We start from the raw sequence: 42,673 nt of genomic DNA, 5'->3' as shown, positions 1-42,673 counted from the left end.
ATCGAAGGGCACTCCGACGGCTCCGAGCCCCGGTCAGGATGGCGTCGTGGTCGCATGCGTCGCTCACCCAGGCAGCATGCCCGATCATGGGTGCCATCCGTTGCGGACGTCGGCAGATCCGCACACTGACATGGGCATCATCGGACGTCTCCGCAGGGAAGGAACCGCTCGGGCATGCGCGGCGTCCCACGTTCGTGTACGTGCGCTCCGCCCTCGCCCTTGTCCTGGCCCCGTGGGTCGTCGCCTGCGGGGAGGCTCAGGGCGCTGACCCTCGTCCGCACCCGGATGTGCTGGCCGCCGAGGCGGACGTCAGGCTCGTGGACGAGGGACAGGCTGACCTCGTGCTGTTCGCCAGCAACCAGTCCTTCGACGAGGAGCTGGTCCGCATGACGATCGCTGTGGACGGCGTCACGGTGGTCGATGGCGAGTTCCATGTCGAGGGGCAGCACAACTGGGTCAGCTTCCCCCTCAGCCTGTCTCCGGGCGACCACGAGATCACGGCGGAGTCCGACACCGGGGCTGTGCTCGATGAGTCCTTCCACGTGCCCGAGAGCAAGACGCGCTACGCGGTCATCGATCATTGGGGTGACGCCTCGCAGGCCGAGCTGACGTGGTTGTTCCGGCGGCAACCCGTGGCGTTCGGTTGATCCCGCTCCGCACCCCACCTCATTCGCTCGTCGGTCTCAGGCCCTACCGGGATTCGCGTAGCGCTCCCGCGGCGTAGACCACGAGCGCCTCTATCGGCAGGGCTGTGGTGCTGACGATCGACAGCTCGCCCGTGCTGGGCTTCCAGGCGACCACCCGCGAACCCTCACCACCGCGTCGACCGATCTTGGCGACTCGTAGCAGGACGGTGCCGTCGTCAGCGAGGGCGAGGGTGCCCAGGCCCCAGTTGCTGTAGTTCGCCTCCGGGTCGAGCACGGGGAGCCGGTGCTGAGGGGTCAGCGTCTCGCGGTCGGCGACCACGACGCTGAACTGCTGGTCGTCGTACGTCGTCCCGACGACCGTGTCCTCGTTCGCCTGGAGGCGCGACAGGCGGCCCGTGCGGTCCATGCTCACGTCTCGAGGCGTGCCTCCGGCGTGGTCGGTGAGGATGTTGGGCTGGTCGAAGTCGGCGCTGGTCAGCCAGTTGCCTTCGGGGTCCAAGGTCGCTTCCATCCCGCTGGGGGCGGTGGTCTCCGCGGTCTCGCCGGTGCGCGCGTCGACGGTGTAGGCCTGGGTGCCGGTGACCAGCAGGAGGGTGTCCTCGTCGTAGAACGACCAGCCGGTGTCGTCCCGGGGCACGAAGCCGTCAGGCACCGGGAAGTGCGCTGCTGCTCCACTGGCGAGGTCGTGGACCGTGACGCCGTAGTCGTGCTCCGACGGCTCCCCGTCGAGGTAGTAGGAGATCGCGAGCCGGGTGCCGCGCGGGCTGAGTGACAGGGTGGGGTAGCGGCCGGTGATCGGCACCGTCCTCCACTCACCACCTGGCCCGAGCACCTGGGCGACACCGTCCTGCTCGACTGCGACGACCGCGACGTCGATCGGGGAGTCGCTCAGCTGCGGAGACGATGGCGGCGGGGCGATCGTGCGGGGGAGCGTGGGTGCCACGTCGTCGGGCGCCGCCGGGAGCTGGTCGACCTCACGCGGATCCCAGACGGGCCAGACCTTCCCGACGCCGTCTGGGTGAGATGGGCTCGGCGGAGGGGTGGGATCGAGTGGGGACGTCGGTGTCGTGTGCGTGGGGGCGGCCGGCTGAGGTGAGCTGACGCGGTCGACGCCCTGGACGCCCACGACGACCGTCACGACCAGGGCGGATGCGACCGCCGCGGCGGCGGCGCCCCGACGGCGCGTGCGTCGACGTCGCGCGACCTGGAGCGCCTCGTGCTCGAGGCGAGGGTTGTCGACGCGATCGGTCGCGCGCGCCAGGAGGTCGTGGAGCTCGTTCATGGGTTTCCTCCCGTGAGGTCGAGCAGCTCCGGGGCGCCGGTTCGGAGCCGGGCGAGCGCGGCGGCGTTCTGGCTCTTGACCGTCCCGATGCTGACGCCGAGGATCTCGGCGGTCTCGCGCTCCGACAGGTCGTCGAGATGTCTCAGGACCACGACTGCCCGCTGGGCATGTGTGAGCCGCATCAACGACTGCCGCACGACGAGTGCAGCGGCGGGATCGCTGCTGGCGTCGTCGGTCACCGTGAGGTCAGGCTCTGTGCCGGTGGTCTCCCGGCGACGTCTCCACCAGCTCACGTTGTCGCGGACGACGATCTGGCGGGCGTAGGCGGTGGGGTTCTGGTCGCTGAGGCGGTGCCAGCGCAGCGCGACCTTGACGAGCGCCTCCTGCACCAAGTCCTGCGCACGGTGCAGGTCTCCGGTGAGGAGGTAGGCCGATCGCAGCAGGGACTGTTGGCAGCCCGCCGCCCAGTCGGTGAACTCCTGGTCGTCCACTCGCCGATTCCCCCGTTGGTGTGATCCCGTGCTCGAACCTCTCACAAGGAGAACGCTTCGGCACCCCGTCAGGGTTGGTGCGACTTCGAGGCCGATGGTCCGCTTCGGTACGCCGACGGGCGGCTGGTTGGATGACCGGTGTGATCGACCTGCGCTCCGACACCCTGACCCGGCCGACCGAGGCGATGCGTGCGGCGATGGCACGCGCCGAGGTGGGCGACGACGTCTACGGCGAGGACCCGACGGTCACGGCGCTCGAGGAGCGGGTGGCCGCGATGTTCGGCCACGAGGCCGCGCTGTTCACGCCGACCGGGTCGATGGCCAACGTGCTGGCCGTCGCGTCGCTGGTGGCGCCGGGACAGGAGGTGCTGTGCGAGTCCTCGGCGCACATCGCCCGCGCCGAGCTCGGTGCCCACGGCGCGATCTCCGGCATCACCATGCGGACCTGGACCGCGCCCCGAGGCCAGGTCGACCTCGCCGCGATCGAGGCGATGTTCGCCCCGGACATGGGGCCGTTCTTCGTGCCCACCGCGGCCGTGTCGGTCGAGAACACCCACAACTTCGCCGGCGGGACCGTGCTCCCGCTCGAGGACCTACGCGCGCTCCGGGTGTGGGCCGACACGAGCGGCACCCGGATCCACCTCGACGGCGCCCGCCTCTGGAACGCCCACGTGGCGACCGGCACCCCGCTCGCCGACTACGGGCGCATCGCCGACGTGCTGGCCGTCTGCCTGTCCAAGGGGCTGGGCGCGCCGATCGGCTCGCTGATGGTCGGTTCGGCCGACGCCGTCGCCGAGGCGCGGGTGCGACGCAAGCGGATGGGTGGCGGCATGCGCCAGGTGGGCGTGCTGGCGGCGGCAGGGGCGTACGCCCTCGACCACCACGTCGAGCGGCTGGCCGACGACCACGCGCACGCGCGGCTGCTCGGGGAGGCGCTCGGTCTCGACCCGGAGGACGTGCAGACCAACATCGTGGTCGTCGAACGACCCGACGCGGCCGGCTTCGTGGCGGCCGCGGCCGAGGAGGGCGTCCGGATCGCTGCGGTCGGCCCGCGCGCCGTACGCATGGTGACGCACCTCGACGTCACGCGTGCCGACGCCGAGCGCGCTGCCGCGGTGCTGGCCCGGCTCGGCTGATCCTCACCCGCCCGCGCGCCACTCCCAGCGGCTGATGACCTCGCCCTCGTGGAGGGTCGCCCGCTCACCGGTGTCGGTGAAGCCGCGGGCGCGGTAGAGCCGCTGCGCCCGCAGGTTCGTCGCCCGCGTCCAGACCGAGAGCCGGGTCCAGCCCGGGCCGTGGTCGCCGCGCTGGAGCGAGCGCATGAGGGCGCTCGCGACGCCGCAGCCCCACAGGGCGGGGTCGACGAAGACCATGGACAGGTGACCGCAGGCGTCGTCGGGGCCGTCCTCGTCCTGGAAGGGCTCGGCGACCAGCATGCCGGCCGCGCGCTCGCCGTAGTGGGCGAGCAGGGCGACCTCGCCCGCCTCGGCACCGCGGGCGACCTTCGCCGCGACCCGCTCGCTGCGGGCCTCGGACGGAAGGTTGCCGGCGGCCCGGCGTGCCGCCTGCCACACGCCGACCGCCAGGCGTCCGGACTCCTCGTCGTCGATGGGCGTGATGAGCGTGCGCGGCATGCGATCAGGCGGCGTTGCGACCCATGAGGGCGATCTCGCTGATGGCGGTGTAGTCGCGCCCCAGCGGGCCGGCGCCGGGCGGCGTCACCGACGTGATGGTGAGGGTGACCGTGCCCGTCTCGACCGGCGGCACCTTCAGCATCTGCATGGCAGGGCGCTCCGCGAAGGTCTGGTCGACCGAGCTGCCGTCGTCGAAGGCCCACGTGACGCCCAGGATCCGGCGGTTGTTGGGGTACCAGTCGACGCCGGCGACCTTCTTCGCGTACCCGTTGACCAGCCCGACGCGGTTGATCACGCCTGCCTGGGCCAGGGTGATCGTGACGGACTGACCTGATGCGTCACCCGGGGTGCGCCAGGTCGTGGCCGGGTTGCCGTCTCCCATCTGGCTGGCCTCGTAGGCGACCAGGTTGCCGTCGAAGTCCTGGGTCGGAGGGGCGGTCCCGGGCGCGGTGAACGTGGCGGACTCGGCCAGGTCGACCCGGGGGCCGACGCCCTGCGGGGCCTCGTCTTCTCCCGACCCCTCGCTCCCAGCCTCCGGATCGTCCGGTGCCGCCGACCCGTCACCGGGCGACGCCCCGGCCTGACCGGCCGGCTGCTCCGTCGCGGTGTCGTCGACGGGCTCGCTGTCGAAGACCCGGAGCAGGACGAGCACCAGCGCGACCAGCGCGACGGCGCCGACGACCCAGAAGAGCCACGCTCGGCCGGCCAGCGGGTCCTCGGTCTCGAGCTCGTCGACCTCTTCGTAGGGCAGAAGGTCGAGCTCGGGGTCCCAGTCGGGGGCCGCCGGGGGCGCCGCGGGCGGGAGCGGGGTGGGGTCCGCCGCCTGGACGGGCAGGGCGGCGCGAGGCGCGGCAGGGGCGACGGGCGGCTCGACAGGCGGCTTGGCGGACCGGTCGGCAGGCGGGGCTGCGGGAGAGTCTGCGGGCGGGCGCACCATGGTCGGCGTGGTGGCCGTGCGGGGCACGGCCGGGGCGGGCGCCCCGATGGGGTGCCCGCAGTTGAGGCAGAACCGTCCCACACCGAGCTCGGCCCCGCACCGCACACAGGTGTCCACGGGGCCACGATAAGGGGCCCCACCCACCCGCGGGCGCCGTTTGCCGCTCAGACCGCGATGTGCGGGACCTCGCCCTCGACCACGCGGCGGGGCGCGAGCTCGACGGTCAGCATGGCGACGAGCACCATCGAGCCGCCGACGAGCAGGCGCGTGGTGAGGTCCTCCCCGCCGAGCCAGACGGCGAAGAAGGAGGCGAAGACCGGCTCCATGCTCATGATGATCGCGCTGCGCGTCGGCGGCAGGTGCGCCTGCGCCCACGTCTGCCCGAGCAGGCCGAGCGCGCCGACGATGACGGCCATGTAGGCGACCGACACCCAGTCGGAGGTGCGCTCGGGCAGCACGATCCCGTCGTGCACCGTCGCCAGCGTGCACACCACCGCGATCACCATGATCTGGATGATCGTCATGCCGATCGCGTCCTGTGCCGAGGACCAGGCGCCGAGGGCCACGATGTGGAGGGCGTAGAGCACGGCCGAGGACAGCGTGATGAGCTCGCCGTAGCCGATGCTGAAGCCGTTGAGCGCCAGGACGCCCAGGCCGACGGTGGCGAGCACGACGGCCACCCACGTGACGGGCGGGATGCGGGTCCGCAGGATCGCGGCGGCCAGCAGCGGCGTGCACACGACGTACAGGCCGGTCACGAAGCCGCTGATGCTCGCCGGCGTGTGGGCCAGACCGGCCGTCTGCAGGATCTGCGCGACGCCGTAGAGCAGGCCGAGGACGACCGCGTGGCGGCGCACGAGCGGGGACAGCCGGCCCACGGCCCGCGGCGCCACGACCAGCAGGGCCAGCGAGGCGATGGCGAAGCGGACCGCCAGGAAGTCCAGCGTGGGCACCCGGTCGAGCAGGTCCTTGATCAGGAAGAACGTCGAGCCCCAGCAGGCGGCGAGGGCCAGCAGCGCCGCCGCCGCGAGCAGGGTCGTACGACGGTCGTGCGCGGATTCCACCGCAGAAGGCTAGGGGGTCAGATCAGGAACAACGTGATCGTGGAGCCCTTCGGCACCTGGTCACCCTGCTCGGGGTCGGAGCTGAAGACGAAGCCCAGGCCGAGGTAGCCGTCGGCCTCCTCGGTGCGCACGTCGAAGCCGAGGCCCTGGAGCAGCTCGGTGGCTGCCTCCACACCCATCGCCCGCACGCGCGGCACCTCGACGAGCTCGGGGCCCTTCGACACCACGAAGGAGACGGTGTCGCCGCGGAAGAGGGTGCCGGTCGTGGGGTCCTGGGAGATCACGTCGCCCTCGGCGACGGTGTCGCTGAACTCCTCGCCGGTCACGCTGACCTCGAGCCCGCGCTTCTCCAGCGCTGCGCGGGCCGCGTCGAGGGACCTGCCGGTCCAGTCCTTGACCGTGATCGGCTTGCGGCCCTTGCTGAGCACCAGGTCGACGGTCGCGCCCGGCTTCACCGTGGTGCCGGCCTTCGGCGAGGTGCGGATCACCTGTCCCTCCGGGACGGTCTCGCTCCACCGCCCGACGCTCGTGCCGAACACGAGGTTGGTCGCCGCCAGCGCGTCCTGGGCCTGGTCCTCGGTCTGGCCCTCCAGCTGGGGGACGTCGTAGCGCTCCGGCCCGAGCGACAGGGTCAGCGTCACGGTGCCGCCGTCGAGCACCTTGCCACCGGGCCCGGGGTCGGTCGCGATGACCAGTCCGGCCGCGACGTTCTCGGAGTACGCCGGCTCGCCGGCCTCCGGGTCGAGCCCGGCCCGCTCCAGCCGGGCGCCCGCGGCCGCCTCGTCGAGGCCGAGCACGGCGGGCGTCGTGGTGTAGCGCGCCCAGCCGAACCAGTAGGCACCGACGCCGATGCCGGCGACCAGCAGGAGGGAGAGGAGCAGCACGAGCGGGCCCTTGACCGAGCGTCGGCGGGCCGTCGTGGTGACCGGGGCGATCGGGCTGGGAGCGCGCGACGGCCGGCGGGCCGGCGGCGGCTTCCGGTCGGCCTCGTCGCGTGAGGGCTCCGGTGCCCGGACGGGCATCGCGGTGGTGGCCGGCGCCTCGGCCGCCGCTGTGGCCCCCGCTGTGGCCGCCGGCGCCGGGTGGCGCTCCAGCGCCGTGGTCCGGTCCGGGCTGCCGTCGTCGACGAGCCCGGAGTCGCGCGGGTCGACCTCGGTCAGCAGCGCGAGGGCCGCCGCGTCGAAGGGCTGGGGCATGGTGGCGTCGCCGTGCACGTCGGCGAGGTCGGCCGCGGGGGTGCGGCGCGGCATCAGGTCACCGGCCAGCTCGGGGTCGGAGTCGAGGCCCTCGCGCAACGCCTGCGCGACGCGGTGCACGTGGTGGAGCAGCACGGAGGCGTCCGCGGGCCGCTGGCTCCGGTCGCGTGAGGTGGCGCGGGCGACGAGGGCGTCGACGTAGTCGGGGATGCCCGGCTCCGCGACGGAGGGGAGGGGGACGTCGTGGTGCACGTGGCGGTAGGCCACCTGGATCGGCGACTCGCCCTCGTGCGGCTTGCTGCCGGTGAGCAGCTCATAGAGCACCACGCCCGCTGCGTAGACGTCGGCGCGGGCGTCCGCGCGCCCGTCGACGACGAGCTCAGGCGCCAGGTAGGAGACGGTGCCGATCAGCACCCCGCCGGTGGCGGTGTGCTGGGTGTCGGCGCTGACCGCCTTCGCCAGGCCGAAGTCGGCCACCTTGACCTGACCGCCGTGCGCCTCGTCGGCGATCAGCACGTTCTCCGGCTTCACGTCGCGATGGATCAGCCCGGCACGGTGGGCGGCGGCGAGCGCGGACACGACCGGCTCCAGCAGCGCGAGCGCCCTGGCCGGTGGCATCGGCGCCTCCTTGCGGATCACGTCGCGCAGCGTGTGGCCGGGGACGTACTCCATGACGAGGAAGACGGTGTCCGAGCCGTCGGAGGTGTCGTCACCCTGGTCGTAGACGCCCACCACGTGCGGGTGGTTGAGCCGGGCGGCGGCGCGGGCCTCGCGCACGAACCGCGCGGCGAAGTCCTCGTCGTCACCCAGCCCGGGGTGCATCACCTTGACGGCGACGGTGCGGTCCAGCCGGGTGTCGGTGGCCTCGTAGACACTCGCCATGCCGCCGCGCGCCACCCGGGCGCCGATGCGGTAGCGACGCTCCAGCAGCCGCCCGACCAGGGGGTCGCCACTGGCGCCGGGCGCTGCTGCGCGGGCGTGCTCGGGTGGCTCCACAGTCGACCTCCAACACCGGACGGGGAAGGATCCGGCGCGCCCATCGTACGGAAACCGCCCCGGGCGCCGCTCTCAGCGGCGGCTCCGGCGTGGCGCCGGGTCCCCGCGGAACGCTCAGCAGGCGTCGTTGAACGTGCTCAGCTCGAACTGCGGGGCCTTGATCGAGCGCTCGTTGGGCGCGCGCATCGTCCAGTAGCGCATCCAGTCCATCTGCATCCGCGCGGGGTGCATCTTCTCGTTGCCCTGCGCCCGGAGCTCGAACTTGAGCTGGCGGCGCACCGGGTCGAGCGCGGCATCGCGGCGCTCGGTGTGCACGACGTGGGCGTCGACGAACCACGAGATGTGGTCCTCGGCGACCTCGACGGCATAGGTGTGCCACCGGTCGTTGCGCAGGTGGCGGTCCTTGAACCCCCGGAAGGAGTTGTTCGGCAGCGTGTGGACGTAGGACTTCACCGTGTTCTTCCCGAGCGTGAAGTTCTGCAGGCCGATGTCGCGCCCGCCGCAGTGCTGCTCGCGGTCACCGGCCGGCACGAGCTCGGTGACGACCTTGTAGTTGCTGCCGCCGGGAGTGGTGCCCATCCGGCGTGCGCGGGCGCGGATCTCCCAGCGCCCGTAGGTGTGGCCCGGCAGGTCGAGCGTGGCCGAGACGCTGCCCTTGCGCGTCGTCATCAGGGTGAGCATGCCGTTCTGGGTGCGCACGACGCCCCGGCCGGCCTTCTTCCAGTACGCCGGCTTGGCGCCGACGAACTCCTGGCGGAACACGCCGTGCTGGTACCAGCCGTAGGTGTTGCCGGCGTGGACCGGGCCGGGCGCACCGTGGACGTGGTCGGCGGAGGCAGGGGGGACCGCCGGCGAGATCGTCAGGGCCAGGAGGCCGACGAGCGCGGCGGCGAGGACGGGGCGGAGGGAGCGCATCGGGACACCGTACGAAGGGCGTCCGGGCGCCGACAAGTCCGCGGGCCGGCGATCAGGCGGGCGGACGCCCTGCCTCGAGGCGCCGCTTGATCGCCTCCACGTTGCGGACGTAGGCCCGGGTCTCCTCGTAGAGGCCGTGCCGTCGTACCGCGCCGAGGCCCTGGTAGTAGGCGCCGATCTTGTGCGTACGACGCTGGGTGTGCCGCGCGAGCACCCGCAGCAGCAGGACCCCGGCCTTCGCGTTGTCCCCGGGCCTGCGCAGGTCGAGGTCGCGCCCGGCGTACTGCTCCATCCACCGGCCGGTCGCGGGCAGCACCTGCATGGCGCCGATGGCGCGGGCGTCGGACACGACACCCATCTGCCAGCCCGACTCCTGCCAGGCGATCGCGAGGGCGAGCTGGGGGTCGACGCCGTGGTTGCGGGCGGCCCCGGCGATGACCCGGCGCACCTTCTCGCGGTCGCCGTCGGGGTGCTGCCATGCGGGCAGCGCACCGCCCTCGGCGTGCGCGGGCGGGGCGACGAGCGTCGCGCCCGCCAGGCCGAGGACGAGCGCGGCGACAGCGCGGGTCAGGGATGGGGGTCGTCGGGGCACGGTTGCTCCTGGTCCCGTCCGCTGCGCCCACGGGACCGAGGCCCGTGGGAGGGAAGCGCGCGGACGAGCAGTCGACGTTACCGAGCGTGCCGCGGGGCCGCGAGGCGCCGGGTGGGTCGGGCGTGTCGCTCGTGACAGACTCCGGCCCATGAACGACGTCCCCCTCGCCGACCGTGACCTGGCCGCCCTCGTCCACGAGTGGCTGGAGTGGAGCGAGGTCGCCGAGCTGCTCGGCGTGACGCCCGCGAAGGTCCGGTCGATGGTCAAGGACCACGAGCTCGCGCAGGCGGTGCCGGTGCCCGGCGCCGGCCCCCGCGTGCCGGCCGACTTCATCCAGGACGGCCAGGTGGTGAAGGGCCTGCCGGGGCTGCTCACGCTGCTGCACGACCACCGGTTCGACGACCGCGAGTGCATCGCGTGGCTCTTCACCGACGACGACCTCCCGGGTCGGCCGATCGACGCGCTGCGGGAGAACCGCGGCAGCGAGGTCAAGCGGCGCGCGCAGGTGCTGGAGTACTGATGGCCGCGCCGACGACGGGTCGTCAGCGCTACCAGTGGGGCCTGGTCCTCCTGGCCGCGGTGCTCCTCGTCGCCTGGCTGCTCGTCGACGGGGGCGGGCAGGCCGACCCGTCCGGGCGCGCCACGGACAGCTCGACCACGTCGTCGTCCTCGTCGTCGTCCTCGTCGTCGTCCTCGCCGTCGTCGACGACCGCTGTCGGCCCGAGCGGGTCGGAGACCACCGACCCCGAGAGCGGGCTGCCTGTGGTCCAGGTCTCCGACCTGCCGCCGGAGGCGGGCGAGACGCTCGACCTCATCGACGCGGGAGGCCCGTTCCCGGAGCCCGACCGTGACGGGTCGACCTTCGAGAACCGTGAGGACCTCTTGCCCGACCACCCGCTGGGCTACTACAAGGAGTACACGGTCCCCACTCCCGGACGCGACGACCGCGGCGCGCGGCGGATCGTGGCCGGCGAGGGCGGGGAGCTCTACTACACGGGCGACCACTACCGGTCCTTCTCACGCATAGCGAGGTAGACGCATGAGCGGTCTGGCTGCAGTCCTGGCGGGGCACGAGGCCCCCGGGATCCACCTCTGGCACGGTGCGTTCGAGGTCGACGACGTACGCCACGCGGTCGAGCACGCCGGCTGGGCCTTCGGGCACGTCGACGGGTGGACGGCCGGCGACAGCAAGGCCGGCTTCCTCGCCGCGGTGGGGGAGGCGCTCGACTTCCCCGACTACTACGGGCAGAACTTCGACGCGCTCGCCGACTGCCTCCACGACGTCGGCGCCCACGCCTCCGGAGTCGTCCTCCTGTGGGACGGCTGGGGCACCCTCGCCCGTGCCGACGAGCGCGCCTTCAACGTCGCGCTCAGCGTCCTCGGCTCACGCGTCCACGCCGACCGCGGCGTGCCCTTCACCGTCCTGCTCCGCGGCGACGGCCCGCCGGTTCCGGGAATCACCAGCCTCGACTAGACCCTTCGCTGGGTGGCGGCGGCGGCGAGCTCCGTCAGGACCTCGCGGGCGCCGGGGTCCACGTCGGCTGAGCGGAGCGCGTCGACGGCCCGGTCGGCGAGGTGGCCGATGACCTCCTCGACCTGCGCCCGCGCGCCGGAGTCCTCGATGATGCCGCGCAGCTCGTCGACGTCGTCGGCGGTCAGCGGCGTACCGAGGGCTTCGTCGAGGCGCCGGGCGCGTGCCGGGGGAGCGGCGTCGAGCGCGAGCGCGACCAGCACGGTGCGCTTGCCCTCCACGAGATCGTCGCCGGCGGGCTTGCCGGTCTCCTCGGGGTCGCCGAAGACGCCGAGGAGGTCGTCGCGCAGCTGGAACGCCTCGCCGAGCGGCAGGCCGAAGCGGGTGAGCTGCTCGAGCTGTACGTCGGTGGCGCCGGCGAGGCCCGCGCCGATGTGCAGCGGCCGCTCGATGGAGTACTTCGCCGACTTGTAGCGCAGCACGGTCATCGCGGTGTCGACGTCGGCCCGCCCGCGCGCCTGCACCGACACGTCGAGGAACTGCCCGGCGATCACCTCGTTGCGGCACAGCTCGAACAGCCGCAGCCCGGCCGCCACCTCGTCGGCGGCGAACCCGCTGTGGCGGAGCATGTCGCCGGCCCAGCCCAGCTGGAGGTCGCCGAGCAGGATCGCGGCGGCGGCGCCGTACTGGGCCGGGTCGCCGCGCCAGCCGGCGGAGCGGTGCTCGGCCTCGAAGGCGCGGTGGGTGGCGGGGCGGCCGCGACGGGTGTCGGAGGCGTCCATGTAGTCGTCATGGACCAGGGCGCTCGCGTGGAGCATCTCCAGCGAGGCGCAGGCGCGGGCCAGCGCCGAGGCGTCGTCGACCTGCGGCCGGACGGCGCGGTAGCCCCAGTGGCAGAAGGCCGCGCGGAACCGCTTGCCGCCGCGGACCGCCGTACGCGCCTCGTCGACCAGGCGTCCGGCGTCCGGGCCGAGCGCGGAGAGCTCGGCGGCCCGGTCGTCGAGGAACGCGTCGAGCACCTCCTGGACCTCGTCGCGGAAGGCTGCGGGGTCCCAGGTCGTCACCTATTCAGCCTAAACATGGGACGGGATGCCCCGGACGGCGCATCCCTCCGTAGGCTGTTGCGTATGACGCACGCACGGGGACTGAGCATGCGCGAGCTGCTCGCGCGCGGAGACCGATCCTTCTCCTTCGAGTTCTTCCCGCCCAAGGACGAGGCGGGGGAGCAGCAGCTCTGGCAGGCCATCACCGAGCTGGAGCCCTACGCACCGACCTTCGTGTCGGTGACCTACGGCGCCGGCGGCACGACCCGCGACCGCACGGTGGCGATCACCGCGCGGATCGCGCGCGAGACCAGCCTGCTCCCGGTCGCCCACCTGACCTGCGTGGGCCACACCACCGGCGAGATCGAGGCGATCCTCGACGACCTGGACGCGGCCGGCGTCCAGCACGTCATGGCGCTGCGCGGCGACCCGCCGGGCGGGCCCGGCACGCCGTGGACGCCCACCGACGGCGGCCTCACCTACGCCAGCGAGCTGGTGAGCCTGATCCGGCGACGCCCCGACATGCGCATCGGCGTCGCGGCGTTCCCCGAGGGCCACGTCGACGCGGCCGACCTCGACCAGGACGCGCGGGTGCTGAAGGCGAAGTACGACGCCGGGGCGGAGTTCGCCGTCACCGAGATGGTGCTCCGCGCCTCCGACTACGTCGCGCTGGTCGAGCGCGCGGAGGGCGTCGGCGCCGACCTGCCGATCATCCCGGGCATCATGCCCATCCTGAACCTCCGGTCGATGGAGCGGATGGTGGAGCTGTCGCGGCGCGAGCTCCCGGAGGAGGTCCGCGCCCGGCTGACGCCGTACGTCGACGACCCCGCGCGGCTGCGCGAGGAGGGCATCGCCATCGCGACCGAGCTCTGCGAGGCGCTGCTCGACGCCGGGGCGCCGGGGCTGCACTTCTACACCCTCAACCGCTCCAAGGCGACGCGCGAGATCTTCGACAACCTGCGCATCACCGTCTGAGCCGGGCGCCACGGCGGCGCACTACGGTGGCGTCATGCGCACCGTCACCGTCACCGGGACCGGCACCGCCAGGGTCGCCCCCGACAGCGCCGTCGTCCGGGTCGCCGCGGTGGCCCGCGGCGCCGGCGTGGCCGAGGCGTACGACGCCATGGCTGCCAGCGCGACCACCGTCGTCGAGGTCGCGGGCCGCCACACGGAGACCCGGAGGATCGCCTCGACCGGCATCTCCGTGTGGCCGTTCCACGACCACGAGGGGCGCCGCCAGGGCTACGAGGCGCGCCACGCTTTCTCCCTCGCGTGCGCCGACCTCGCCGAGGCCGGGACGATGCTCGCCGAGCTGGCCCGCGAGGTCGGCGACGGCCTGGCCGTCGACAGCGTCGGGCTGGAGGTCACCGAGGACCACGGGGCGGGCGGCAAGGCGCGCGAGGCGGCCTTCCACGACGCCCGCGAGAGGGCGGCCGCGCTTGCCCGGATGGCCGGCGCTGGGCTGGGCGCCGTGCAGTCGGTCGTCGAGACCACCGGCGGCGACGGCCCCGGCCCCGGTCCACTGGTCAAGGTCGCGATGGCGCGCGACTCCGGCGGCGGGGTCGAGCCGGGGGAGACGACGGTGACCACGGCCGTCACGGTCGTGTGGGAGCTGGCCTGATCAGGCTCGCCCGATGAGCTCGGCCACGAGCGCCGCGCTCAGCCCGGTGAAGGGCAGCCCGGAGCCCGTCGTCGCGTGGGCGCCGGCCGTGAGCACGCCCGGCACCGGGGTCCGCGGGCCCAGCCGGGTGCGGGCCGTGCGCGGTCCCTGCCACAGCACCCCGTGCGGCGAGCCACCCCACTGCTCGACCAGCTCGCGCGGTGAGAGGTCGACCCGGGCGACCACCTGCCGGCGCACGTCGAGGCCGCTGCGTGCGAGCGCGAGCAGCGGGTCCTCGGCGAGGCGGCCGCGGCCCAGCACGGTCCAGGCTGCCCCGCCCTCGGGCGCGCGGCCCCCGGTGCGCACGACGAGGAGCGGGTCGCCGTGCACGACCACCTCGTGGGGCACCTCGGGCACGTCGCCCTCGAGCCCGACGTGGCACACGACCGGTGGGATCGCCGGCATCGTCCTCCTGACGTAGGGCGCGAGGGCGGGCAGGCGGCGCGGGTCGACGGCGACCACCACCCGCTCGGCCGGGACGACGGCGTCCGCCGTCCGGACCCCGGTGACGCCGTGGTCCCCGACGACCAGGTCGAGCGCCTCGGTCGCGGTCAGCACCGTGACGCCGCGCAGCGCCAGGCGCTCGGCCATCGCCGTGCCCAGCGCGGCGAGGCCGCCCGGGACGGTCCAGGTCCCGAAGCGCTGCTCCAGATAGAGGTCGACGCCGGCGAAGACCGGGACGTCACCCAGGTCGTGGCCGTCCATGACCAGGCGGTGGCCGGCCACCAGCCGCAGCCGCTCGTCGGTGAAGGCCCGCCGCAGCCGCTTCCTCAGCGACTCGCGGCGACCGAGCAGGTCGGTCAGCTCGCGGGGCGCCACGTCGGGGTCGAAGGGCCGCTCGAACCACTCCTTGCGCAGCAGCTCCCACACGTCGCCGTACGTCGCCACATGGTCGACCCACTGGCGGCCCAGGCCGGGACCGAGCGCGTCGACGGCGGCGAGCTGTGCCGACCTCGACCCGCCGGGCAGGCGCAGCGTAGTGCCGTCGTCGAAGCGGTGCTCGCGCACCAGGTCGAGCGGCTGCAGGTCGACCTCGCGCTCGAGCGGACGGCCGGACTTGCGGAAGAGGTCGCGCACGACCGCAGGCAGCAGTGTCGTCGTCGGGCCGGCGTCCCAGGCGAAGCCGTCGCGCTCGACCGTGGTGAGAGCCCCGCCGGGCTGGGCCGAGCGCTCGAGGAGGGTGACGTCGTGGCCGAGCTTGGCGAGCCGGGCCGCCGCGGCCATGCCACCGAAGCCACCGCCCACCACCACCACCACGCGCGCCACGGTGGGCCACACTAGGCGGTCGGGCCGACCTGCCCGACCGGGTCCTTCTTCTTCCAGCGCCGCCAACCGCGACGGACCGCCCGCCCGAGGAGGAACAGCAGCACCAGGCCGACGAGCAGCAGGGCGCCGGCGATCGCGGCGGCCGCCCGCGGGTGCTCGAGGGAGAACCAGACCACGCCCAGCACGGCGGCGTCCTCGGTCAGGCTCGCCACGATGTTGCTCGCGGGCTCGGGTGAGGAGTTGATGGCCAGGCGCCCGCCCGCCTTGGCGAGGTGGCTGAGCAGCGCCGTGCCGCCGCCCACGACCCCGAGCACGGCCTGGTCGAGCGAGGCGGCGTCGCCAGCGAGCAGCACGCCGATGACGGCGCCGGCCGTCGGCCGGATCGCGGTGGAGATCGCGTCCCAGGTGGAGTCGACGTAGGGGATCTTGTCCGCGATGAACTCCATCGCGTAGAGGAAGCCGGCCACCGCCAGCACGTCCCAGCGCCCCAGCACGTCAGGGATCTCGGCGAACGACCCCACCCGGTCGGCGGTGCCGAGGACGAGCACCACGAGGTAGGCGTTGATGCCGCTCGCCCAACCGCTGGAGAAGGTGAGTGCCAAGGCGTCCATCAGTCCACGTCCACCTCGACGGCGCCGGTCATCTCGACCAGCTCGTCGTACGTCGTGGAGAAGACGGCGGCCGGGTGGCCCGCGGCCGCCCACACCACCGGGTGCTGCCGCAGCCACGGGTCGATCCAGGTCCGGACGGGCGCGGGGTGGTCGATGGGGGACACGCCGCCGATGACCTGCCCGGTGTGCCGTCGTACGAAGTCGGGGTCGGCACGCTTCAGGCGGCCGACGCCGATGCGCTCGGCGACCGCCGCGGTGTCGACCCGGTGGGCCCCGGAGGTCAGGATCAGCACCGGCTCGCCGTCGGCGTCGAAGAGCAGGCTGTTGGCGATGGCGCCGACGTCACACCCCAGCGCCGCCGCGGCGAGTGCCGCGGTGTGGGCGCTGTCGGGCAGGATGACCACGTCACCCGTCCCACCGCGCCGGGTGAGCTCGCCTCGAAATGAGGTGATGGACGTGTGCTCGCTCGACATGATGGCGAGCCTAGCGACGACGACCGATCAGCCCGAGGAGTTTGCATGGCGCGCGACGTGCCCGGATCCGTGGTCAACAGCATGCGAGTGCTGGGGCTCATCGTGGCCACCTCGGGGGTGATCACGCTGCTCATCTGGCTGATGCGCGACGACGTCATCCTCGGCTGGGCCGAGGGCAATCCGTCCGCGCAGGAGATCCTGGCGCAGGGCGGCATCGAGCAGCTGCGCGAGAGCCCGATCGTGCCGGGCTTCGTGGCGCTGTCGGTGGTGGCGTTCGTCGGCTTCGCCGCCCTCGCTGTGGTGCTCGGCTCCTTCTTCCTCGGCGGGCACGGCTGGGCCCGCCTGGTGCTGACCGCCACCGCTGGTGTGGGCGTGCTGGTCGGCGCGGTCGCCCTCGACGCGCACCTGCCGACGATCTTCGTCGTGCTGTCCGCCCTCGTGATCGTGGAGGGCCTCGTGCTGTCCTTCTTCCTCTGGCGCCGCGACACCACCGCCTACCTCCGTCGGACCTGACCGCGGCCTCTGCGCCCGTTCGCCGATTCCCTTGACGGGCTGTCGGTGGGGGGTAGTACCGTTCTGGGTGTTCGAACAGATGTTCGATGCGACCCGGTGGCGGTGACCTCGACCCCCACCGTCACCGGGTCGCCCCCGGGGTCGACGGACGTGTCGAGGAGGCGCAATGAGGCAGTACGACGACCCCGTCGAGGTGCGACGGGGTGAGACCGAGGACCCCGACCAGTTCCTGTGGCGCGGTCGGCTGTGGAAGGTGCGGGCGGTCGTCGCCCACTGGGTGGAGACCGGGCCGTGGTGGCAGTCGGCGCTCCGGCCCGCCGGAGTGGCCGGAGGCGCCGGAGGCGCCGGTGCGGCGCTCGACCCGGTCGCCGAGCGGGAGCTGTGGCGTGTCGAGGCCGGGCGCGGCATGCCGGGCGAGGCGGCGGGCTCCTACGGCGTCTTCGACCTGTCCTTCGACTGGGCCGACGGGCGCTGGCAGCTCGTCGGCTGCCTGGACTGAGGGGAGCCGATGATGGGCCCCCACATGCTGCCGGCCACCGCCCACTCCTACCTCGAGCGGTCGGCCACGTCCCTGCGCGAGTCGATCACGGCCCGGGACGTGCCCACCCGCTACGCCTGCGCCCACGTCGCTGCCCTGTGCGCGGCCGCGGCACTCCTCGCCGCACGGGCCCGACCGGCGCCGCGGGCCCGGCGCCAGAAGAACGCCTGGGTCCTGCTCGCGGAGGTCGCGCCCGAGCTCTCCGAGTGGGCCAGCTTCTTCGCCGCCGGCGCCGCCAAGCGGGCCGCGGCCGAGGCAGGCTCCACGCGGGCGGTCACCGAGCGCGAGGCCGACGACCTCGTGCGTGATGCCGACCGGTTCCTGGCCGTGGTCGAGCAGGCGCTCGGCCTGGTGCCCCACGCCAGCGTCGCCTGAGGGTGCGGGGTGTCGCCCGACCCGTTCGTCCACCTCCACGTCGCCTCCGGCTACTCGATGCAGTACGGCGCCTCCCACCCGCACGTGCTCGTGGAGCGGGCCGTCGACCAGGAGATGGACACCCTCGCCCTCACCGACCGCGACGGCACCTACGGCGCGGTGAAGTTCGTTCGCGCGGCCCGCAGCGCCGGCATCAGGCCGGTGCTGGGGGTCGAGCTTGCGGTCGGTCCCGGGGCCGCCTCACCGATGGCGGCGCCGACCGGCGCTCGCCCGCCACGCACCCCGGCGCGCGGCGGCGCGACCCGCGACCGCTCCCTGCAGCAGGGCGGCAGCGGCCGGGTGACGTTCCTCGCCAGCGGGCGGTCGGGGTGGGCCGCGCTCTGCCGGATGGTCTCCGCGGTGCACCTGTCGGGGGAGCGAGGCCGCCCCGTGGCGTCCTTCGACGTGCTGGCGCCCCACCTCCGCGGGGGCGACGTGGTGGTGCTGCTCGGGCCGGCCTCGGAGCTGGGAGCGGCCGCCACCCGTCGTCGCGACGACCTCGGGCTGGCCGCGATCCGGCCCTGGCTGGAGCTGGTGCCGCGTGCGAGCCTCGTCGTCGAGCTGGTCTCCCACCGGCTCGGCGGCCGCGGCGGCGACTGGGGGCCGGGCAGCTCCCCGCACGCCGCCCGGATGGCGGGCATCGCCCGCACCGCCGGCCTCGGCACGGTCCTGACCAACGCCGTGCGCTACGCCGACCGGCTCGACGCGCCGACCGTCGACGTCCTCGACGCGGCCCGGCGGCTGGTCCCGCTCGGGTCGGCGAGCCTGCGCGACATCGGGCCCGGCACCAGCCGCGGCAACGCGGAGGGCTTCCTCAAGTCCGGCAAGGAGATGCACGAGGTGGCCGAGGAGGTCTGTCGCCTCGCCGGGCTCGGTGACAGCGCGGTGGAGGCGCGCCGGCTGCTGGCCCGCACCCGCGCGGTGGCCGACCGCTGTGCCCTCGATCCCCGCGCGGACCTCGGCATCGGCGAGGTGCACTTCCCCGACCTCGCGCTGGCCGGCTCGGGCGCCCCGTCCGCCGACGTGGCGCTGCGGCTGCGGTGCGAGGCAGCGATCGCGGGCCGCTACGGCTCCGCACCCCGGATGCGGATCTGGACGCGCCTCGACGACGAGCTCGAGACGATCCGCGCCCTCGGCTACGCGTCGTACTTCCTCACCGTCGCCGACGTCACCGACCTCATCGGCGAGATGGGCGTGCGCCGCGCCGCCCGGGGCTCCGGCGCGGGCAGCCTGGTCAACTACCTCCTCGGCATCTCCGGCGTCGACCCGATCCGCCACGGCCTGCTCATGGAGCGGTTCCTGTCCACCCGGAGGGCCTCGCTGCCCGACATCGACGTCGACGTCGAGTCCGCCCGCCGCGAGGACGTCTACCGCGCGATCCTCGACCGCTACGGCGGTGAGCGGTGCGCGTGCGTGTCGATGATGGACACCTACCGCGTCCGTCACGCCGTGCGCGACGTCGGCGCCGCGCTCGGCATGCCGCCCGGCGAGGTCGACGTGATCGCCAAGGCGTTCCCGCACGTGCGGGCCCGCGACGCCCGCGCGGCGCTGCGCGACCTGCCCGAGCTGCGGGCCAGCGGCCTGGGCGACGGAGCGCTCGACCGCTTCTTCGGGCTCGTCGAGCGGCTCGACGGGCTGCCCCGCCACATCGCGGTGCACCCGTGCGGGGTGCTGCTCTCCGACGCCACACTGCTCGACCGCACCCCGGTCGAGGCGTCGTGGGCGGGCTTCCCGATGAGCCAGTTCGACAAGGACGACGTCGAGGAGCTCGGCCTGCTCAAGCTCGACGTCCTCGGCATCCGGATGCAGTCGGCCATGGCCCACGCCGTGGCCGAGGTCGAGCGCGTCGATGGCGTCACCCTCGACCTCGACGACCCGGCGCAGGTGCCGTTCGACGACCCGACGACCTTCACGATGATCAGCCAGGCCCGCACCCTCGGCGTCTTCCAGATCGAGTCTCCCGGCCAGCGCGAGCTCGTCGGCAAGTCCGGCATCGAGACCTTCGACGACATCATCACCGACATCTCGCTCTTCCGCCCCGGCCCGGTCAAGAGCGACATGATCACCCCCTACCTCGAGGTCAAGCACGGCTGGTCGAGCGCCCACTACCTCCACGACGACCTCCGGCCGATCCTCGAGCCGACCCGCGGCGTCGTGATCTTCCACGAGCAGGTGATCGAGCTGATCGCGCAGCTCGCGGGAGTCTCCTATGCCGAGGGTGACGAGAGGCGGCGCGCGCTCGGGCGCCCCGACGGCATGGCGGCGACCCGGGCGTGGTTCTTCCCGCGCGCGCTGGGCCAGGGCTACGACCTGGCCCTGGTCGAGCAGGTCTGGGCGGTGCTGGAGGCGTTCGGCTCCTTCGGCTTCTGCAAGGCGCACGCAGCCGCGTTCGCGCTCCCGACCTACCAGTCGGCGTGGCTCAAGGCGCACTGGCCGGCCCACTTCCTGGCGGGGGTGCTCACCCACGACCCGGGGATGTACCCCAAGCGCCTGATCCTCGACGACGCGCGCCAGTTCGGCGTCGGCGTGCTGGGCCTCGACGTCAACGCGAGCGCCTCGACGTACGCCGTGGAGCGCGGCGAGGTGGGGGAGGGCCACGCCATCCGGCTCTCCCTCACCGACGTCAAGGGCATCAGCGAGGCCGAGGTCGCCCGCATCGTCGAGTCGCGCGACGGGGGTGCCTACGTCTCGCTGTCCGACTTCTTCCACCGCGCGCGGGTGTCGCGCCCGGTGCTCGAGCGGCTGGTGCTGGCCGGCGGCTTCGACGGGGTGTACGCCATCGGCTCGGGCGAGCAGGAGGTGCGCCGCCGCGGCCGGGTGACCCGCCGCGACCTGCTGCTCCAGGTGGCCGAGCTCGACCTGCACGCCCGCTCGCTGGACCGCGCCTCACGCGCCCGCGGCCGGGGGCAGTCAGGACGGCGGGCGCCGCTCCCGGCCGCGACCGCGGCGACTGCGGCAGCCGCGCGCAACAGCTCCGACCCGTCGGTGCGGCAGGACGCCGGGCCGACCGAGCGCCACGCGCTGGCCGAGGCGGGCGTGTGGGGCCGGGCGGCCGCCCAGTCGCGGGCCGCGCGCCCGGCGGTGGCCGCCGAGTCGGTGCAGCTCACGCTGCGCCTCGGCGACGAGCCCGGCGAGCCGGGGGAGGCGCCGTCCGGCCTGCCGGAGATGACGACGGGGGAGCGGATGCGCGCGGAGCTGGAGATCCTCGGCCTCGACGTCAGCCAGCACGCCGTCGCCGGCTACGCCCCGTTCCTCGACGCCCTCGGGGTCACCCGCAGCAGCGACCTGCTGCGGCGGCGCAGCCGCTCCGAGCTGCTCGTCGCCGGCGTCAAGGTCGCCACCCAGACGCCGCCGGTCCGGTCCGGCAGGCGGGTCGTCTTCCTGACCCTCGACGACGGCACCGGGCCGGTCGACGCGACGTTCTTCGAGGACGCGCAGGGCCCCTACGCCACGACCGTCTTCTCGTGCTGGCTCCTGCTCGTGCGCGGGGAGCTGCGCCGGACGGGACGCCGGGGCGTCTCGCTGCGCGCGACCGGTGCCTGGGAGCTGCCCGTCCTGCACGCGACCTGGAGCCGGGCACGCAGCAGCCAGGAGGGCGTCGAGCAGGTGCGCGCCGAGCTCGCCCGCCGCCCCGGGCCGCCGCTCGGCGAGCCCGACCAGCGGCGCGTGCTGGTGCACCCCACCGGCTTCCGGGTCTCGCCCTACGCCGACGTCAGGCCCGCCGGCGACGACACCCGCGACGTCGCGCGGCACCTCTGGCACCGCAGCCCGGGGAGCCCGGGATGAACCGCACCGGGGTGGGTGTCGCGCACGCACTAGGGTTGCCACCATGGCCCAGCCCTCCGCGAGCGACCGTCGCCAGTCCGTCCGCACGGGTGTGGTCTGGGACGGCGTACGAGCCCTGCTGGAGGGCGGCGACCTCGCCGCGGAGCAGGCGCGCATCGTCGACATCGGCGGCGGCACCGGCGGGTTCGCCGTCCCGCTGGCCGAGCTCGGCCACACCGTCCAGGTCATCGACCCCAGTCCCGACGCGCTGGCCGCGCTCGACCGCCGCGCCCGCGAGCGCGGCGTCGCCGACCGCGTCACCGGCCAGCAGGGCGACCTGTCCGACCTGCCGGGCCTGGTCGCCGACGCCGACCTCGTGCTCTGCCACGGCGTCCTCGAGATGGTCGACGACCCCTCGGCGTCGCTCGACGCCATCGCCGGCGTGCTGCGCGCAGGTGGTCACCTCAGCCTGCTCGTGGCGCAGCGCCACGCCGCCGTGGTCGCCCGCGCCATGGCGGGGCACTTCCAGGCGGCCCGCGAGCTCCTCGACGGCGACCCGGCCACCGGCCGCGCGGGCCACCGCTTCACCCACGACGAGGTGGTCGACCTCCTCGTCGCAGCCGGCTTCGAGGCGTCGGCGGTGCAGGCGGTGCGGGTGTTCGCCGACCTCGTCCCGGGCAGCCTCCTCGACCTCGAGCCGGGGGCCACGGCCGCGCTGGTCGAGCTGGAGCGGGCCGTCGCCACGCGCCCGGAGTACCTCCCCCTCGCCACGCAGCTGCACGTGCTCGCTCGCCACTGACCCACCGGCGGCGGGGTCGTCGCGATGACCGACACCCCCCTCCTCCACGTCGACATGGACGCGTTCTACGCGTCCGTGGCCCTGCGTGAGCGTCCCGACCTGGTCGACGAGCCCGTGGTGGTCGGCGGCGGCGGGCGCGGTGTCGTGCTTGCCGCCAACTACGTCGCCCGTCGCTACGGCATCCGCTCGGCCCTGCCGATGGCCCGCGTCCGCCGGCTCTGCCCGCACGTCACCGTGCTCCCGCCCGACTACGACACCTTCACCCGCGTCTCGGCCTCCGTGATGGAGACCTTCCGCGAGGTCACCCCGGTCGTGGAGGCGATGTCGCTCGACGAGGCCTTCCTCGACGTGCGCGGCTCCACCCGCCGACTCGGCCCGCCCGCCGTGATCGCCGAGCGGCTGCGGGCCACCATCCACGACGAGCAGGGCATCACCTGCTCGGTCGGGGTCGCGGCATCGGTGTCCGTGGCCAAGCTGGCCAGTCGGCGCGCCAAGCCGGACGGAGTCGTGGTGGTGCCGCCGTCCCGCGTGACGTCGTTCCTCCACCCGCTCGACGTCGGTGAGCTCTACGGCGTGGGCGAGAAGACGCAGGCGTTGCTCCACCGCTTCGGCCTGGTCACCGTCGGCGACGTGGCACACACGCCTGTGGCCACCCTGCAGCGCGCCGTGGGCGTCCACCTCGGCCGGCACCTCCACGACCTGGCGTGGGGCACCGACCGGGGCGAGCTCAACCCCACCGCCGGTCCGCACGAGCCGGAGCGGTCGATGGGCGCCGACGAGACCTTCGCCCGCGACACCGACGACCGGGAGGTGGTCGTGCGCGAGCTGCTCCGCCTCTCCGCGCGGGTCGGCGGCCGGATGCGCGCGGCGGGGGTCGCCGGGCGGACCGTGACCCTCAAGGTCAGGTTCGCCGACTTCACCACGATCACCCGCTCACGCACCCTGCCCGAGGCCACCGACGTCACGGTCGAGATCCACCGTGCCGTCACCCGCCTCTACGACGCGCTCGGGCTGCAGCGCGCGCGCCTGCGCCTGGTCGGCGTACGCGTCGAGGGGCTCGTGCCGCGCGCCACCGTGCAGCGGCAGCTGGTGCTGGGGGAGCCCGAGCACGGATGGGCCGAGGCGGACCGGGCCGTCGACCGGGCGACCCGCCGCTTCGGCTCGGCAGCCGTCCGTCCGGCGAGCCTGGTGTGACCCTGCCGATGTGATCCCACCCGCGTGGGGGTGAATTTTCGGAGGACGCCTACCGTAGGGCCAACGGCGTGCCTAGACTTGTGACGAGAGGCGAGGAGGAACCGTGGAGCTCTCCGAGGAAGAACTGCGACTGCTGGAGCAGATGGAGCGCGCGCTCGTCGAAGAGGACCCGAAGCTCGCCTCCACGTTGCGTGGCACGTCCTTCCAGCGCGCCGCCCGCCGCCGGATGATCCTCGGTGGCGTGATCCTCGCTGCCGGTGTCGGCCTGCTCATCCTCGCGGTGCTCCTCGACCAGGGCGTCGTGGTCCAGACGATCGTCGGCGTGCTCGGTTTCGTCATCATGCTCGGCGGCGCGATCCTCGCCCTCACCTCCGCCCGCGCCCCCGGTGCGGCCCCCGTGGCCAAGGGTCGCCCCCACGGCCGTCCCGGGTTCAGCGTCATCGACGGTGGCCGTGCCCACCGCCCCTCGCGCCAGCGCAACGGCAGCCCCTTCATGGAGCGCATGGAAGAGCGGTGGCGCCGCCGCCGCGAGCGCGGCTTCTGACCGACCGGGCACGTCCTCGCGCTGACGCGTGCCGACCGGGCACTTCCTCGCGCTGACCTGTGCTGATCGGGCACGTCCTCGCGCTGGGCGGTGCCCGGTCGGCGGTCGGGACCGCGAGGAAGTGCCCGGTCGGCGGTCGGGACCGCGAGGAGGTGCCCGGGCGGCGGTCGGGAGCGCGAGGAAGCGCCCGCTCAGCCGACGAGCTCGTCGACCGTCCGGCTGGTCTCGTGGTCGACGGGTGTCTCGGTCGCCCGCGCGACGCTGGAGCGCCGCGGCCGCCAGGACGTACGCCGCCCCACGACCGACGCCGGCCACCACTGCGCACGTCGTACGTCGCGGGGCGTGACGCCGGCGGCCAGTGCCTCCTCGACCAGCGCGGCGTCGGCGTGGAACCGGTCGGCGGTGAAGGTCTCGGGGTCGCGGGCGTAGCGGCTGCGCTCGAGGGCGGCCACCATCCGGTCGAGGGCAGCAGCGGCCTCGGGCGCCTGGTCCCGCCCGCGGCGCGGGCGGTCCGGACGTGCCGACCCCTCGGTGGGCGTGGCCAGCAGCCGGCCGAGCCACTCGCCGGCACGTCGCGGGGAGCGGCCCACCGGCCAGGCGTGACCGAGGTCCTGGGCCACGTCGCGCAGCTCGACCCACAGGTCCTCGACGTCGCCCGCGAGGCGGCGGTGCCGGCGGTTGCGGCGCACCAGGCGCGGGGTGAGCAGCAGCAGGCCCACGACCAGGAGGCCGGCGACACCGGCGAGGATCGGGAACCACGGGATCGAGCTGGTCTCCTCCTCGGCCGACGCGGCGTCGGTGTCCGCGGTCTCGCCGCGCTCGGGCAGCAGCTCGGTGGAGCGGCTCGCGCTGGGGGAGGCGCTCTCGGTCACCGGGGCGAACTCGGTCGTGGTGTAGTCGGGCACGTTGCCGGCGCGGTCGGACGGGGTGGGCTCGAAGCGCACCCAGCCCGAGCCGGGGAAGTAGAGCTCGGGCCACGCGTGCAGGTCGTGGGCGGAGAACTCCCACGCGCCGTTGGTCGCCTTCGTCGGCTCCAGGAACCCGACGGCCACCCGGCTGGGGATGCCGAGCACGCGCGCCATGATCGCCATCGACGCGGCGAACTGCTCGCAGTAGCCGACGCGGTCCTCCATGAAGGCCAGCAGGTCGGCGCCGCCGTTGCCGGCCGACTCGACCTGCGCGCGGTCGTAGCGGAATCCGCCGTCCTCACGGAACCACTGCTGCAGCACCTGGGCCTTTTGGAACCGGGTGGGCGCGTCCGCGGTGACGCTCGCCGCCAGGCGCCGGATCTCGTTGTTGAGCGAGGGCGGCACGTCGGTGAAGATGCCGGCGACGCTGCCTGCGCCGGAGACGGCGCCGTTCATGGCAGCGGCGTCGTAGGTGAGCTGGGCGCCGGTGAAGTCGTAGCTGCGCTCGGCCGTGGTCACGTCGTCGCGCGCGGCGATGAAGTCGCGGGTGCTGGTGTCGTAGCGCCAGTCGGTGCCGGCCGCGATCCGGGTGACCTGCGCGGTCGTCGGCAGCCAGGTCGAGGCGAAGTCGGACCCGACGCGCACGTCGTAGGTGAACTCCCTGCGCGCCACCGCGGTGCTCACGCCGTCGAGGGGAGGCATGGGACCGGTGGCGGTCTGCTCCTCCGGGATCTCCCGGTCGCCCGGTGTCCACTGGGAGCCGTTGAAGTTCGCGAGCACGGAGAGCCGGAGGTAGCTGGGCCGGGGACCGGACGTCGTGACCCACAGCAGCGGGATGTCCTCGCCGCGGCGCAGGTCGCGGCGCAGGTCGACCATCGGGTCCTTGACCTCCACCTCGCGCGTGCCGGGGCCGTTGCCGTCGAACACCGTCATCTGCATCGTCGGCACCGCCGCGGGCACGACGACCGCGAGCGCGATCGCCGCGGAGCCGAGGGCGAGCGCGGTGTTGCCGATCGCGCCGGTGCGCACGGAGAAGGAGCCCTTCTCACCGTCGGGGGCGCGACCCCAGCTGGTGACGTGGTCGCTGTGCTGGATGAAGACCAGGGTGAGGAAGAGCCCCGCGATCGCGACGAAGAGCCACCACGAGACGGCGTCACCGGTCACTGCCACCGGGAGGGTGTACGCCGCCAGCAGCACGAGGCCGGCCACGGGGGCGCGGCGCAGGCTGCAGGCCACGAAGTCGACGAGGACGACCACGAGGGTGCCGCCGACCAGCAGCAGCGGGTGCACGGGCGGCACCCCGGCCTGGACGGGCGCGGCGTACTGGCGCGAGGTCTCCAGAGCGTCGCGGAGCGCGGCGAGCAGCTCGTCGACGTTGTCGGGCGTGGGGAGCGGTGAGCCCGTGATGGTGCCGAGCACGAGCAGGCCGCCCACCACGAGCTGGCCGGCGAGGATCGCCAGGACCGGCAGTCGGCTCCAGCGCGCCACCGCGCCTCCACCGGCGAGCACGAGGCCGATGAACAGGAGCGGGAAGCCGACCTCGGCGAAGCCCTCGGTGAGCACCCGCCACGACAGCACGGTCGCCCAGGCGGCGAGCAACGCCAGCCCGGCCACCCGGAGCTGGTGGGGCAGGCTGCTCCAGCTCGCCCTCATCGCGCGGCTCCTGCCGAGGAGGTGGCGCGGCTCTGCATGAGCCCGAGCTCCTGCCACGCCGTGTCGAGGCGGTCGCGGGGGCCGAGCGTGATCGAGCGCCACCCGGTCGAGGTGAGGTGGGCTGCGGATCCCGGCCCGGGCTGGACCGGCAGGTGGGGTGCCCACGCGTCGACGTCGAGCGCGATCGCCAGGCTGGAGGACGCGTGGTGCTGCAGGCGGCGGAGGAACGGCAGGTCGGTCTCGCCGAGCCCGCCGAAGACGCCGACGATCAACCCGCCGTGGCCGGGCTCGGCCAGCCACTGCGTGTCGGGGGTGGGGGCGTGGTCGAGCTGCACCACGGCCAGCGCCTCGAGCAGCGGGATCGTGCTCGCCTCGGCGGTCTGCGAGTGCCACGTCGTCTCGCGGCTGTCGCCGGACGCGGTGACCAGGCGGACGGTGTATCCGTGGTGGGTCAGGTGGACCGCGATGGACGCGGCCGCCGAGACCGCGCCCTCCAGCGAGCTGGCGGCGCCCTGGCCCCGGTGGGAGGTGCCGCGGTTGTCGAGGAAGACGGTGGCGCGCGACTGCCACGGCTGCTCCTCGCGGCGCACCATGAGCTCGCCGACGCGTGCCGAGCTGCGCCAGTGCACCCGTCGCAGGTCGTCGCCCCGGCGGTACTCGCGCACGGTGACGTCCTCGGCGCTGCCGGTGGCGAACGCGCGGGGGCGGTTGTCGCCGGACCCGGTCCACGCGCCGCCGAGGGGGATGTTGGGGAGCGCCGTCGTGCGCGGGGTGACGGTCAGCCGCGTGGTGGCGTGGAAGGTGCGGCTGAGCTCCACGAGGCCGAACGGGTCGGTCACCCGGACCGACATCGGCCCGATCTCGAACTGACCCCGCAGCTCCGAGCGCACCTGGTAGGTGGCGTGCCGTCGCCAGCCGTGTCCGAGCCCCTCGAGCACGAAGCGGGGTCGGGTGCCGAGGACGTAGGGGAGCCGCTCCTCCAGCAGCAGTACGCCGGTCGGCGTCCGCGACTCGTTGGAGACCGTCAGCTCCACCGTGGCGGGCTGCCCGGCCACGACGAGCTGCGGGGAGAGGGTGCGCACCAGCGCGAGGCGGTAGCGGGAGCGGCCGACCCACCACGCGGTGAGGAGCGGGAGCGCCGCGACGAGCACGCCGATGCGCACCACCGAGGAGTGACCCACCACGATCGCCGCCACCACCGTCGTGATGCCGGCAGCCAGGAACGCCCGTCCCCGGACGGTCAGCGCAGCGAGGGCCTCACGCACGGCCGCCCCTTCAGATGGACGCGGAGGGGACCGGCACCGACTCCACGATCCCGTTGAGGATCGCCGAGGTGGTGCGCCCGCTCATGGTCGCCTCGACATTCGGCAGCAGGCGGTGCGCGAGCACCGGCTGGGTGATGCCGTGGATGTCGTCGGGGAGGACGAAGTCGCGACCCTGGGTCGCGGCGACGGCCTTCGCGGCCCGCACCAGGTGGAGCGTCGCGCGGGGCGACGCGCCGAGGTGCAGGTCGTTGCTGGTGCGGGTCGCGGTCGTCAGCGCGACGGCGTACCGGTGGACCGCCGAGGAGACGTGCACCCGGCCCACGATCTCGATCACCTTGCGGATCTCACCGGCGTCGGTCACCGGCTCGAGGTCGTCGAGCGGGTTGTGGGCGGTGTGCCCCTCGAGCATGGCGATCTCCGCCGACTCGACGGGGTAGCCGACCGACACGCGTGCCATGAAGCGGTCGCGCTGGGCCTCGGGCAGTGCGTAGGTGCCCTCCATCTCGATGGGGTTCTGGGTGGCGATCACCATGAACGGCTTCTCGAGCTGGTAGGTCGCGTTGTCGACGGTGACCTGGCGCTCCTCCATGCACTCCAGGAGGGCCGACTGGGTCTTGGGGGAGGCCCGGTTGATCTCGTCGCCGACCACGATGTTGGCGAAGATGCCCCCGGGGCGGAACTCGAACTGCCGGGTGTCCTGGTTGAAGACCGAGACGCCGGTGACGTCGGAGGGCAGCAGGTCAGGCGTGAACTGGATGCGCCGGACCGAGGAGTCGATGCTGCGGGCCAGTGCCTTGCTGAGCTGGGTCTTGCCGACGCCGGGGACGTCCTCGATGAGCAGGTGGCCCTCGGCGAGCAGCACCACGAGCGCGGCGTTGACGACGTCGGGCTTGCCGGCGATCACCCGCTCGATGTTCTGGCGGACCGCACCGGTCACCCGCCTCACGGTGTCCAGGTCAGGTGCCTGCCCCGATGCCCCAGTCGTCACGTCTCGCCCATCCCCTCGTTCGTGCTGCCCACCACCGTATGTGGTGCGCGCAACATACCCGTCCACAGCGCCCTGACAGCCAGCACGACGTCGATCGTCGCCGGACTGCGCCGATCCTCCCCACTTCTCCCCACCACTGGGGCGCGACGTCCCCCACCCACGCTCCACCCGGGGCCTGTCGAGCGTGGAACCGGGTGGATCCACGCTCGGGCGAGCGTGCGGCCCCGGGGGAGCGGCACCCGGCGTCCCGCCGCGAGATCGCCGAAATTCGCGCCTGCAACACGCTCGATCTGGTTGACGGTGGAGGGAAGTGGGGTAATGTGGGGCGAAGTGGGGGGCAGGGTCGATCTACCCGCCGAGCCAGTGGGAGGTGCCGGATGTTCTTCGGCACCTACACGCCCAAGCTCGACGAGAAGGGGCGCCTCTTCCTCCCGGCGAAGTTCAGGGACGAGCTGACGGAGGGACTCGTGGTGACCAGGGGACAGGAGCGCTGCCTCACTGTCTGGTCGCTGGAGGACTTCGGCCGGCTCACCGACCGGCTCCGCGAGGCGCCGGTCACGCAGAAGAGCACCCGCGACTACGTCCGCATGCTGTTCGCGGCCGCCAGCCAGGAGGTGCCGGACAAGCAGGGACGCATCAACATCCCTGCCCCGCTGCGGGAGTACGCGTCACTCCGCAAGGAGTGCGTGGTCATCGGGTCGATGAACCGGATCGAGATCTGGGACCCGACGGCCTGGGCGACCTACTCGGAGGAGCAGGAGCAGAAGTTCTCCGAGCTCAGCGACGAGGTCTTCCCCGGCATCTGAACGCCGCACGGCAGCCGAGACGAGCACCACCCACAACTCCACAGCTGACACCCGGACCCGCATCACCAGGTCTCGAGCCCGCTCCCTCGCGTGCCATCTGGGGCACTTCCCCGGCACCAGAGGGCATCCCATTCGCAATCCCATGCAGGGAGCGGGCAGGGACCTGGTGCGGCGGCTCACCCCGTGCCACTCGGCGGGGCGTGTCAGCCGCACCGCCAACCAGCAGCACCAGCCAGCACCAGCCAGCAGCACTCAGCAGTCAGTGGGGTCGAGACATGAGCACCACCCAGCCCTGGGCACGCACCACGGCGGCACCGCCGCTGCGGGTGCGCGACCAGGCGCGCGAGGCGGCCGCGCTCATCGCGTTCTCCGCCGCCACGGCGTCGTGCCTGGCCTTCGCGCTGCTGCTGCTCGCGCACCTGGGACACCAGGGCTGAGCATGACGACTCCCAGCCACGCCCCGGTGCTCCTCGACCGGGTCGTCGCCCTGCTGAGCCCTGCACTCGAGGCCGAAGGATCGGTCTACGTCGACTGCACGCTCGGTCTCGGCGGCCACAGCGAGGCGGTCCTCGAGCGCCTCCCGCACGCGCGGGTGATCGGGATCGACCGCGACCCGACGGCACTGGCGATGTCCACCGAGCGGCTCGCGTCGTACGGCGACCGGTTCACCGCCGTGCACGCGGTCTACGACGAGCTGCCGGAGGTCGTCGGGAGCCTCGGTCTCGCGCACGTCGACGCCGTCTTCTTCGACCTCGGCGTCTCCTCCATGCAGCTCGACGTCCGCGACCGCGGCTTCGCCTACGCCGAGGACGCACCCCTCGACATGCGGATGGACCCGACCACCGGGCACACCGCGGCCGACCTGCTCAACACCGCCACCGCCCAGGAGCTCACCCGCATCCTGCGGGAGTACGGCGAGGAGAAGTTCGCCAGCAAGATCGCCCGCGAGGTCGTCCGCCGTCGGGAGAGCCGGCCGTTCACGACCAGCGCCGACCTCGTCGAGCTGCTCTACGCGACGATCCCGGCGCCGGCCCGGCGTACCGGTGGGCACCCGGCGAAGCGCACCTTCCAGGCGCTCCGGATGGCGGTCAACGACGAGCTGGCGGTGCTGCGCCGGGCCATCCCCGAGGCCATCGCCGTCATCGGCGTCGGCGGGCGCGTGGTCGTGGAGTCCTACCACTCGCTGGAGGACCGCCTCGTCAAGCGGGCCTTCGCCGACGCCACCCGGCTCGACGTCCCGCCCGACCTGCCGTTCGTCCCCGAGGGCGCGGAGCCGGCCCTGCGCCTGGTCACCCGCGGTGCGGAGCAGGCCGACGAGCACGAGATCGCCGAGAACCCCCGCGCCGCCTCCGTGCGGCTCCGCGCCGTCGAGCGCATCCGACCCTCAGCACCCACCACGTCCCCTCTTCCCCCGGGAGTCGTCAGATGAGCAGCCCCGCCCTGCAGGCCCGCACCCGTGTCACCCGCATCGCCCAGGAAGCCGTGGACAAGGCGCGGCTCACGGTCGTCCCGCGGATGCGCACGCGTGCCCCGCGGGTGCCGTTCGTGACGCTCGTCAGCCTGGTGCTGGTCGGCGGGATCGTCGGGCTGCTGCTCTTCAACACCTCGATGCAGCAGGCGTCGTTCGCGGCCTCCAGCCTCGAGCAGCAGGCCGACACCCTCGCGGCGCGCGAGCAGACGCTGCGCATGGAGCTCGACGAGCTCCGCAACCCCCAGCGGGTGGCCCTCGAGGCGCAGCAGATGGGCATGGTCATCCCGAGCGCGCCGGTCTTCCTCGACCTCGAGACCGGCAAGACGAGCGGGGTGCGCACGCCGGCCACCAGGGAGAACGCGATCCAGCTGCTGCCGCCCCCGCCGGTCAAGCCCAAGGTGCTCGCGCCGGACCCGACGGTCGTCGAGGTCCCTGCCACGACCACCGAGGTGCCGCCCGCCACGACCGACGCGCGCCGCGAGGGCCGCACGGACAAGCAGAAGAAGAACCGCAACCGCTGACGGCGCGGAGGCGCGGATCCGCCGCGCTCCCGCTGTAGAAGTGTCGTGAGGCCACCGGACGGTGGCCCCGGGGAAGGAGGAGAGCAGTGCCCAGCACCCGCACCAGGCGTGGCGCCTCGCGCGGCGCCCCCATGCTGCGACTGCGCATCGGCTTCGTGCTCATCGCCATGGTGCTGTCCTTCTTCGGCGCCCGGCTGGTCCAGCTCCAGGGCGTCGACCCGCGCTCGTACGCCGCCATGGCCGCGTCGGAGGGTGCGGTGAAGGTGCCGCTGCTGGCCGAGCGCGGCGACATCCTCGACCGCAACGGCGTACCCCTCGCCGATTCGATCAAGGGCAAGGTCGTCTTCGCGGACCCCTCGCTGACGGCCGACGACGCCCCCGAGATCGCCCGGCTGCTGTCCGACCGGCTCTCGGTCGACTACTTCAGGACGCTGACCGCGCTGCGCGGCCGCCAGGAGGGCAGCCGCTATGAATACATCGCGCGCCGGGTGCCCAGCACGCTGGCCACCGACACCGTCGCCGAGCTCGAGGAGCTCGGCTACACCGGCATCGGCACCGACGACGACCCCATCCGTGACTACCCGGCCGGCGACGTCGCCGCCAACCTCATCGGCTACATGGGCACCGACGAGCCCCTCGGTGGCTTCGAGCGGACCTTCGACAAGCAGCTCGCCGGCACCGACGGGGAGGCCACGTGGCAGTCCTCCTCGAGCAAGAGCGTGCGGATCCCGCTGCGGGAGAGCACGCTGAAGGAGCCGCAGGACGGCACCCCGCTGCGCACCACCATCGACCGCGACCTGCAGTGGTTCACCCAGAAGGTCCTGGCCCAGACGGTCCAGCAGTACCAGGCCGCGAGCGGCTCCGCGATCGTCATGGACACCCGCACGGGCGAGATCCTGGCGCTCGCCGACGTGCCGACCTTCGACGCCAACGAGCCCAGCGAGGCCGACGAGGCCGACCTCGGCGCCCGGTCGATGAACGACACCTACGAGCCGGGCTCGGTCGAGAAGGTGCTCACCGCCGCGGCGCTCATCGACGCGGGCAAGGCCTTCCCGCGCCAGAAGTTCAAGGTGCCCGGCAGCCTCGCCCGCCAGGACCGCGTCATCGGCGACTGGTTCGACCACGGCATGATCCGGCTCACGCTCGCCGGGATCATCGCCAAATCGTCCAACATCGGCACCGTCCTGGCCGCCGACGCCTTCACGCCGATACAGCTGGTCGACTACCTCCGGCGCTTCGGCCTGGGCCAGAAGACCGACATCGGCGTCCGCGGCGAGACGCCCGGCATCCTCAAGTCGGGCGACGTGATGACCTCGCAGGAGAAGGACCGCGTCGCCTTCGGCCAGTCCCTGTCGGTCAACGTGGCGCAGATGGCCGCAGCCGTGAACACCGTCGCCAACGGCGGGGTCCGCGTCTCGCCCAGCCTGGTCTCGGGCCGTGCGGTGACCGACGACGGCGTCGTCGTCGGCACCGACGTCGCGACCCGCACCCGGGTGATCAGCAAGGAGGCGGCCCGCGCCACCGCCAGGATGATGGAGAAGGTCGTCGACCCCGAGGACGGCGTCGCGCCAAAGGCGCAGGTCCCCGGCTACCTCGTCGCCGGCAAGACCGGCACCGCGCAACGCGTCAACCCCGTCACCGGGCTGTACGACGGCAGCACCTCGCTGTCGTTCGGCGGCTTCGCGCCGGCCGACGACGCCCGCTTCACCGTCTACGTCGTGGTCCACGCCCCGAAGGTCGACGGCGGCGGCGGCTCGGTCGCCGGCCCCGTCTTCTCGCGGATCATGGGCTACGTCCTCGGGCGCTACGGCGTCGAGCCGACCGGCGGCAGGCCGTCGCGCCTCCCCGTCGAGTGGTGAGTCGATACCCTCGGTCGGTGGATGCGCCAGCCAGCCCGACCCGGCCCCGGTCCGCGCCCTCGACCCCGGCGACCGGGCTCGCCGAGTGGCTGCGGGGCAGCACCGACGTCGCGGTCCACGGCGACCTCGCGGTCGCCGTGTCCGGCATCTCGCTGAGCACCGCGCGCATCCAGCCCGGCGACCTCTACGCCGCCCTCCCGGGAGCGCGCGCCCACGGCGCGGACTTCGCGGCCCAGGCCCTCGCGGCGGGGGCGGTCGGCGTGCTGACCGACCCGGCCGGGCTGGACCGGCTGCCGCCTGACACCCCCGCGATCGTGGTGCCCGAGCCGCGCCGGGTGCTCGGACACCTCGCGGCCCACCTGTACGGCGAGCCGGCGACCGCGCTGCGCGTCATCGGCGTCACGGGCACCCAGGGCAAGACGACCACCACGCGGGTGCTCGAGCAGGGCCTGACGGCCTCGGGCGTCACGTCCGCCGTGATCGGCACCGTCGGCACCCGCATCGCCGGCGAGGCGGTCCGGACGCAGCTCACCACGCCGGAGGCGCCCGACCTGCACGGCCTGTTCGCGGTGATGCGCGAGCGCGGCGTGGACACCTGCGCGATGGAGGTCTCCAGCCACGCGCTCGTGCTCGGCCGGGTCGACGGCGTCGTGTTCGACGTCGCGACCTTCCTCAACCTCGGGCGCGACCACCTCGACTTCCACGCCGACCTCGACGAGTACTTCGCCGCCAAGGCCAGCCTGTTCACCCCCGAGCGGGCCAGGGTGGGCCTGACCAACGTCGACGACGAGTTCGGCCGGCGCCTTCTCGACGTCTCGAGCGTGCCGATGTCGACGTACTCCTCCCGGGGGCAGGACGCCGACTGGCGGGCGGTCGACGTCGAGCTGTCGCCGACCGGGGCGACCTTCACCGTCCTCGGGCCCGGTGTCGAGGTGCCTGCCGCGGTCAACATCCCCGGCGAGTTCAACGTCTCCAACGCGCTGGCCGCCATCGCCTCCGCGGCGCTCGCCGGCCTCGACCCGGCCCAGGTGGCCGACGGCATCGCGCAGGTCGGCGGCGTGCCCGGCCGCCTGGAGCAGGTGTCGGAGGGACAGGACTACTCGGTCGTCGTCGACTACGCCCACAAGCCCGACGCCCTCGAGGCCGTCCTGGCGACGCTCCGGCCGCTGACCCGGGGCCGGGTCGTGGTCGTGGTGGGAGCGGGCGGTGACCGCGACACGCTCAAGCGGCCGGTGATGGGCGAGATCGCCGCCCGGCTGGCCGACCTGGTCATCGTCACCGACGACAACCCGCGCACCGAGAACCCGGCCGCGATCCGCGCCGCGGTGCTCGAGGGCGCGCGCGGGGGCTCCGCCGAGGTGCTCGAGGTCGGCGACCGACGGCTCGCGATTCGCGAGGCCGTGCTTCGCGCGGAGCCCGGCGACGTCGTGCTCATCGCGGGCAAGGGGCACGAGACCGGCCAGGAGGTCCACGGCGAGGTCCACCCCTTCGACGACCGCGTGGTCGCCGGCGAGGAGATCCTGGGCAGGGGGGATGTGCGCCGGTGATCGAGATGACGCTGGCCGAGGTGGCCGACGTGGTCGGGGGACGGGCCCACGGTGACGCGACCGTCACGGGCGGCGCGTTCCTCGACACCCGTACGCCGGAGCCCGGTGGCCTCTTCGTCGCGGTCGCGGGCGAGCGGGTCGACGGCCACGACTTCGCCACCGCTGCGGGCGAGGCAGGTGCGGCGGCCGTGCTCGGCAGCCGGCCCACCGACCTGCCGACGGTGGTCGTCGACGACGTCACCGCCGCGCTCGGCCGGCTCGCGCGCCACGTCGTCGACCGGCTCCCGGACCTCGTCGTCCTGGCGATGACCGGCTCGCAGGGCAAGACCGGCACCAAGGACTACCTCGCCCACGTGCTCGCCGAGTCCGGGGCGACCGTGGCCACGCGCGGCAACTTCAACAACGAGCTCGGGGTGCCGCTGACCGTGCTCCGCGCGACGGAGGAGACGCGCTACCTCGTCGTCGAGATGGGCGCGCGGGGTGTCGGCCACATTGCCGAGCTCTGCGCGATCGCACCTCCCCGCGTCGCGGCCGTGCTCAACGTCGGCACGGCGCACATCGGCGAGTTCGGCAGCCGCGAGGCCATCGCACGGGCCAAGGGCGAGATCGTCGAGGCCCTCGGCCCCGACGGCACCGCGGTGCTGAACGCCGACGATGACCTCGTCGCGGCGATGGCGACGCGGACCAGCGCCCAGGTGACGACCTTCGGCGGCGCGGGTGCCGACGTCGCCGTCGCCGAGGTGACCAGCGACGAGCTCGGCCGGCTCTCCTTCGAGCTGCGGCACCGCGGGTCCGGCGCCACGGTGCACCTCGCCCAGGTCGGCGCCTACCAGTGGCGCAACGCCGCGGCCGCCGCCGCGATGGCCCTCGCGGCCGGCGTCGACCTCGACACCGTCGCCGACGCCCTCAGCGACGCGGTCCCCGCGAGCCGCTGGCGCATGGAGCTGCACGAGCGCCCCGACGGCCTGGTCGTCGTCAACGACGCCTACAACGCCAACCCGGAGTCGATGAAGGCCGCGCTGGAGACGCTCGGGGGCATCGGCGCGCGCAGCGGTCGGCGTACGGTCGCGGTGCTGGGGGAGATGCTCGAGCTCGGCGCCGGCTCCCGCGACGCGCACACCGGCGTGGGGGAGTACGCCGCCCGCGCCGGGGTCGACGTGCTGGTCGCCGTCGGGCCCGCCGCCGGCGACATCGCGACGGGCTTCGACACCGTCGGGACCGGCGGTGTGGCGGTCCCCACGGCGGGGCGTGACGCCGCGTCGGACTGGCTGCGGCACAATGTCTCGGCTGCCGATGTCGTCCTGGTGAAGGCGTCGCGGGGGGCCGCGCTGGAAGTGATCGCCGACGAGCTCCTCGTCATGGGTGAGGAAGGAAGTAGCACGAGATGAGAGCCATCCTGTTCGGAGGAGGACTCTCCCTGCTGATCTCGCTCCTCGGCACGCGCTACGCGATCCGGTTCTTCACGCGGCAGGGATTCGGCCAGCCGATCCGTGACGACGGCCCCACCACCCACCACACCAAGCGCGGCACCCCGACCATGGGCGGCGCGGTCATCGTGCTCGCCACCGTGGTCGGCTACTTCGCCGCCAAGCTCATCACCGGCACCGCGCCGAGCGCGTCCGCCCTCCTGCTCATGTTCCTGTTCGTCGGGCTCGGCACGGTCGGCTTCCTCGACGACTTCCTCAAGGTCAGCCGCCAGCACAACCTCGGCCTGCGCAGCCGCGCCAAGATGATCGGCCAGACGCTCGTCGCGGTCGTCTTCGGCTTCCTCGCGCTGTCGCCGATGCTCGAGGACGAGCGCGGCTGGCGCCCGGCGTCCGACCACATCTCCTTCATCCGCGACTACGAGGGCTTCGCGCTGCCGACGGTGCTCGCGATGCTCCTCGTCTGGTTCTTCGTCACCGGGTTCAGCAACGCGGTCAACCTCACCGACGGCCTCGACGGCCTGGCGGCCGGCTCGTCGATCCTGGTCTTCGCCGCCTACACGCTGGTCAACATCTGGCAGAACAGCCAGTCCTGCGCGCTCGAGGCGGGCCCGAAGTGCTACGAGGTGCGCGACCCCCTCGACCTCGCCGTGGTGGCCGCCGCCATCACCGGCGCCTGCTTCGGCTTCCTCTGGTGGAACGCCTCGCCGGCCCAGATCATCATGGGCGACACCGGCTCCCTGGCGCTGGGCGGCGCGATGGCCGGCTTCGCGATCATGACGCGCACCGAGCTGCTGCTCGCGATCATCGGCGGCCTGTTCGTCGCGGTGACCCTGTCGGTGATGATCCAGGTGTCGGTCTTCAAGGCGAGCCGGGCCAGCGGGCTCGTGCGGTTGATATTCAAGATCGGCCCCGGCCACCGGGTGTTCCGCATGACGCCGCTGCACCACCACTTCGAGATGCTCGGCTGGGAGCAGGTCACCATCGTGATCCGCTTCTGGATCATCACCGGGCTCGCCGTCGCGATCGGCCTGGGCATCTTCTACGCCGAGTGGGTCGCCGGCATTGGCTGAGTCGCTCGACATCGACGCGCTCGGCCGCACGAGCGACTGGTCCGGAGTCCGGGTCGTCGTCGCCGGCTTCGGCGTCTCCGGCTTCGCGGCCGCGGACAACCTGCTGTTCCTCGGCGCCCAGGTGGTGGCCCTCGACGACGTGAGCACACCGGAGAAGGCCGAGAAGGCCCAGCTGCTGGAGACCCTCGGCGCGACCGTCCGGCTCGAGCCCGGCGCCACCGCCGTGCTCCCCGACGACGTGGACCTGGTCGTCACCTCGCCCGGCTGGCGGCCCACTGCGCCGCTGCTGGTGCAGGCCGCCGGGCGCGGAGTCCCGGTGTGGGGCGAGGTCGAGCTGGCCTGGCGGCTGCGCGACCCCGCGCAACCCGCGCCGTGGCTGGCCGTCACCGGCACCAACGGCAAGACGACCACCGTGCAGATGCTGCAGTCGATCCTGACCGCGGCAGGCCTCCGCGCAGCCGCCGTCGGCAACGTCGGCCTGCCGATCGTCGAGGCGGTCATGGACCCCGAGCCCTACGACGTCCTCGCCGTCGAGCTCTCCAGCTTCCAGCTCCACTACACCTGGTCGATGTCGGCGGAGTCCGCGGCCGTGCTCAACCTCGCCGAGGACCACCTCGACTGGTACGACGGCCCCGACGGCATGCGCGACTACGCCGCCGACAAGGCGCGCATCTTCGAGCGGGTCCAGCGCGCCTGCGTCTACAACTTGGCCGACCCCGCCACGGAGGAGATGGTCCGCGAGGCCGACGTGGTGGAGGGGGCGCGCGCGGTGGGCTTCACCCTCGGCACGCCGTCGCCCGGGAACCTCGGGGTCGTGGAGGACCTCCTCGTCGACCGCGCGTTCATCGAGGAGCGCGCGACCAGCGCCGCCGAGCTCTGCACCCTCGACGACCTCGCCTCGCCGGCCCCGCACTTCGTCGCCAACGCCTTGGCCGCCGCCGCGCTCGCGCGGGCCCACGGCGTCAGCCAGCAGGCGGTCCGCGACGGCCTGCGCGCCTTCACCCCAGACGGCCACCGCATCGCCCGGGTGGGGGAGGCCCACGGCGTGACGTGGGTCGACGACTCGAAGGCCACCAACCCGCACGCCGCGCAGTCCTCCCTGGCTGCCTACGACCCGGTCGTGTGGGTTGCCGGCGGGCTGGCGAAGGGCGCCCGCTTCGACGACCTGGTGGTCGCGGTCCGCGAGCGGCTGCGGGGCGTCGTACTGCTCGGCAAGGACCGCCAGGTCATCGCCGACGCTCTTTCGCGACACGCGCCCGATGTGCCCGTCATCGATGTCGGTGCCGACGAGACTGGTGCCCCGATGGAGCGCGTGGTCGACGCGGCCGCCCGGCTCGCCAGGACTGGCGACACCGTGCTGCTGGCGCCGGGATGCGCGTCCATGGACATGTTCACCAACTACGGCGCCCGTGGCGACGCGTTCGCGGCCGCCGTGCGGGCCCACCTGGACCGCGCCACCTGAGACCCAGACCGACACCGAGGGGGACCGCGAGCGATGACCACCGCGAACCCCGAGGACGTCGCCACGGCGCCCGTCAAGGGCCGTGCGCCGCTCGGGTCGGGGGTGGTCGCCGGCTGGCGGTCGGTGCGCGAGGCGCTCGACAAGCCGCTGGCGTCCTACTACCTCCTGCTCGGCGCATCCCTGCTGCTGCTGACCATCGGGCTGATCATGGTCCTCAGCGCGTCGAGCGTGCGCTCGTTCCTCACCTACGACGACTCCTACGCCGTGGTGAAGCGCCAGCTCATGTGGGTCGCGATCGGCCTGCCGTGCGCGTGGGTCGCCTCCCGGATGCCGGTCAAGCACGTCCGCCGCCTGGCCTACCCCGGGTTCATGTTCGCGCTCGTGCTCCTCGCCCTGGTGGCCCGCTTCGGCGTGCTCATCAACGGCAACAAGAACTGGCTCGCCATCGGCCCCTTCACGATGCAGCCGGCCGAGGTCGCCAAGCTCGCGATCGTGCTGTGGGCGGCGAACATCTACGCCCACAAGGAGCGCCGCCTCCGCGAACTCCACCACCTCCTGGTGCCGGTCGTGCCCGGGCTGCTGGCCGTGATCGGGCTGGTCCTGGTCGGTCGCGACCTCGGCACGGCGATGGTGCTCGGCATCATCATGCTGGGGATGCTCTGGGTCGTCGGGGCGCCGATGCGGCTGTTCGTCCTCAGCATCTCGATCCTCGGGTGTGCGGCGGCCGCGCTGGCCGCGATGGACCCCGAGCGGCTCCAGCGCATCACCCACTTCACCGACCCGTTCAAGGACTACACCGACACCGGGTGGCAGCCCGCCCACGGCCTCTACGCACTGTCCAGCGGCGGCTGGTTCGGGCAGGGCATCGGCGCCTCCACGCAGAAGTGGGGCGACCTGCCGGAGGCCCACACCGACTACATCTTCGCGGTCCTGGGCGAGGAGCTCGGCCTGGTCGGCACGCTGCTGGTGGTCTGCCTGTTCTTCACCATCGCCTACGCCGCGATCCGGGTCGCGCTCAGCACCGAGGACCCGTTTGTCCGCTACGCGACCTTCGGCATCGTGGTCTGGCTGCTCGGCCAGATGATGATCAACGTCGGCATGGTGCTCGCGGTCCTGCCCGTGATCGGCATCCCGCTGCCCATCGTGTCCTACGGCGGTTCGGCGCTGCTGCCCTCCCTGGTCGCGCTCGGCCTGGTCATCGGGTTCGCCCGCCGCGAGCCCGAGGCGGCGGCCGCCCTGGCTGCCCGCAGGCGCAACCGCTCGGCCGGCCTCTCCGCCGCGTCGCCGTCCGACGCCCGCCGCTAGATTTGGCCTGATGCGCGTTCTCCTCGCCGGCGGCGGCTCCGCCGGCCACACCTCGCCCCTGCTCGCCACCGCCGACGCCCTGCGCCGCCTCGACCCCGCGACCGACATCGTGTGCCTCGGCACTCGCGAGGGGCTCGAGGCTCGGTTGGTCCCCGCGGCCGGGTTCCCGCTGGAGGTCGTGCCGCGCGTGCCGCTCCCGCGCCGACCCGGCGCCGACCTGCTCCGTGTGCCGACCCGGCTGCGCGCGGCCCGCGCCGCAGCGATGGAGGTGGTCGACCGGGTGCGCCCCGACGTGGTCGTCGGCTTCGGCGGCTACGTCTCGGTCCCGGCCTACCTCGCCGCGCGCAAGCGCGGCCTGCCGATCGTCGTCCACGAGGGCAACACCGTCCCCGGCGTCGCCAACCGGCTCGGTGCCCGCATGACGACCCACGTCGCGACCAGCTTCCCCGACACGGCGCTGCCGCACGCCGTCTTCACCGGCCTGCCGATCCGCCGGATGATCTCCGCGATGGACCGGGCCGCGCTGCGCGACGAGGCGCTCACCACCTTCGGCCTGCGATCCGACCTGCCGACGCTCCTCGTCACCGGAGGCTCCCAGGGCGCGGCCCGGATCAACGGCGCCGTCTCCGGCGCCGCCGCTGCCCTCGCCGCGGCGGGCGTCCAGGTGCTGCACGTCGTCGGTCCGAAGCACGACCTCGAGGCGCCGTCCGGCGACGTCCCCTACGTCGTGCTCAACTACGTCGACCGCATGGACCTCGCCTACGCAGCGGCGGACGCCGTGCTGTGCCGGGCGGGGAGCAACACCGTCACCGAGGTGTCCGGGGTCGGGCTGCCCGCGGTCTACGTCCCCCTGCCGATCGGCAACGGCGAGCAGGCGCTCAACGCCCGCCCCGTCGTGGACGCGGGCGGTGGCCTCCTCGTGGGCGACGCGGCCCTCACCCCCGAGTGGGTCGGGGCGAGCGTGCCCGGGCTGCTCACCGACCGCGAGCGGCTCGCGGCGATGGGTGCGGCAGCGCGCGGGGTGATCCCGCTCGACGCCGACGAGAAGCTCGCCCGGATGGTCCTCGACGCAGCGCGGGGGAGGGCGTCGTGAGGATCCCGGTCCCCGACGTGATCCTCCCCGCCGCCGAGCTCGGCCGGGTCCACTGCGTCGGCATCGGCGGTGCGGGGATCTCCGCGATCGCCCGCATCATGGCCGCCCGCGGCGTCGCCGTCTCGGGCAGCGACGACCACGACACCCCGTTCCTCCCGGCGCTGCGCGAGCTCGGCGTCACCTGCCACCTCGGCTACGACGCGGCCCACGTGGGTGACGCCGACACCCTCGTCGTCACGACCGCGGCGCGCGAGGACAACCCCGAGGTCGTCGAGGCGCGCCGCAGGGGTCTGCGGATCCTGCCGCGCTCGGCGGGCCTCGCCGCGGTCATGGCGGGCTCGCGGGTCCTGGCCGTGGCCGGCACCCACGGGAAGACGACGACCACGGGCCTGCTGACCTCGGCCCTGCTCGCGGCCGGCGCCGACCCGTCGTACGCCGTGGGCGGGGTGCTCACCGCGACCGGCCGCAACGCCGACGCCGGACGCGACGACCTCTTCGTCGCCGAGGCCGACGAGAGCGACGGCGCCTTCCTGGTCTACCGCCCCCACGCCGCGATCGTCACCAACGTCGAGGCCGACCACCTCGACAACTGGGGAACGGAGGAGGCCTACCACCGGGCCTTCGACGACTTCGCCGGCACCGTCGACCGCGACGGCTTCCTCGTGTGCGTCGTCGACGACCCCGGCGCGGCCCGGCTCGCGGCCGGTGCCCGTGCGGACGGGCTCGAGGTGGTCACGGTGGGGGAGTCGGCCGACGCCGACCTGCGCATCCACGACCTCGTGCTCGAGGGGTCGACCTCGTCCTGCCGGGTCTCCCGCGACGGCGCGGACCTCGGCGTGCTGCGGCTGCGGATCCCCGGCCGCCACTACGTCCTCGACGCCGTCGCCGCGCTGGCGATGGGCCTGCGGCTCGGGTTCGACTTCGACGCGCTGGCCGACGGGCTGGGCAGCTTCACCGGCACCGGACGGCGCATGGAGCTCAAGGGAGAGGCCGGCGGCGTCCGCGTCTACGACTCCTACGCCCACCACCCCGTCGAGATCCGCGGCGACCTCGAGGCCGCACGCGCCCTGGCAGGGGAGGGCCGCGTCGTGGCGGCCTTCCAGCCCCACCTCGTCTCCCGCACCCGGATCTTCGGCCCCGCGATGGGCCAGGCCCTCGGCGCCGCCGACGAGGTGTTCGTGCTCGACGTCTACGTCGCCCGCGAGGACCCCGACCCCGCCGTGACCGGACGCCTCGTCGCGGACGCCGTACCC

At 73.6% G+C, this 42,673-nt stretch carries 41 protein-coding genes (1 of these 41 cut by a window edge); 26 read left to right on the top strand and 15 right to left on the bottom strand.

Going from position 1 to position 42,673, the window contains the following annotated elements; translation table 11 throughout:
• Window positions 1-200: 200 nt before the first annotated feature.
• A complete protein-coding gene (locus Q9S36_RS35510) occupies window positions 201-647 on the top strand; it encodes a hypothetical protein (RefSeq protein ID WP_311289506.1) in 447 nt (148 codons plus the stop codon).
• 43 nt (window positions 648-690) lie between these two features.
• Here Q9S36_RS35510 and Q9S36_RS35505 read toward each other — a convergent pair whose 3' ends face one another.
• Window positions 691-1,929, bottom strand: a complete 1,239-nt coding sequence (locus Q9S36_RS35505) for a hypothetical protein (protein ID WP_311289505.1) — start codon at window positions 1,927-1,929, stop codon at window positions 691-693.
• A complete protein-coding gene (locus tag Q9S36_RS35500) occupies window positions 1,926-2,420 on the bottom strand; it encodes a SigE family RNA polymerase sigma factor (protein ID WP_311289504.1) in 495 nt (164 codons plus the stop codon). Before Q9S36_RS35500 ends, Q9S36_RS35505 begins: the two co-directional genes overlap by 4 nt.
• 131 nt (window positions 2,421-2,551) lie before the next feature.
• On the opposite strand from Q9S36_RS35500, the gene Q9S36_RS35495 reads away from it, so the two are divergent.
• Window positions 2,552-3,556 (top strand): GntG family PLP-dependent aldolase, encoded by a 1,005-nt coding sequence (locus Q9S36_RS35495; RefSeq protein WP_311289503.1) that lies wholly within the window; start codon window positions 2,552-2,554, stop codon window positions 3,554-3,556.
• 3 nt (window positions 3,557-3,559) lie between these two features.
• Here the strand turns inward: Q9S36_RS35495 and Q9S36_RS35490 are convergent, their stop codons facing one another.
• From Q9S36_RS35490 to Q9S36_RS35465, 6 genes are all read right to left on the bottom strand, one after another.
• Window positions 3,560-4,054, bottom strand: a complete 495-nt coding sequence (locus Q9S36_RS35490; protein WP_311289501.1) for a GNAT family N-acetyltransferase — start codon at window positions 4,052-4,054, stop codon at window positions 3,560-3,562.
• A gap of 4 nt (window positions 4,055-4,058) precedes the next feature.
• The gene (locus Q9S36_RS35485) at window positions 4,059-5,108 is read right to left on the bottom strand and encodes an NADase-type glycan-binding domain-containing protein (RefSeq protein WP_311289500.1); all 1,050 of its coding nucleotides are present in this window, start codon (window positions 5,106-5,108) and stop codon (window positions 4,059-4,061) included.
• 47 nt (window positions 5,109-5,155) lie between these two features.
• Window positions 5,156-6,055, bottom strand: coding sequence for a DMT family transporter (locus Q9S36_RS35480; RefSeq protein WP_311289499.1), 900 nt, complete (start codon window positions 6,053-6,055; stop codon window positions 5,156-5,158).
• A gap of 17 nt (window positions 6,056-6,072) precedes the next feature.
• The gene (locus tag Q9S36_RS35475) at window positions 6,073-8,247 is read right to left on the bottom strand and encodes a PASTA domain-containing protein (RefSeq protein WP_311289498.1); all 2,175 of its coding nucleotides are present in this window, start codon (window positions 8,245-8,247) and stop codon (window positions 6,073-6,075) included.
• Between the two features lie 114 nt (window positions 8,248-8,361).
• On the bottom strand, window positions 8,362-9,162 hold the full coding sequence (locus tag Q9S36_RS35470) for a glycoside hydrolase family 16 protein (RefSeq protein ID WP_311289497.1): 801 nt from the start codon (window positions 9,160-9,162) through the stop codon (window positions 8,362-8,364).
• Between the two features lie 52 nt (window positions 9,163-9,214).
• Window positions 9,215-9,754, bottom strand: coding sequence for a lytic transglycosylase domain-containing protein (locus Q9S36_RS35465; RefSeq protein WP_311289496.1), 540 nt, complete (start codon window positions 9,752-9,754; stop codon window positions 9,215-9,217).
• A gap of 148 nt (window positions 9,755-9,902) precedes the next feature.
• On the opposite strand from Q9S36_RS35465, the gene Q9S36_RS35460 reads away from it, so the two are divergent.
• Genes Q9S36_RS35460 through Q9S36_RS35450 form a run of 3 tightly spaced genes read left to right on the top strand, consistent with a single transcriptional unit; the run spans window position 9,903 to window position 11,228 of the window.
• Window positions 9,903-10,274 carry an Rv2175c family DNA-binding protein gene (locus Q9S36_RS35460; RefSeq protein WP_311289495.1) on the top strand — a complete coding sequence of 124 codons (372 nt, stop codon included), beginning with the start codon at window positions 9,903-9,905 and terminating at the stop codon, window positions 10,272-10,274.
• Window positions 10,274-10,789, top strand: coding sequence for a ribonuclease domain-containing protein (locus tag Q9S36_RS35455; protein WP_311289494.1), 516 nt, complete (start codon window positions 10,274-10,276; stop codon window positions 10,787-10,789). Before Q9S36_RS35460 ends, Q9S36_RS35455 begins: the two co-directional genes overlap by 1 nt.
• Before the next feature lie 4 nt (window positions 10,790-10,793).
• Window positions 10,794-11,228, top strand: a complete 435-nt coding sequence (locus Q9S36_RS35450) for a barstar family protein (protein WP_311289493.1) — start codon at window positions 10,794-10,796, stop codon at window positions 11,226-11,228.
• Here Q9S36_RS35450 and Q9S36_RS35445 read toward each other — a convergent pair.
• The gene (locus Q9S36_RS35445; protein ID WP_311289492.1) at window positions 11,225-12,289 is read right to left on the bottom strand and encodes a polyprenyl synthetase family protein; all 1,065 of its coding nucleotides are present in this window, start codon (window positions 12,287-12,289) and stop codon (window positions 11,225-11,227) included. The two genes, Q9S36_RS35450 and Q9S36_RS35445, sit on opposite strands and share 4 nt — an antisense overlap.
• A 63-nt stretch (window positions 12,290-12,352) precedes the next feature.
• On the opposite strand from Q9S36_RS35445, the gene metF reads away from it, so the two are divergent.
• Window positions 12,353-13,243, top strand: a complete 891-nt coding sequence (gene metF / locus Q9S36_RS35440) for a methylenetetrahydrofolate reductase [NAD(P)H] (protein ID WP_311289491.1) — start codon at window positions 12,353-12,355, stop codon at window positions 13,241-13,243.
• Window positions 13,244-13,277: 34 nt separating this feature from the next.
• Window positions 13,278-13,889: an SIMPL domain-containing protein gene (locus Q9S36_RS35435; protein ID WP_311289490.1), complete on the top strand. Its 612-nt coding sequence runs from the start codon at window positions 13,278-13,280 to the stop codon at window positions 13,887-13,889.
• Here the strand turns inward: Q9S36_RS35435 and Q9S36_RS35430 are convergent, their stop codons facing one another.
• The 3 genes from Q9S36_RS35430 to Q9S36_RS35420 are packed head-to-tail and all read right to left on the bottom strand — an operon-like array spanning window position 13,890 to window position 16,278.
• Entirely contained in the window at window positions 13,890-15,194 is a 1,305-nt protein-coding gene (locus Q9S36_RS35430) for an FAD-dependent oxidoreductase (RefSeq protein WP_311289489.1), read from the bottom strand.
• 11 nt (window positions 15,195-15,205) lie between these two features.
• Window positions 15,206-15,805: a DUF4126 domain-containing protein gene (locus Q9S36_RS35425; protein WP_311289488.1), complete on the bottom strand. Its 600-nt coding sequence runs from the start codon at window positions 15,803-15,805 to the stop codon at window positions 15,206-15,208.
• Window positions 15,805-16,278: a YbaK/EbsC family protein gene (locus Q9S36_RS35420; protein WP_311289487.1), complete on the bottom strand. Its 474-nt coding sequence runs from the start codon at window positions 16,276-16,278 to the stop codon at window positions 15,805-15,807. The genes Q9S36_RS35425 and Q9S36_RS35420 overlap by 1 nt, the downstream gene beginning before the upstream one ends.
• 45 nt (window positions 16,279-16,323) lie before the next feature.
• On the opposite strand from Q9S36_RS35420, the gene Q9S36_RS35415 reads away from it, so the two are divergent.
• From Q9S36_RS35415 to Q9S36_RS35385, 7 genes are all read left to right on the top strand, one after another.
• Window positions 16,324-16,791: a hypothetical protein gene (locus tag Q9S36_RS35415; protein WP_311289486.1), complete on the top strand. Its 468-nt coding sequence runs from the start codon at window positions 16,324-16,326 to the stop codon at window positions 16,789-16,791.
• 166 nt (window positions 16,792-16,957) lie between these two features.
• Complete coding sequence (locus Q9S36_RS35410) at window positions 16,958-17,290, top strand: DUF6504 family protein (RefSeq protein WP_311289485.1); 333 nt, start codon at window positions 16,958-16,960, stop codon at window positions 17,288-17,290.
• 9 nt (window positions 17,291-17,299) lie between these two features.
• On the top strand, window positions 17,300-17,704 hold the full coding sequence (locus Q9S36_RS35405) for an SAV_6107 family HEPN domain-containing protein (protein ID WP_311289484.1): 405 nt from the start codon (window positions 17,300-17,302) through the stop codon (window positions 17,702-17,704).
• Window positions 17,705-17,713: 9 nt separating this feature from the next.
• The gene (locus tag Q9S36_RS35400) at window positions 17,714-21,529 is read left to right on the top strand and encodes a DNA polymerase III subunit alpha (RefSeq protein WP_311289483.1); all 3,816 of its coding nucleotides are present in this window, start codon (window positions 17,714-17,716) and stop codon (window positions 21,527-21,529) included.
• A gap of 43 nt (window positions 21,530-21,572) precedes the next feature.
• Window positions 21,573-22,307, top strand: coding sequence for a methyltransferase domain-containing protein (locus tag Q9S36_RS35395; protein ID WP_311289482.1), 735 nt, complete (start codon window positions 21,573-21,575; stop codon window positions 22,305-22,307).
• A gap of 24 nt (window positions 22,308-22,331) precedes the next feature.
• The gene (dinB, locus tag Q9S36_RS35390) at window positions 22,332-23,501 is read left to right on the top strand and encodes a DNA polymerase IV (protein ID WP_311289481.1); all 1,170 of its coding nucleotides are present in this window, start codon (window positions 22,332-22,334) and stop codon (window positions 23,499-23,501) included.
• Between the two features lie 103 nt (window positions 23,502-23,604).
• Window positions 23,605-24,045 (top strand): DUF3040 domain-containing protein, encoded by a 441-nt coding sequence (locus tag Q9S36_RS35385; protein ID WP_311289480.1) that lies wholly within the window; start codon window positions 23,605-23,607, stop codon window positions 24,043-24,045.
• A 191-nt stretch (window positions 24,046-24,236) separates the two neighbouring features.
• On the opposite strand, the gene Q9S36_RS35380 is transcribed toward Q9S36_RS35385, so the two are convergent.
• The 3 genes from Q9S36_RS35380 to Q9S36_RS35370 are packed head-to-tail and all read right to left on the bottom strand — an operon-like array spanning window position 24,237 to window position 28,859.
• Entirely contained in the window at window positions 24,237-26,606 is a 2,370-nt protein-coding gene (locus Q9S36_RS35380; RefSeq protein WP_311289479.1) for a DUF3488 and transglutaminase-like domain-containing protein, read from the bottom strand.
• Complete coding sequence (locus tag Q9S36_RS35375) at window positions 26,603-27,871, bottom strand: DUF58 domain-containing protein (RefSeq protein ID WP_311289478.1); 1,269 nt, start codon at window positions 27,869-27,871, stop codon at window positions 26,603-26,605. Before Q9S36_RS35375 ends, Q9S36_RS35380 begins: the two co-directional genes overlap by 4 nt.
• Before the next feature lie 10 nt (window positions 27,872-27,881).
• Window positions 27,882-28,859: an AAA family ATPase gene (locus tag Q9S36_RS35370; RefSeq protein ID WP_396653905.1), complete on the bottom strand. Its 978-nt coding sequence runs from the start codon at window positions 28,857-28,859 to the stop codon at window positions 27,882-27,884.
• Between the two features lie 377 nt (window positions 28,860-29,236).
• Between Q9S36_RS35370 and mraZ the strand changes: the two genes are divergently transcribed.
• From mraZ to murC, 12 genes are all read left to right on the top strand, one after another.
• Entirely contained in the window at window positions 29,237-29,665 is a 429-nt protein-coding gene (gene mraZ, locus Q9S36_RS35365) for a division/cell wall cluster transcriptional repressor MraZ (RefSeq protein ID WP_129428430.1), read from the top strand.
• Between the two features lie 275 nt (window positions 29,666-29,940).
• Window positions 29,941-30,102 carry a hypothetical protein gene (locus tag Q9S36_RS35360; protein ID WP_311289477.1) on the top strand — a complete coding sequence of 54 codons (162 nt, stop codon included), beginning with the start codon at window positions 29,941-29,943 and terminating at the stop codon, window positions 30,100-30,102.
• A gap of 2 nt (window positions 30,103-30,104) precedes the next feature.
• Window positions 30,105-31,094 (top strand): 16S rRNA (cytosine(1402)-N(4))-methyltransferase RsmH, encoded by a 990-nt coding sequence (gene rsmH / locus Q9S36_RS35355; RefSeq protein WP_311289476.1) that lies wholly within the window; start codon window positions 30,105-30,107, stop codon window positions 31,092-31,094.
• A complete protein-coding gene (locus Q9S36_RS35350; protein ID WP_311289475.1) occupies window positions 31,091-31,657 on the top strand; it encodes a hypothetical protein in 567 nt (188 codons plus the stop codon). Before rsmH ends, Q9S36_RS35350 begins: the two co-directional genes overlap by 4 nt.
• Window positions 31,658-31,743: 86 nt before the next feature.
• Window positions 31,744-33,516 carry a penicillin-binding protein 2 gene (locus Q9S36_RS35345; RefSeq protein ID WP_311289474.1) on the top strand — a complete coding sequence of 591 codons (1,773 nt, stop codon included), beginning with the start codon at window positions 31,744-31,746 and terminating at the stop codon, window positions 33,514-33,516.
• Between the two features lie 17 nt (window positions 33,517-33,533).
• Window positions 33,534-35,063 carry a UDP-N-acetylmuramoyl-L-alanyl-D-glutamate--2,6-diaminopimelate ligase gene (locus Q9S36_RS35340; protein WP_311289473.1) on the top strand — a complete coding sequence of 510 codons (1,530 nt, stop codon included), beginning with the start codon at window positions 33,534-33,536 and terminating at the stop codon, window positions 35,061-35,063.
• Between the two features lie 5 nt (window positions 35,064-35,068).
• Window positions 35,069-36,451, top strand: a complete 1,383-nt coding sequence (gene murF, locus Q9S36_RS35335; RefSeq protein ID WP_311289509.1) for a UDP-N-acetylmuramoyl-tripeptide--D-alanyl-D-alanine ligase — start codon at window positions 35,069-35,071, stop codon at window positions 36,449-36,451.
• Window positions 36,448-37,560: a phospho-N-acetylmuramoyl-pentapeptide-transferase gene (mraY, locus tag Q9S36_RS35330; protein WP_311289472.1), complete on the top strand. Its 1,113-nt coding sequence runs from the start codon at window positions 36,448-36,450 to the stop codon at window positions 37,558-37,560. The genes murF and mraY overlap by 4 nt, the downstream gene beginning before the upstream one ends.
• Complete coding sequence (gene murD / locus Q9S36_RS35325) at window positions 37,553-39,022, top strand: UDP-N-acetylmuramoyl-L-alanine--D-glutamate ligase (protein WP_311289471.1); 1,470 nt, start codon at window positions 37,553-37,555, stop codon at window positions 39,020-39,022. Before mraY ends, murD begins: the two co-directional genes overlap by 8 nt.
• Window positions 39,023-39,055: 33 nt before the next feature.
• Window positions 39,056-40,327 (top strand): putative lipid II flippase FtsW, encoded by a 1,272-nt coding sequence (gene ftsW / locus Q9S36_RS35320; protein WP_311289470.1) that lies wholly within the window; start codon window positions 39,056-39,058, stop codon window positions 40,325-40,327.
• A gap of 10 nt (window positions 40,328-40,337) precedes the next feature.
• Window positions 40,338-41,420 (top strand): undecaprenyldiphospho-muramoylpentapeptide beta-N-acetylglucosaminyltransferase, encoded by a 1,083-nt coding sequence (murG, locus tag Q9S36_RS35315; protein ID WP_311289469.1) that lies wholly within the window; start codon window positions 40,338-40,340, stop codon window positions 41,418-41,420.
• Window positions 41,417-42,673 carry the 5' portion of a UDP-N-acetylmuramate--L-alanine ligase gene (gene murC, locus Q9S36_RS35310; RefSeq protein ID WP_311289468.1) on the top strand. It continues 156 nt past the right edge of the window, so the window shows 1,257 of its 1,413 coding nt (coding positions 1-1,257); it begins with the start codon at window positions 41,417-41,419; its stop codon lies off the right edge, out of view. The genes murG and murC overlap by 4 nt, the downstream gene beginning before the upstream one ends.

This window comes from Microbacterium sp. ARD31 (assembly GCF_031844425.1).
Note: the sequence above shows the minus strand (reverse complement) of the source record. Positions and strands in the feature narration are given on the sequence as shown.

Coding starts and splice junctions, on each gene's coding strand:
- metF (WP_311289491.1), top strand. CDS start 12,353: ATGACGCACGCACGGGGACTGAGCATGCGCGAGCTGCTCGCGCGCGGA.
- Q9S36_RS35495 (WP_311289503.1), top strand. CDS start 2,552: ATGACCGGTGTGATCGACCTGCGCTCCGACACCCTGACCCGGCCGACC.
- Q9S36_RS35380 (WP_311289479.1), bottom strand. CDS start 26,606: ATGAGGGCGAGCTGGAGCAGCCTGCCCCACCAGCTCCGGGTGGCCGGG.
- Q9S36_RS35405 (WP_311289484.1), top strand. CDS start 17,300: ATGATGGGCCCCCACATGCTGCCGGCCACCGCCCACTCCTACCTCGAG.
- Q9S36_RS35410 (WP_311289485.1), top strand. CDS start 16,958: ATGAGGCAGTACGACGACCCCGTCGAGGTGCGACGGGGTGAGACCGAG.
- Q9S36_RS35450 (WP_311289493.1), top strand. CDS start 10,794: ATGAGCGGTCTGGCTGCAGTCCTGGCGGGGCACGAGGCCCCCGGGATC.
- Q9S36_RS35505 (WP_311289505.1), bottom strand. CDS start 1,929: ATGAACGAGCTCCACGACCTCCTGGCGCGCGCGACCGATCGCGTCGAC.
- murF (WP_311289509.1), top strand. CDS start 35,069: ATGACGCTGGCCGAGGTGGCCGACGTGGTCGGGGGACGGGCCCACGGT.
- Q9S36_RS35360 (WP_311289477.1), top strand. CDS start 29,941: ATGAGCACCACCCAGCCCTGGGCACGCACCACGGCGGCACCGCCGCTG.
- Q9S36_RS35460 (WP_311289495.1), top strand. CDS start 9,903: ATGAACGACGTCCCCCTCGCCGACCGTGACCTGGCCGCCCTCGTCCAC.
- mraY (WP_311289472.1), top strand. CDS start 36,448: ATGAGAGCCATCCTGTTCGGAGGAGGACTCTCCCTGCTGATCTCGCTC.
- Q9S36_RS35420 (WP_311289487.1), bottom strand. CDS start 16,278: ATGTCGAGCGAGCACACGTCCATCACCTCATTTCGAGGCGAGCTCACC.
- Q9S36_RS35455 (WP_311289494.1), top strand. CDS start 10,274: ATGGCCGCGCCGACGACGGGTCGTCAGCGCTACCAGTGGGGCCTGGTC.
- rsmH (WP_311289476.1), top strand. CDS start 30,105: ATGACGACTCCCAGCCACGCCCCGGTGCTCCTCGACCGGGTCGTCGCC.
- Q9S36_RS35395 (WP_311289482.1), top strand. CDS start 21,573: ATGGCCCAGCCCTCCGCGAGCGACCGTCGCCAGTCCGTCCGCACGGGT.
- Q9S36_RS35435 (WP_311289490.1), top strand. CDS start 13,278: ATGCGCACCGTCACCGTCACCGGGACCGGCACCGCCAGGGTCGCCCCC.
- Q9S36_RS35470 (WP_311289497.1), bottom strand. CDS start 9,162: ATGCGCTCCCTCCGCCCCGTCCTCGCCGCCGCGCTCGTCGGCCTCCTG.
- Q9S36_RS35490 (WP_311289501.1), bottom strand. CDS start 4,054: ATGCCGCGCACGCTCATCACGCCCATCGACGACGAGGAGTCCGGACGC.
- ftsW (WP_311289470.1), top strand. CDS start 39,056: ATGACCACCGCGAACCCCGAGGACGTCGCCACGGCGCCCGTCAAGGGC.
- murG (WP_311289469.1), top strand. CDS start 40,338: ATGCGCGTTCTCCTCGCCGGCGGCGGCTCCGCCGGCCACACCTCGCCC.
- Q9S36_RS35425 (WP_311289488.1), bottom strand. CDS start 15,805: ATGGACGCCTTGGCACTCACCTTCTCCAGCGGTTGGGCGAGCGGCATC.
- Q9S36_RS35415 (WP_311289486.1), top strand. CDS start 16,324: ATGGCGCGCGACGTGCCCGGATCCGTGGTCAACAGCATGCGAGTGCTG.
- mraZ (WP_129428430.1), top strand. CDS start 29,237: ATGTTCTTCGGCACCTACACGCCCAAGCTCGACGAGAAGGGGCGCCTC.
- dinB (WP_311289481.1), top strand. CDS start 22,332: ATGACCGACACCCCCCTCCTCCACGTCGACATGGACGCGTTCTACGCG.
- Q9S36_RS35350 (WP_311289475.1), top strand. CDS start 31,091: ATGAGCAGCCCCGCCCTGCAGGCCCGCACCCGTGTCACCCGCATCGCC.